The sequence below is a fragment of the Pseudomonas sp. ICMP 460 genome, assembly GCF_002723595.1.
GTDB classification, from domain to species: Bacteria; Pseudomonadota; Gammaproteobacteria; order Pseudomonadales; family Pseudomonadaceae; genus Aquipseudomonas; species Aquipseudomonas kitaguniensis.
The window spans coordinates 1-55,495 of the sequence record NZ_LKBR01000017.1 but is presented as its reverse complement, the minus strand read 5'-3'; the positions used below and the strand labels follow the sequence as shown (position 1 = coordinate 55,495).

At 59.6% G+C, this 55,495-nt stretch carries 58 protein-coding genes (1 of these 58 cut by a window edge); 39 read left to right on the top strand and 19 right to left on the bottom strand.

The genetic code is table 11. The features are described from left to right. Both AO240_RS14155 and zapE read left to right on the top strand, forming a co-directional pair. Window positions 1-117, top strand: partial view of a tryptophan--tRNA ligase gene (locus AO240_RS14155; RefSeq protein WP_099236999.1) — the final stretch only. 1,239 nt of this gene lie to the left of the window's left edge; the window shows 117 of its 1,356 coding nt (coding positions 1,240-1,356); its start codon lies beyond the left edge, outside the window; the stop codon is at window positions 115-117. A gap of 79 nt (window positions 118-196) precedes the next feature. Continuing rightward, the gene (zapE, locus tag AO240_RS14150) at window positions 197-1,291 is read left to right on the top strand and encodes a cell division protein ZapE (RefSeq protein WP_099236998.1); all 1,095 of its coding nucleotides are present in this window, start codon (window positions 197-199) and stop codon (window positions 1,289-1,291) included. A 50-nt stretch (window positions 1,292-1,341) separates the two neighbouring features. Here zapE and AO240_RS14145 read toward each other — a convergent pair whose 3' ends face one another. After that, window positions 1,342-2,262 carry a GlxA family transcriptional regulator gene (locus AO240_RS14145; protein WP_177445824.1) on the bottom strand — a complete coding sequence of 307 codons (921 nt, stop codon included), beginning with the start codon at window positions 2,260-2,262 and terminating at the stop codon, window positions 1,342-1,344. A gap of 224 nt (window positions 2,263-2,486) precedes the next feature. Beyond that, window positions 2,487-3,527, bottom strand: coding sequence for an NADP(H)-dependent aldo-keto reductase (locus AO240_RS14140; RefSeq protein ID WP_058414361.1), 1,041 nt, complete (start codon window positions 3,525-3,527; stop codon window positions 2,487-2,489). 248 nt (window positions 3,528-3,775) lie between these two features. Here AO240_RS14140 and rplM point away from each other — a divergent pair, with 248 nt between their 5' ends. The 13 genes from rplM to AO240_RS14075 all read left to right on the top strand — a co-directional run bounded on the left by rplM (window position 3,776) and on the right by AO240_RS14075 (window position 16,484). Continuing rightward, window positions 3,776-4,204 carry a 50S ribosomal protein L13 gene (rplM, locus tag AO240_RS14135; RefSeq protein ID WP_058414360.1) on the top strand — a complete coding sequence of 143 codons (429 nt, stop codon included), beginning with the start codon at window positions 3,776-3,778 and terminating at the stop codon, window positions 4,202-4,204. 14 nt (window positions 4,205-4,218) lie between these two features. After that, window positions 4,219-4,611 carry a 30S ribosomal protein S9 gene (gene rpsI / locus AO240_RS14130; protein WP_003216038.1) on the top strand — a complete coding sequence of 131 codons (393 nt, stop codon included), beginning with the start codon at window positions 4,219-4,221 and terminating at the stop codon, window positions 4,609-4,611. Window positions 4,612-4,876: 265 nt separating this feature from the next. Continuing rightward, window positions 4,877-5,473, top strand: a complete 597-nt coding sequence (gene petA, locus AO240_RS14125) for a ubiquinol-cytochrome c reductase iron-sulfur subunit (protein WP_058414359.1) — start codon at window positions 4,877-4,879, stop codon at window positions 5,471-5,473. Further along, window positions 5,473-6,684, top strand: a complete 1,212-nt coding sequence (locus AO240_RS14120) for a cytochrome bc complex cytochrome b subunit (RefSeq protein WP_058414358.1) — start codon at window positions 5,473-5,475, stop codon at window positions 6,682-6,684. Before petA ends, AO240_RS14120 begins: the two co-directional genes overlap by 1 nt. After that, the gene (locus AO240_RS14115; RefSeq protein ID WP_099236996.1) at window positions 6,684-7,463 is read left to right on the top strand and encodes a cytochrome c1; all 780 of its coding nucleotides are present in this window, start codon (window positions 6,684-6,686) and stop codon (window positions 7,461-7,463) included. Before AO240_RS14120 ends, AO240_RS14115 begins: the two co-directional genes overlap by 1 nt. A gap of 149 nt (window positions 7,464-7,612) precedes the next feature. Next, window positions 7,613-8,230: a glutathione S-transferase N-terminal domain-containing protein gene (locus tag AO240_RS14110; protein ID WP_058414356.1), complete on the top strand. Its 618-nt coding sequence runs from the start codon at window positions 7,613-7,615 to the stop codon at window positions 8,228-8,230. A gap of 17 nt (window positions 8,231-8,247) precedes the next feature. After that, entirely contained in the window at window positions 8,248-8,667 is a 420-nt protein-coding gene (locus tag AO240_RS14105; RefSeq protein ID WP_099236995.1) for a ClpXP protease specificity-enhancing factor, read from the top strand. 158 nt (window positions 8,668-8,825) lie between these two features. Further along, window positions 8,826-9,575 (top strand): FadR/GntR family transcriptional regulator, encoded by a 750-nt coding sequence (locus tag AO240_RS14100; protein ID WP_058414354.1) that lies wholly within the window; start codon window positions 8,826-8,828, stop codon window positions 9,573-9,575. Between the two features lie 313 nt (window positions 9,576-9,888). After that, window positions 9,889-10,800, top strand: a complete 912-nt coding sequence (gene kdgD / locus AO240_RS14095; protein WP_058414353.1) for a 5-dehydro-4-deoxyglucarate dehydratase — start codon at window positions 9,889-9,891, stop codon at window positions 10,798-10,800. Window positions 10,801-10,854: 54 nt separating this feature from the next. Further along, complete coding sequence (locus AO240_RS14090; protein ID WP_099236994.1) at window positions 10,855-12,300, top strand: aldehyde dehydrogenase family protein; 1,446 nt, start codon at window positions 10,855-10,857, stop codon at window positions 12,298-12,300. Between the two features lie 120 nt (window positions 12,301-12,420). Beyond that, window positions 12,421-13,788, top strand: coding sequence for an MFS transporter (locus AO240_RS14085; RefSeq protein WP_099236993.1), 1,368 nt, complete (start codon window positions 12,421-12,423; stop codon window positions 13,786-13,788). Between the two features lie 11 nt (window positions 13,789-13,799). Beyond that, on the top strand, window positions 13,800-15,353 hold the full coding sequence (gene garD / locus AO240_RS14080; protein WP_099236992.1) for a galactarate dehydratase: 1,554 nt from the start codon (window positions 13,800-13,802) through the stop codon (window positions 15,351-15,353). Window positions 15,354-15,542: 189 nt separating this feature from the next. Beyond that, entirely contained in the window at window positions 15,543-16,484 is a 942-nt protein-coding gene (locus AO240_RS14075; protein ID WP_058414349.1) for an AEC family transporter, read from the top strand. Between the two features lie 110 nt (window positions 16,485-16,594). On the opposite strand, the gene AO240_RS14070 is transcribed toward AO240_RS14075, so the two are convergent. The 6 genes from AO240_RS14070 to gatC form a co-directional block, all read right to left on the bottom strand. Beyond that, complete coding sequence (locus AO240_RS14070; protein ID WP_099236991.1) at window positions 16,595-16,978, bottom strand: carboxymuconolactone decarboxylase family protein; 384 nt, start codon at window positions 16,976-16,978, stop codon at window positions 16,595-16,597. Continuing rightward, window positions 16,975-18,021 carry a calcium/sodium antiporter gene (locus AO240_RS14065; RefSeq protein WP_099236990.1) on the bottom strand — a complete coding sequence of 349 codons (1,047 nt, stop codon included), beginning with the start codon at window positions 18,019-18,021 and terminating at the stop codon, window positions 16,975-16,977. The genes AO240_RS14070 and AO240_RS14065 overlap by 4 nt, the downstream gene beginning before the upstream one ends. A 58-nt stretch (window positions 18,022-18,079) precedes the next feature. Beyond that, window positions 18,080-18,451 (bottom strand): septal ring lytic transglycosylase RlpA family protein, encoded by a 372-nt coding sequence (locus tag AO240_RS14060; RefSeq protein WP_099236989.1) that lies wholly within the window; start codon window positions 18,449-18,451, stop codon window positions 18,080-18,082. A gap of 205 nt (window positions 18,452-18,656) precedes the next feature. Continuing rightward, window positions 18,657-20,102, bottom strand: coding sequence for an Asp-tRNA(Asn)/Glu-tRNA(Gln) amidotransferase subunit GatB (gene gatB, locus AO240_RS14055; RefSeq protein WP_099236988.1), 1,446 nt, complete (start codon window positions 20,100-20,102; stop codon window positions 18,657-18,659). A gap of 10 nt (window positions 20,103-20,112) precedes the next feature. Continuing rightward, entirely contained in the window at window positions 20,113-21,564 is a 1,452-nt protein-coding gene (gatA, locus tag AO240_RS14050; protein ID WP_099236987.1) for an Asp-tRNA(Asn)/Glu-tRNA(Gln) amidotransferase subunit GatA, read from the bottom strand. A gap of 16 nt (window positions 21,565-21,580) precedes the next feature. Continuing rightward, window positions 21,581-21,868, bottom strand: coding sequence for an Asp-tRNA(Asn)/Glu-tRNA(Gln) amidotransferase subunit GatC (gatC, locus tag AO240_RS14045; RefSeq protein ID WP_099236986.1), 288 nt, complete (start codon window positions 21,866-21,868; stop codon window positions 21,581-21,583). Between the two features lie 210 nt (window positions 21,869-22,078). On the opposite strand from gatC, the gene mreB reads away from it, so the two are divergent. From mreB to tldD, 8 genes are all read left to right on the top strand, one after another. Further along, complete coding sequence (mreB, locus tag AO240_RS14040) at window positions 22,079-23,116, top strand: rod shape-determining protein MreB (RefSeq protein ID WP_002555108.1); 1,038 nt, start codon at window positions 22,079-22,081, stop codon at window positions 23,114-23,116. A 139-nt stretch (window positions 23,117-23,255) separates the two neighbouring features. Continuing rightward, complete coding sequence (gene mreC / locus AO240_RS14035; RefSeq protein WP_099236985.1) at window positions 23,256-24,401, top strand: rod shape-determining protein MreC; 1,146 nt, start codon at window positions 23,256-23,258, stop codon at window positions 24,399-24,401. Then, on the top strand, window positions 24,401-24,889 hold the full coding sequence (mreD, locus tag AO240_RS14030; RefSeq protein ID WP_058414341.1) for a rod shape-determining protein MreD: 489 nt from the start codon (window positions 24,401-24,403) through the stop codon (window positions 24,887-24,889). The genes mreC and mreD overlap by 1 nt, the downstream gene beginning before the upstream one ends. Before the next feature lie 51 nt (window positions 24,890-24,940). Further along, window positions 24,941-25,537, top strand: a complete 597-nt coding sequence (locus tag AO240_RS14025) for a nucleoside triphosphate pyrophosphatase (protein WP_099236984.1) — start codon at window positions 24,941-24,943, stop codon at window positions 25,535-25,537. A gap of 70 nt (window positions 25,538-25,607) precedes the next feature. Then, window positions 25,608-27,065: a ribonuclease G gene (gene rng / locus AO240_RS14020; RefSeq protein ID WP_099236983.1), complete on the top strand. Its 1,458-nt coding sequence runs from the start codon at window positions 25,608-25,610 to the stop codon at window positions 27,063-27,065. Window positions 27,066-27,141: 76 nt separating this feature from the next. Beyond that, window positions 27,142-30,957 (top strand): YhdP family protein, encoded by a 3,816-nt coding sequence (locus AO240_RS14015; RefSeq protein WP_099236982.1) that lies wholly within the window; start codon window positions 27,142-27,144, stop codon window positions 30,955-30,957. A gap of 48 nt (window positions 30,958-31,005) precedes the next feature. Continuing rightward, on the top strand, window positions 31,006-31,854 hold the full coding sequence (locus AO240_RS14010; protein WP_099236981.1) for a carbon-nitrogen hydrolase family protein: 849 nt from the start codon (window positions 31,006-31,008) through the stop codon (window positions 31,852-31,854). Window positions 31,855-31,870: 16 nt separating this feature from the next. Next, window positions 31,871-33,313 (top strand): metalloprotease TldD, encoded by a 1,443-nt coding sequence (gene tldD / locus AO240_RS14005; RefSeq protein ID WP_099236980.1) that lies wholly within the window; start codon window positions 31,871-31,873, stop codon window positions 33,311-33,313. Between the two features lie 45 nt (window positions 33,314-33,358). Here the strand turns inward: tldD and yjgA are convergent, their stop codons facing one another. Next, the gene (yjgA, locus tag AO240_RS14000) at window positions 33,359-33,880 is read right to left on the bottom strand and encodes a ribosome biogenesis factor YjgA (RefSeq protein ID WP_058414335.1); all 522 of its coding nucleotides are present in this window, start codon (window positions 33,878-33,880) and stop codon (window positions 33,359-33,361) included. A 108-nt stretch (window positions 33,881-33,988) separates the two neighbouring features. Here yjgA and pmbA point away from each other — a divergent pair, with 108 nt between their 5' ends. The 6 genes from pmbA to AO240_RS13970 all read left to right on the top strand — a co-directional run bounded on the left by pmbA (window position 33,989) and on the right by AO240_RS13970 (window position 39,256). Next, a complete protein-coding gene (gene pmbA, locus AO240_RS13995; protein WP_099236979.1) occupies window positions 33,989-35,335 on the top strand; it encodes a metalloprotease PmbA in 1,347 nt (448 codons plus the stop codon). 147 nt (window positions 35,336-35,482) lie between these two features. Beyond that, window positions 35,483-35,878, top strand: coding sequence for a FagA protein (locus AO240_RS13990; RefSeq protein ID WP_099236978.1), 396 nt, complete (start codon window positions 35,483-35,485; stop codon window positions 35,876-35,878). Then, entirely contained in the window at window positions 35,871-37,247 is a 1,377-nt protein-coding gene (locus AO240_RS13985) for an aspartate ammonia-lyase (protein WP_099236977.1), read from the top strand. The genes AO240_RS13990 and AO240_RS13985 overlap by 8 nt, the downstream gene beginning before the upstream one ends. Before the next feature lie 27 nt (window positions 37,248-37,274). Further along, window positions 37,275-37,718, top strand: a complete 444-nt coding sequence (locus tag AO240_RS13980; RefSeq protein WP_099236976.1) for a hypothetical protein — start codon at window positions 37,275-37,277, stop codon at window positions 37,716-37,718. Window position 37,719: 1 nt separating this feature from the next. Beyond that, window positions 37,720-38,331: a superoxide dismutase gene (locus AO240_RS13975; protein WP_099236975.1), complete on the top strand. Its 612-nt coding sequence runs from the start codon at window positions 37,720-37,722 to the stop codon at window positions 38,329-38,331. 31 nt (window positions 38,332-38,362) lie between these two features. Further along, window positions 38,363-39,256 (top strand): ZIP family metal transporter, encoded by an 894-nt coding sequence (locus tag AO240_RS13970; RefSeq protein WP_099236974.1) that lies wholly within the window; start codon window positions 38,363-38,365, stop codon window positions 39,254-39,256. A 37-nt stretch (window positions 39,257-39,293) separates the two neighbouring features. On the opposite strand, the gene AO240_RS13965 is transcribed toward AO240_RS13970, so the two are convergent. The 10 genes from AO240_RS13965 to AO240_RS13920 form a co-directional block, all read right to left on the bottom strand. Next, window positions 39,294-39,566, bottom strand: a complete 273-nt coding sequence (locus AO240_RS13965) for an HPr family phosphocarrier protein (protein WP_058414328.1) — start codon at window positions 39,564-39,566, stop codon at window positions 39,294-39,296. 16 nt (window positions 39,567-39,582) lie between these two features. Next, a complete protein-coding gene (rapZ, locus tag AO240_RS13960) occupies window positions 39,583-40,440 on the bottom strand; it encodes an RNase adapter RapZ (protein ID WP_058414327.1) in 858 nt (285 codons plus the stop codon). A 2-nt stretch (window positions 40,441-40,442) separates the two neighbouring features. Further along, a complete protein-coding gene (gene ptsN / locus AO240_RS13955; RefSeq protein WP_058414326.1) occupies window positions 40,443-40,907 on the bottom strand; it encodes a PTS IIA-like nitrogen regulatory protein PtsN in 465 nt (154 codons plus the stop codon). 10 nt (window positions 40,908-40,917) lie between these two features. Further along, window positions 40,918-41,223 carry a ribosome hibernation-promoting factor, HPF/YfiA family gene (gene hpf, locus AO240_RS13950; protein WP_058414325.1) on the bottom strand — a complete coding sequence of 102 codons (306 nt, stop codon included), beginning with the start codon at window positions 41,221-41,223 and terminating at the stop codon, window positions 40,918-40,920. Window positions 41,224-41,298: 75 nt separating this feature from the next. Continuing rightward, a complete protein-coding gene (locus AO240_RS13945) occupies window positions 41,299-42,792 on the bottom strand; it encodes an RNA polymerase factor sigma-54 (RefSeq protein ID WP_099236973.1) in 1,494 nt (497 codons plus the stop codon). Between the two features lie 184 nt (window positions 42,793-42,976). Then, window positions 42,977-43,702: an LPS export ABC transporter ATP-binding protein gene (lptB, locus tag AO240_RS13940; protein WP_004372092.1), complete on the bottom strand. Its 726-nt coding sequence runs from the start codon at window positions 43,700-43,702 to the stop codon at window positions 42,977-42,979. After that, window positions 43,702-44,274 (bottom strand): lipopolysaccharide transport periplasmic protein LptA, encoded by a 573-nt coding sequence (gene lptA / locus AO240_RS13935; protein ID WP_058414323.1) that lies wholly within the window; start codon window positions 44,272-44,274, stop codon window positions 43,702-43,704. The genes lptB and lptA overlap by 1 nt, the downstream gene beginning before the upstream one ends. Further along, on the bottom strand, window positions 44,261-44,833 hold the full coding sequence (lptC, locus tag AO240_RS13930) for an LPS export ABC transporter periplasmic protein LptC (RefSeq protein WP_099236972.1): 573 nt from the start codon (window positions 44,831-44,833) through the stop codon (window positions 44,261-44,263). Before lptC ends, lptA begins: the two co-directional genes overlap by 14 nt. Window positions 44,834-44,841: 8 nt before the next feature. Further along, window positions 44,842-45,366 carry an HAD family hydrolase gene (locus tag AO240_RS13925; protein ID WP_058414321.1) on the bottom strand — a complete coding sequence of 175 codons (525 nt, stop codon included), beginning with the start codon at window positions 45,364-45,366 and terminating at the stop codon, window positions 44,842-44,844. Continuing rightward, a complete protein-coding gene (locus AO240_RS13920; RefSeq protein ID WP_099236971.1) occupies window positions 45,367-46,341 on the bottom strand; it encodes a KpsF/GutQ family sugar-phosphate isomerase in 975 nt (324 codons plus the stop codon). A gap of 296 nt (window positions 46,342-46,637) precedes the next feature. Between AO240_RS13920 and AO240_RS13915 the strand changes: the two genes are divergently transcribed. The 10 genes from AO240_RS13915 to hisC all read left to right on the top strand — a co-directional run bounded on the left by AO240_RS13915 (window position 46,638) and on the right by hisC (window position 54,566). Then, window positions 46,638-47,447 (top strand): ATP-binding cassette domain-containing protein, encoded by an 810-nt coding sequence (locus AO240_RS13915; protein ID WP_058414319.1) that lies wholly within the window; start codon window positions 46,638-46,640, stop codon window positions 47,445-47,447. Continuing rightward, a complete protein-coding gene (mlaE, locus tag AO240_RS13910; RefSeq protein WP_099236970.1) occupies window positions 47,447-48,244 on the top strand; it encodes a lipid asymmetry maintenance ABC transporter permease subunit MlaE in 798 nt (265 codons plus the stop codon). Before AO240_RS13915 ends, mlaE begins: the two co-directional genes overlap by 1 nt. Beyond that, window positions 48,244-48,711 (top strand): outer membrane lipid asymmetry maintenance protein MlaD, encoded by a 468-nt coding sequence (gene mlaD / locus AO240_RS13905; protein WP_058414317.1) that lies wholly within the window; start codon window positions 48,244-48,246, stop codon window positions 48,709-48,711. The genes mlaE and mlaD overlap by 1 nt, the downstream gene beginning before the upstream one ends. Before the next feature lie 11 nt (window positions 48,712-48,722). Then, window positions 48,723-49,373: a phospholipid-binding protein MlaC gene (locus AO240_RS13900; RefSeq protein ID WP_058414316.1), complete on the top strand. Its 651-nt coding sequence runs from the start codon at window positions 48,723-48,725 to the stop codon at window positions 49,371-49,373. Then, window positions 49,370-49,675: a lipid asymmetry maintenance protein MlaB gene (locus tag AO240_RS13895; RefSeq protein WP_099236969.1), complete on the top strand. Its 306-nt coding sequence runs from the start codon at window positions 49,370-49,372 to the stop codon at window positions 49,673-49,675. The genes AO240_RS13900 and AO240_RS13895 overlap by 4 nt, the downstream gene beginning before the upstream one ends. 114 nt (window positions 49,676-49,789) lie before the next feature. After that, the gene (locus AO240_RS13890; RefSeq protein ID WP_099236968.1) at window positions 49,790-50,044 is read left to right on the top strand and encodes a BolA family protein; all 255 of its coding nucleotides are present in this window, start codon (window positions 49,790-49,792) and stop codon (window positions 50,042-50,044) included. A 23-nt stretch (window positions 50,045-50,067) separates the two neighbouring features. Next, window positions 50,068-51,333 carry a UDP-N-acetylglucosamine 1-carboxyvinyltransferase gene (murA, locus tag AO240_RS13885; protein WP_058414313.1) on the top strand — a complete coding sequence of 422 codons (1,266 nt, stop codon included), beginning with the start codon at window positions 50,068-50,070 and terminating at the stop codon, window positions 51,331-51,333. Between the two features lie 91 nt (window positions 51,334-51,424). Next, complete coding sequence (gene hisG, locus AO240_RS13880) at window positions 51,425-52,060, top strand: ATP phosphoribosyltransferase (RefSeq protein ID WP_027604802.1); 636 nt, start codon at window positions 51,425-51,427, stop codon at window positions 52,058-52,060. A 129-nt stretch (window positions 52,061-52,189) separates the two neighbouring features. Beyond that, window positions 52,190-53,512: a histidinol dehydrogenase gene (gene hisD / locus AO240_RS13875; protein ID WP_058414312.1), complete on the top strand. Its 1,323-nt coding sequence runs from the start codon at window positions 52,190-52,192 to the stop codon at window positions 53,510-53,512. Window position 53,513: 1 nt separating this feature from the next. After that, entirely contained in the window at window positions 53,514-54,566 is a 1,053-nt protein-coding gene (hisC, locus tag AO240_RS13870) for a histidinol-phosphate transaminase (RefSeq protein WP_099236967.1), read from the top strand. The last annotated feature ends 929 nt before the right edge of the window (window positions 54,567-55,495 follow it).

Below are 55,495 nucleotides of genomic sequence, written 5' to 3'. Positions count from 1 at the left end.
TTCAGCGTATGGCTGGACGGCGCTGCGGTGGCCGACAGCGCCGCGTTTGCCGACGAAGCGTCGCGCGATACCGCCATTGCCGCGTTGCGCACTGCGTTGACCCCAACCGAGGATTAACCCGACCAAGGGTTGATTGCCATTATCCAGGGCCGTCGTTACAGTGACGGCCCGTTTTTGTTGCCTTGCTAACGAAATTATGACGCCCCTAGAACGATATCAAGCTGATCTGAAACGCCCTGAATTCTTCCATGACGCTGCCCAGGAAAACGCGGTGCGGCATCTGCAGCGCCTGTACGACGACCTGGTCGCGGCCTCGCAGAACAAGCCAGGGTTGTTCGGCAAGCTGTTTGGCAAAAAAGACCACACGCCGGTCAAGGGCCTGTACTTCTGGGGTGGCGTCGGCCGCGGGAAGACCTACCTGGTAGACACCTTCTTCGAAGCGCTGCCGTTCAAGGAAAAGGTGCGCACACACTTTCACCGCTTCATGAAGCGTGTGCACGAAGAGATGAAAACCCTGCCGGGCGAGAAAAACCCGCTGACCATCATCGCCAAGCGGTTCTCCGACGAAGCGCGGGTGATCTGCTTCGATGAGTTTTTCGTCTCCGACATCACTGACGCCATGATCCTCGGCACCCTGATGGAAGAGCTGTTCAAGAACGGCGTGACCCTGGTTGCCACGTCGAACATCGTGCCCGACGGCCTGTACAAGGACGGCCTGCAACGTGCGCGCTTCCTGCCGGCCATCGCGCTGATCAAGCAGAACACCGAGATCGTCAACGTCGACAGTGGCGTCGACTATCGCCTGCGCCACCTTGAGCAGGCCGAGCTGTTCCACTTCCCGCTGAACGAAGCAGCGCATGAAAGCTTGAAGAAAAGCTTCCGTGCGCTCACGCCGGAATGCACGCAGGCGGTGGAAAACGACAAGCTGATGATCGAGAACCGCGAAATCATCGCGCTGCGCACCTGCGATGACGTGGCCTGGTTCGAATTCCGTCAACTGTGCGACGGCCCGCGCAGCCAGAACGACTACATCGAGCTGGGCAAGATCTTCCACGCGGTGATCTTGAGCGGCGTGGAGCAGATGAGCGTCACCACTGACGACATCGCGCGCCGTTTTATCAACATGGTCGACGAGTTCTACGACCGTAACGTCAAGTTGATTATTTCGGCGGAAGTCGAGCTCAAAGACCTCTACACCGGCGGTCGCTTGAATTTCGAATTCCAGCGCACGTTGAGTCGCTTGCTGGAAATGCAGTCCCACGAGTTCCTGTCGCGCGGGCACAAGCCGTAAGCACGACACGGTAAAAATGGGGGAGGGAGCAATCCCCTCCCGCATTGGGTTCAGGCGGCTTGCTGGAACTGCTGGCGGTACTGGTTTGGCGACAGCTCGGTGTGTTGCCTGAACAGCCGCGCAAAAAAGCTCGCATCGTCATATCCCACCTCATAACTGATGGTCTTGATGCTTTTGCGGCTGCCCGAGAGCAGCCCTTTGGCCGTTTCGATACGCAGGCGTTGCAAATAGTGCAACGGCTTGTCACCGGTGGCGCTCTGGAAGCGGCGCATGAAGTTGCGAATGCTCATGCCGTGTTCGCGGGCGACGTCTTCGAAGCGAAACTTGTCGGCAAAATGCTCTTCGAGCCAGTGTTGAATCTGCAGGATGATCACGTCCTGGTGCAGCTTCTGCCCGCCAAAACCAATGCGCCCCGGCGCGTAGCTGCGCTGTACTTCGTAGAGAATGTCGCGGGCTACGGCCTGGGCGATAGTGGCGCCGCAGAAACGCTCGATCAGGTAGATGTAGAGGTCGCATGCCGAGGTGGTGCCGCCGGCGCAATACAGGTTGTCGGCGTCGGTCAGGTGTTTGTCCTGATTGAGCTGCACCTTGGGGAAGCGTTCGCTGAAGGCTTTGAAGAAGCGCCAGTAAGTGGTTGCCTCCTTGCCATCAAGCAGCCCGGCTTCGGCCAGCCAGAATACGCCAGTGGCTTCACCGCAGAGTACCGCGCCGCGGGCGTGTTGTTCACGCAGCCAGGGCAGCACTTGCGGGTAGCGCGCGCACACGGCGTCGAAGTCGTCCCAGAAGGCCGGTAGCACGATGATGTCGGCGTCTTCCAGGCCGCCGTCGACCGGCATGATCACGTCGCTGAAACTGCGCACCGATTGCCCGTCGGGGCTGACCAGGCGTGTTTCGAACGCGGGTGTAAGGCCCAGGCCTTGCTGTTTGCCGTAACGCAGGCTGGCGAGGTGGAAGAAATCCTTGGCTTGCATCAGGGTTGAAGCGAATACCCGATCAATGGCCAAAATGCTGACGCGCCGTAACGGCGTGGAGATTTGGTTGGACATAATTTCATTTATTCTTATAGGGGAAAGTGGTCACCAGACGGCTGGATCGTCTTATTTTTTACCCCGTGTGTCCAGTGCCCCGATGATGTCATCGGGGCATCGGCGCTGTTTGATGAGGGTTCCCCGGCCCGGGAACCCTCAGGTGGCGCTTAAGGCGCAGGGTTTGGATGATCCTTCTGAATCGCCTCAATCCCCTCCAGCACCTCTTTGGAGAGTGTCAGGTCGGCACTGGCGATGTTGCTGTCCAACTGCGCAAGGCTGGTTGCACCGATGATATTGCTGGTCACAAACGGCTGTTGCGTGACGAATGCCAGGGCCATTTGCGCCGGGTCCAGGCCGTGCTCGCGCGCCAGTGCCACGTAACGGCTGCACGCGGCTTCCGACTGCGGGTTGAAGTAGCGGCTGAAGCGGCTGTATTCCGTCAGGCGGGCTTTTGCCGGGCGAGCGCCGCCTTCGTACTTGCCGCTGAGCATGCCGAACGCCAGCGGCGAATACGCCAACAGGCCGCATTGTTCGCGAATGGCAACTTCCGCCAGGCCCACTTCAAAGCTGCGGTTGAGCAGGTTGTAGGGGTTCTGGATCGACACGGCGCGGCTCCAGCCACGGGCTTCGGCCAGGGCCAGGAACTTCATGGTGCCCCACGGGGTTTCGTTGGACAGGCCGATGTGGCGGATCTTGCCGGCCTTCACCTGTTCGTCCAGCGCTTCGAGGGTTTCTTCCAGCGGCGTGAGGTCGTCTTCGTCCTTGTGTGTGTAGCTCAGTTGGCCGAAAAAGTTGGTGCTGCGCTCTGGCCAGTGCAACTGGTAGAGGTCGATCCAGTCGGTTTGCAGGCGCTTGAGGCTGGCGTCGAGGGCTTCGACGATGTGTTTACGGTTGTGGCGCAGGTAGCCATCGCGAATGTAGTCGATGGTATTGCCGGGGCCTGCGATCTTGCTGGCGAGCACCCAGTCGGCACGGTCACCGCGGCTTTTGAAGTAGTTGCCGATGTAACGCTCGGTGGTCGCATAGGTGTCGGCCTTGGGCGGCACCGGGTACATTTCGGCCGTGTCGAGGAAGTTGATCCCTGCGGCTTTGGCCCGCTCGATCTGTGCGAAGGCCTCTGCCTCGCTGTTCTGCTCGCCCCACGTCATGGTGCCCAGGGCAATCGCGCTTACATTCAGATCGGTTCGGCCCAGCTGTCGATAATCCATCAGGTACTCCTTCGGGGAAAACAATCATAAAAGCAGGTTGAATTTTTTTTCGCAATCTGCATAATTGCCCACCTCTTTCTGCAGTGGAAGTGATGCGCCGCCTGCCGAAGAATCTTGCCGTTGAACGGACGCGCCGACCCGAGCCCCCGATAGCGTCTGTATCCGGCTGCCTTTGACTTGTCAAAGTACGCACTATTCAGTAAGATCCGCCGTCTAATTTACAGGGCGGCCCCTGAGGCTATTAAAGAATGACAACTTTTACTGCAAAACCGGACACCGTCCAGCGCGACTGGTTTATCGTCGACGCCGCTGGTCAGACTCTGGGTCGTCTGGCCACTGAAGTCGCCAGCCGTCTGCGTGGCAAGCACAAGCCTGAGTACACCCCTCACGTTGATACTGGTGACTACATTGTCATCATCAACGCCGAGCAGGTACGTGTTACCGGCAACAAAGCGCAAGACAAAATGTACTACCGTCACTCCGGTTTCCCAGGCGGCATCAAGTCTTCCAACTTCGAAGGCCTGATCTCCAAGAAGCCTGAGGCCCCGATTGAAATCGCGGTTAAAGGTATGCTGCCGAAGGGCCCACTGGGTCGCGATATGTTTCGCAAGCTGAAAGTCTATGCGGGCGCTGTACACCCTCATGCTGCTCAGCAGCCCCAAGAACTGAAGTTTTAACGGAATAGTTCATTATGTCGGCGACTCAAAATTACGGCACTGGCCGTCGCAAAACCGCTACCGCACGTGTTTTCCTGCGTCCGGGTACTGGTAACATCTCGATCAACAACCGCACTCTGGAAAATTTCTTCGGTCGCGAAACTGCCCGCATGGTAGTTCGTCAGCCGCTGGAACTGACCGAGACAGTTGAAAAGTTCGACATCTACGTCACCGTTATCGGTGGCGGTGTAAGTGGTCAAGCTGGCGCAATCCGCCACGGTATCACTCGCGCTCTGATGCAGTACGACGAAACCCTGCGTGGCGCTCTGCGCAAAGCTGGCTTCGTAACTCGCGATGCTCGTGAAGTTGAACGTAAGAAAGTCGGTCTGCGTAAAGCGCGTAAGCGTCCGCAGTACTCGAAGCGTTAATTCGCTTTACGTTCCACAAAACGCCCAGCCTCCTCACGGAGCTGGGCGTTTTTTATTGCCTGCGATTTGTGCACACATTTGGCCGTGACAACGTGCCACATCCGCAGACCCCCTATACTACAAGGCCTGGAGCGGCACCGCGGGCTAATTCCCTTGTAAGTGTGTGGGCTTTTCATTACCATCCTGCAAAATTTTTATAAGTTCAGATTTAATACTTAGTAGACGCCTGATTTAACAGGCCAAAAAGCTGATGGGAGAGGACTGAATGAGCAATGACGGCGTGAATGCAGGCCGGCGTCGCTTCTTGGTAGCCGCCACGTCCGTGGTGGGTGCTGCAGGAGCGGTGGGGGCTGCGGTCCCGTTCGTGGGGTCATGGTTTCCCAGTGCCAAGGCGAAAGCCGCAGGTGCACCGGTGAAGGTGAATGTCAGTAAGGTCGAGCCAGGTCAGCAAATGATTGCTGAGTGGCGCGGTCAGCCGGTTTTCATTGTTCGTCGTACTGAGGAAATCCTCGGGAACCTGAAAAAAATCGAAGGCCAGTTGTCTGACCCCGACTCAAAGAATTCCGACCAGCCCGCCTACGTTGATAAGGAAGTCCGTTCGATCAAACCAGAGATTCTGCTGCTGATCGGTATCTGCACCCACCTCGGCTGCTCGCCAACCTTCCGCCCTGAAGTGGCGCCTGCCGACCTCGGCAAAGACTGGGTCGGCGGTTACTTCTGCCCTTGCCACGGCTCCCACTACGACCTGGCCGGCCGCGTCTACAAGTCCCAACCCGCACCGTTGAACCTGCCGGTTCCGCCACATCATTACGAGACTGACAATGTCATTGTCATTGGCGTCGACGAGGGGGAGAAAGCCTGATGAGCAAGTTCATGGATTGGGTGGATGCACGCTTCCCCGCGACCAAAATGTGGGAAGACCACCTCAGCAAGTATTACGCGCCAAAAAACTTCAACTTCTTCTACTTTTTCGGCTCACTGGCGCTGCTGGTGCTGGTCAACCAGATCATCACCGGCGTGTGGTTGACGATGAGTTACACGCCCTCGGCAGAGGAGGCGTTCGCCTCTGTTGAGTACATCATGCGGGACGTCGAGTACGGCTCGATCCTGCGCTTGCTGCACTCTACCGGCGCTTCGGCGTTCTTTATCGTGGTTTACATGCACATGTTCCGTGGCCTGCTCTACGGTTCGTACCAGAAGCCGCGTGAGCTGGTGTGGGTGTTCGGCATGCTGATTTACCTGGCGCTGATGGCCGAAGCCTTCATGGGTTATCTGCTGCCGTGGGGCCAGATGTCGTACTGGGGCGCACAGGTGATCATCTCGCTGTTCGGTGCGATCCCGGTTATCGGCAACGACCTGACCCAGTGGATTCGGGGTGACTACCTGATCTCCGGCATCACCTTGAACCGCTTTTTTGCGCTGCACGTGGTGGCCTTGCCGATCGTGATTCTCGGCCTGGTGGTGCTGCACATCCTGGCGCTGCACGAGGTGGGCTCCAACAACCCGGACGGCGTCGACATCAAGAAGTACAAAGACGAAAACGGCATCCCGCTGGATGGCATTCCGTTCCACCCGTACTACACCGTGAAAGACATTGTGGGTGTGGTGGTGTTCTTGTTTGTGTTCTGCTCGATCGTGTTCTTTTTCCCGGAGATGGGCGGGTATTTCCTCGAGAAGCCCAACTTTGAGCAAGCCAACGCGTTCAAGACGCCTGAGCACATTGCCCCGGTTTGGTACTTCACGCCGTTCTACGCGATCTTGCGCGCGATTCCCGACAAGCTTATGGGCGTGATCGCCATGGGCGCCGCCATTGCGGTGCTGTTCGTGCTGCCGTGGCTCGACCGAAGCCCGGTCAAGTCGATGCGCTACAAGGGCTGGCTGAGCAAAATCTGGCTGTGGGTATTCTGCATTTCGTTCGTGATCCTGGGCGTGTTGGGCGTATTGGCACCCACCCCCGAGCGTACATTGCTGTCGCAGGTGTGCACCTTCCTGTACTTCGCCTACTTCATTCTGATGCCGTTCTACACCCGGCTCGAGAAGACCAAACCGGTTCCGGAAAGGGTGACTGGCTGATGAAAAAATTATTGGTTGCATTCGTGCTTGCGGCGCTGCCGCTACTGTCCTTCGCGGCCGAGCATGGCGCGGAACTCGAAAAAGTCGATATTGATGTGTCCGACAAGGCCGCCATGCAGGATGGTTTGCGTACCTTCACCAACTATTGCATGGGCTGCCACAGCGCCAAGTTCCAACGCTACGAGCGTGTTGCCGATGACTTGGGCATCCCGCATGACGTAATGCTCAGCCAGGCGGTGTTCACCGGCGCAAAAATCGGCGACCACATGAGCATCGGCATGCAACCGGCAGACGCCAAGGCCTGGTTCGGTGCGGCACCGCCAGACCTGACACTGGTGGCGCGTGTGCGCGGCACTGACTGGCTCTACGGTTACCTGAAATCCTTCTACGAAGACCCGGCGCGGCCGTATGGCGTGAACAACAAAGTCTTCCCGAATGTCGGTATGCCTAACGTTCTTGTCGGCCTGCAGGGTCGCCAAGTGGTAGGATGCAAGCAGGTTCAGGTCGTTGAAGACGGCAAGAAGCAATATGACCCGTTGACCGGCACGCCTCTGACACATGAAGCGTGCGATCAACTGACTATATTGCCCAAGACCGGTACGCTGAACGCAGAGCAGTTTGACGAGAAGGTCAAGAATCTGGTGACCTTCCTGGCTTACTCGGCCAACCCGGTCAAACTGCAACATCAGCGCATCGGTACGTATGTGTTGCTCTACCTGGCCTTCTTCTTCGTGTTCGCTTACCTGCTTAAACGCGAATACTGGAAGGATGTGCATTGATCCAACCGTAAGCAATTGCTGTTAATCTTGCGCGCCCAGCGGCATCTCTGAACACGTAGCGCTCTGGTTCAACCAGGCACTGCAGAGATGCTCTCTGGGCGCGCTCGTTTTTGAGCTTTCGATAATTTCAACAAGCGAGGAGGACCGCCATGGGCGTGACCAACCGGTTGGCCTGTTACTCCGACCCCGCCGACCACTATTCCCACCGAGTACGCATCGTGCTCGCAGAGAAGGGTGTCAGCGCCGAGATCATCAGTGTGGAGGTGGGTCGTCATCCGCCGAAGCTGATCGAAGTGAACCCTTACGGCAGCTTGCCCACCCTGGTCGATCGTGACCTGGCGTTGTGGGAGTCAACCGTGGTGATGGAATACCTGGATGAGCGTTACCCGCATCCGCCTTTGTTGCCGGTGTATCCGGTGGCGCGTGCCAACAGCCGCCTGCTGATCCATCGGATCCAGCGTGACTGGTGCGGGTTGGTGGATGTGATTCTGGATTCACGCAGTAAAGAAGCCGCCCGTGTCGTGGCGCGCAAGGAATTGCGCGAGAGCCTGACCGGTGTTTCGCCGCTGTTCGCCGACAAACCTTTTTTCCTCAGTGAGGAACAAAGCCTGGTGGACTGCTGCCTACTCCCCATACTCTGGCGCTTGCCGATTATGGGTATTGAACTGCCGCGGCCGGCCAAGCCGCTGCTTGATTACATGGAGCGCCAGTTTGCGCGTGAGGCTTTCCAGGCGAGTCTGTCTGGTGTCGAACGCGATATGCGCTAAGGCTTAAGGAGCCGCTGATGAACTCCAGTCGACCGTACCTGGTCCGCGCGCTCTATGAGTGGATTGTGGACAACGATTGCACCCCGCACATGCTGGTGAATTCCGAATTTCCTGCGGTTCAGGTGCCGCAGGGTTTTGCCAGTGATGGGCAGATTGTGCTGAACGTATCACCGAGTGCCGTGCGCCACCTGCACATGGACAACGAAGCGGTAAGCTTCGAAGGGCGTTTCGGCGGCGTGCCGCATACGCTGTTCGTGCCGATTGGCGCGATTCTCGGGATCTACGCCCGCGAGAATGGCCAAGGCATGGTGTTCGATCTGGAGTCGCCTTTCGAGGAAGACGAAGCGATCGAAGGCGAGGGCAGTGATGAGGCGCCACCACCGGATTCCGAGCCACCGCGCCCGACCGGTCGGCCGAGCCTCAAAGTGGTGAAGTAAACGGCTTTGCCTTCGGCCAAGTCTGAAAAATGCCTCGACGCGTGTCGGGGCATTTTTTTTGCGTAAAGGATATGGATGAAAGTCGTGACGCAACGGTGATCGTACAACAGCCATGGGCTATGATGCGTACTCAAGTTCGCCGAGAAAGATGATCTGCCATGGAAAACCCCAACACCGCCCCTCGTCTTCCCCGCAAGCGCCGCAGCCTTGCCCAGGAATTGGTCACGGTGTTGTCCGAGCAGATCCGCGACGGCCAACTCAAACGTGGCGATAAATTGCCCACCGAGTCGGCAATCATGGAAGTCCATGGGGTTAGCCGCACCGTGGTGCGCGAAGCCATCTCGCGGTTGCAGGCCGCCGGGCAGGTCGAAACCCGCCACGGCATCGGCACCTTTGTGTTGGACACGCCAAGCCCGAGCGGTTTTCGGATTGACCCGGCCACCGTGGTGACCTTGCGTGACGTGCTGGCAATTCTGGAACTGCGTATCAGCCTTGAAGTGGAGTCTGCCGGCTTGGCGGCGTTACGCCGTAGCGACGAGCAACTGGCCGCCATGCGCGCGGCGCTCGATGCGCTGAATGAAAGTGCGGCACACGCAGGTGACGCGGTCGCGTCAGACTTCGCGTTCCACCTGGAAATTGCGCTGTCTACCGGCAACCGCTATTTCACCGACATCATGACCCACTTGGGCACCAGCATCATTCCGCGTACCCGCCTGAATTCGGCGCGGCTGGCGCACGATGACCAGCAGCACTACATGAGCCGCCTGAGCCGTGAGCACGAAGAGATTTATGAGGCCATCGCGCGCCAGGATTCGGACGCCGCACGAGCGGCCATGCGCCTGCACTTGACCAACAGCCGCGAGCGGCTGCGCCATGCCCATGAAGAGGCAGAAGCGCAGCGCAATTGAAGGCGCAGCAGATCTAACGTAGGCGCTGGCTTGTGTGGGAGCCGGCTTGCCTGCGATGGCATCACTTTGGTATGCCTGAAACACCGCGGCGCCTGCATCGCAGGCAAGCCAGCTCCCACATTTGATCTCCAGTGTCAGAACACTATTGAGTAGACCCCATAGGCGAGTGATTCGGGGGGTAGCCGCGTACCTGAGATTCACCCCGATGAATTACAGTTGACGAATTATTTTATAGTTGTACGATGACGTACGACATCACCAAAAACCAACAATAACCTTTCGACAGAAAGTTTTCGCCCAGGGTGTTCGAATAATGAATCCACAAGAACTGAAGTCCATCCTCTCCCACGGTCTGCTGTCTTTCCCCGTGACCGATTTCAACGCGCAGGGTGACTTCCACCAGGCGGGCTATATCAAGCGCCTGGAATGGCTTGCTCCTTACGGCGCGACGGCCTTGTTCGCTGCCGGCGGCACCGGTGAGTTTTTCTCCCTGGCTGCCAGCGAATATTCCCAAGTGGTCAAGACCGCTGTTGATACCTGCGCCACCAGCGTGCCGATTCTCGCCGGTGTCGGCGGTTCGACCCGTCAAGCTATCGAGTACGCGCAGGAAGCTGAACGCCTGGGTGCCAAAGGCTTGCTGCTGCTGCCGCACTACCTGACCGAAGCCAGCCAGGACGGCGTTGCCGCCCACGTGGAAGCGGTGTGCAAGTCGGTCAAGATCGGCGTGGTTGTGTACAACCGCAACGTCTGCCGCCTGACTGCACCCCTGCTGGAACGCCTAGCTGAACGCTGCCCGAACCTGATCGGCTACAAGGATGGCCTGGGTGACATCGAGTTGATGGTGTCGATCCGCCGTCGTCTTGGCGACCGTTTCAGCTACCTCGGCGGCTTGCCGACTGCAGAGGTTTACGCCGCAGCCTACAAAGCTTTGGGCGTGCCGGTGTACTCCTCGGCGGTGTTCAACTTCATTCCGAAAACCGCGATGGACTTCTACCACGCGATCGCCAAAGACGATCACGTCACCGTGGCCAAGATCATCGACGACTTCTTCCTGCCTTACCTCGATATTCGCAACCGTAAATCCGGTTACGCCGTGAGCATCGTCAAAGCCGGTGCAAAAATCGCCGGCTATGACGCAGGCCCGGTCCGCACGCCGCTGACCGATCTGCTGCCGGAAGAATACGAAGCCCTGGCCGCGCTGATCGACAAGCAAGGTCCGCAGTAACTTATCTACAAGGCCGCTGAGTAATCAGCGGCCTTTTGCGTCAGGAGAAGATTTGTGTCCCAAGCCAAGCGTTTTGAAAACTACATCAACGGCGAGTGGGTGGCCGGTGCCGACTATTGCGTCAACCTCAACCCGTCGGAGTTGTCTGATGTCATTGGCGAATACGCCAAGGCTGACGTAGCCCAAGTCAACGCTGCCATCGACGCCGCTCGCGCCGCGTTCCCGGCCTGGTCGACGTCCGGGATCCAGGCGCGTCACGATGCGCTGGATAAAGTCGGCAGCGAAATCCTCGCGCGCCGCGAAGAGCTCGGTACCCTGCTGGCTCGGGAAGAGGGCAAGACCCTGCCCGAAGCCATCGGCGAAGTGACCCGCGCCGGTAACATCTTCAAATTCTTTGCCGGTGAATGCCTGCGCCTGTCGGGCGACTACCTGCCCTCGGTACGTCCGAGCGTCAACGTTGAAGTCACCCGCGAAGCCTTGGGTGTGGTCGGTTTGATCACCCCGTGGAACTTCCCGATTGCGATTCCCGCGTGGAAAATTGCCCCGGCCCTGGCCTACGGCAACTGTGTGGTGATCAAACCCGCCGAATTGGTGCCGGGTTGCGCCTGGGCCTTGGCCGAAATCATCTCGCGCGCAGGCTTCCCCGCCGGTGTATTCAACCTGGTGATGGGCAGCGGTCGTGTGGTCGGCGATGTGCTGGTCAACAGCCCGAAAGTTGACGGCATCAGCTTCACCGGTTCGGTGGGCGTGGGTCGTCAGATCGCTGTCAGCTGCGTGTCGCGTCAGGCCAAAGTGCAGTTGGAAATGGGCGGTAAAAACCCGCAGATCATCCTCGACGACGCCGACCTCAAGCAGGCCGTCGAGTTGTCGGTACAGAGCGCGTTCTACTCCACCGGCCAGCGTTGCACAGCGTCCAGCCGCTTTATCGTGACCGCCGGTATCCACGACCAATTTGTCGCGGCCATGGCTGAGCGCATGAAGTCGATCAAAGTCGGCCACGCCCTGAAAAGCGGCACCGACATTGGCCCGGTGGTTTCCCAGGCCCAGTTGGATCAGGACCTGAAATACATCGACATCGGCCAAACCGAAGGCGCGCGGCTGGTCAGCGGTGGCGGCCTGGTGACGTGCGATACCGAAGGCTACTACTTGGCGCCAACCCTGTTTGCCGACAGCGAAGCCGCCATGCGCATCAGCCGAGAAGAGATCTTCGGCCCGGTCGCCAACGTGGTGCGCGTTGCCGATTACGACGCGGCGCTGGCCATGGCCAACGACACCGAGTTCGGCTTGTCGGCCGGTATTGCCACCACGTCGCTGAAGTACGCCAACCACTTCAAGCGCCACTCGCAGGCCGGGATGGTGATGGTCAACCTGCCGACTGCCGGCGTTGACTATCACGTGCCATTCGGTGGCCGTAAGGGCTCCTCCTATGGTTCGCGCGAGCAGGGTCGCTATGCGCAAGAGTTCTACACCGTGGTGAAAACCAGCTACATCGGTTCGTAACACGCAACACCCGTGGTTCCTGCTGTGTGCGGGAGTCGGGCAAGCCCGGCTCCCGCACAACGCGCTGCACAACACAACTTGATTACCCGCAAAAAAAATAATTAGTGGGAGTACTTTTTCATGCAAGCGACCAAGCCGACCCATGTCCGCTATTTGATCCTGCTCATGCTGTTCCTGGTGACAACGATCAACTATGCCGACCGGGCCACCATCGCAATCGCGGGCTCCAGCCTGCAAAAAGACCTCGGCATCGACGCGGTCACCCTCGGTTACATCTTCTCTGCATTCGGTTGGGCCTACGTGGCGGGGCAAATCCCCGGCGGCTGGCTGCTCGATCGTTTCGGCTCGAAAAAAGTCTACGCCCTGAGCATCTTCACCTGGTCGCTGTTCACCGTGCTGCAAGGCTATGTCGGTGAATTCGGGATCTCCACCGCCGTCGTTGCGCTGTTTATGCTGCGCTTCATGGTGGGCCTGGCCGAAGCGCCGTCCTTTCCGGGTAACGCACGCATCGTGGCGGCCTGGTTCCCTACGGCTGAACGCGGTACCGCTTCGGCGATCTTCAACTCGGCGCAATACTTCGCCACGGTGCTGTTTGCACCGCTGATGGGTTGGATCGTTTACAGCTTCGGCTGGCAGCACGTGTTTATCGTGATGGGCGCAATCGGCATTGTCTTCTCGCTGGTCTGGCTGAAAGTTATCCACAGCCCGCGCCAGCACCCGATGATCAACGCCGCCGAGTTCGATTACATCGCCGCCAACGGTGCCATGGTCGATATGGACCAGGACAAAGGCAAGGGCAAGAAAACCGATGGCCCGAAGTGGGATTACATCCGTCAGTTGCTGACCAACCGCATGATGCTCGGCGTTTACCTCGGCCAGTATTGCATCAACGGCATCACGTACTTCTTCCTCACCTGGTTCCCGGTGTACCTGGTGCAGGACCGTGGCATGACCATCCTCAAAGCCGGTTTCGTGGCTTCGCTGCCGGCGATCTGCGGCTTTATCGGTGGCGTACTCGGCGGGGTTATTTCCGATTACCTGCTGCGCAAAGGCCATTCCCTGACCTTCGCCCGCAAGGCGCCGATCATTGGTGGCCTGCTGATTTCGAGCAGCATCGTGGCCTGCAACTACGTGGACATCGAGTGGATGGTGGTGGGCTTCATGGCCTTGGCCTTCTTCGGTAAAGGCGTTGGCGCACTTGGCTGGGCGGTGGTTTCCGACACCTCACCGAAACAAATCGCCGGCCTCAGTGGCGGCTTGTTCAACACCTTCGGTAACCTGGCATCGATCACCACGCCTATCGTTATTGGCTACATCATCGCCACCACCGGTTCGTTCAAGTGGGCCTTGGTGTTCGTCGGCGCCAACGCGCTGGTAGCGGTGTTCAGCTACCTGGTGATTGTCGGCCCGATCAAACGCGTGGTGCTCAAAGAGCCGCCAAGCAGCAAAGGGCCTGAGTTGACCAACCTTACCGAAGCGCATTCCTGAGGGGCGATGTAATGCAGTTGATTGAACATGCCGACTCGCCGCGCTCGATTCGTTTGCACGCGCGCGACAACGTGGTGATCGTGGTCAATGACCAGGGCGTACCGGCCGGGACCGAGTTCCCGGACGGCCTGGTGACCGTCGAATTTATCCCCCAGAGCCACAAAGTGACCCTGGAAGATATTCCCGAAGGCGGTCAGATTATTCGCTACGGCCAAACCATTGGTTACGCTTTGGCGCCGATTGCGCGCGGCAGTTGGGTGCAGGAAGATCAACTGCGCATGCCCACCGCGCCACCGCTGGACAGCTTGCCGCTGTCCACCGAGGTGCCGGAAACCCCGGCGCCGCTGGAAGGCTTTACCTTCGAGGGTTATCGCAACGCCGACGGCACCGTGGGCACGCGCAATATTCTCGGCATCACCACCACCGTGCAGTGCGTCACCGGTGTGCTGGACCACGCGGTCAAGCGCATCAAGGACGAGTTGCTGCCGCACTATCCGCACGTGGATGACGTGGTGGCGCTGACCCACAGCTACGGCTGCGGCGTGGCGATTACGGCGACCGATGCGTATATCCCGATCCGCACCGTGCGCAACCTGGCACGCAACCCGAACCTGGGTGGCGAAGCCTTGGTGATCAGCCTGGGGTGCGAGAAATTGCAGGCCGGGCAGGTGATGCACGACAACGACAGCTCGGTCGATTTAAGCGAGCCGTGGTTGTACCGGTTGCAGGATTCCAGCCACGGTTTTACCGAGATGATCGAGCAGATCATGGCGCTGGCTGAAGCGCGCTTGAAAAAACTCGACCAGCGCCGCCGGGAAACCGTGCCGGCCTCCGAGCTGATTTTGGGCATGCAGTGCGGCGGCAGTGATGCGTTTTCCGGCATCACCGCCAACCCGGCGCTGGGTTATGCCTCGGATTTGCTTTTGCGGGCCGGGGCGACGGTGATGTTTTCCGAAGTCACCGAAGTACGCGATGCGATTTACCTGCTGACGTCGCGCGCCGAGAGTAAAGAAGTGGCGCAGGAGCTGGTCAGGGAAATGGACTGGTACGACCGTTACCTGGCCAAGGGCGAGGCTGATCGCAGCGCCAACACCACGCCGGGCAACAAGAAGGGTGGGTTGTCGAACATCGTCGAGAAGTCCTTGGGCTCCATCGTCAAGTCCGGCAGCAGCGCGATCAATGGCGTGCTTGGCCCTGGCGAGCGTTTCAAGCGCAAAGGCCTTATTTTTTGCGCCACGCCGGCCAGTGACTTTGTCTGCGGCACCTTGCAACTGGCGGCCGGGATGAACTTGCATGTGTTCACCACCGGGCGCGGCACGCCTTACGGGCTGGCCATGGCGCCGGTGGTGAAAGTCTCGACGCGTACGGAGCTGGCGCAGCGTTGGCCGGACTTGATCGACATTGACGCCGGGCGCATTGCTACCGGGCGTGCGACGATCGAGGAGTTGGGTTGGGAGCTGTTTCACTTCTACCTGGACGTGGCCAGCGGCAAGAAGCAGACGTGGGCCGAGCAGCTCAAGCTGCATAACGACATCACGTTGTTTAACCCGGCGCCGATTACTTAGGCCCGAGTTGCCGCCATCGCGAGCAAGGCGAATCGTCGCACCGCCGCTCCCACACTTGACTGCATTCTCATGCTGGAACTCGGTCAAGTGTGGGAGCGGGCTTGCTCGCGATAGCGGCCTACCAGGCGCCACAGCGCTGTATGGCTTATCATTAGCCAACTAACGACGCTCACCAAGGTTCTCCCCGGCATGCTGGCTATCTTCCTCACCACCCTCACCATCACCGCGCCGGTGTTTGCCATGCTGTTTCTGGGTGTGCTGCTCAAGCGCATCAACTGGATCAACGACAACTTTATCCACACAGCTTCCTCCCTGGTGTTCAACGTCACCATGCCGGCGCTGCTGTTCCTTGGCATCCTGCATGCCGACCTGCACTCGGCGCTCAAGCCGGGTTTGCTGATTTACTTTGCCGTCGCCACGTTGCTGAGCTTTGCGCTGGCTTGGGGCTGGGCGATTTTTCGTTGCAAGCGTGAAGACCGCGGTATCTATACCCAAGGCGCGTTTCGCGGTAACAACGGCGTTATCGGCCTGGCGCTGGCGGCCAGCATGTACGGCGACTACGGCATTTCCCTCGGCGCGATTCTCGCGGCGCTGGTGATTCTGTTCTACAACACGCTGTCGACCATCGTGCTGGCGGTGTACAGCCCGGTGATCAAGTCCGACCCGTGGAGCATCTTCAAAAGTGTGGTGGCCAACCCGCTGATCATCAGCGTGGTGGTGGCCGCGCCGTTCGCCATTTTCAAGATCGGCTTGCCGGGGTGGCTGCAGTCGTCCGGCCAGTATTTGGCGGACATGACCTTGCCGCTGGCGCTGATCTGCATCGGCGGCACCTTGTCGTTGGCGGCGTTGCGCAAAAGCGGCAGCATGGCCCTGAGTGCCAGCCTGGTGAAGATGATCGGTTTGCCGCTGGTGGCCACGTTCGGGGCCTGGCTGTTGGGCTTTCGCGGGCCGGAACTGGGGATTTTGTTCTTGTACTTCGGCGCGCCGACCGCGGCGGCCAGCTTTGTGATGGCCAGGGCGGCGCAGGGGAATCATGAGCTGGCAGCGGCGATTATTGTGATCACCACGTTGATGGCGGCGGTGACCACCAATATCGGGATTTTTGTGTTGCAGGCGGGTGGATGGATCTGAGTTTTGGGGTGGGGTTGAGGGCCTCATCGCGAGCAAGCCCGCTCCCACACTTTGATCTGTTCACACATTAAAGTGTGGGAGCGGGCTTGCTCGCGATAGCTATCTAACAGTCACTGCCGCTCTGCCTGATAGCTATCAATCACTTCCTGCGCCGCCCGAAACGCATCAATCGCCGCCGGCACTCCGGCATACACCGCGCAATGCAGCAGCGCCTCGCGAATCTCTTCTACCGTGCACCCATTGTTCAGCGCGCCGCGCACGTGGCCCTTGAGTTCCTGCGGGCATTTGAGCGCCGTGAGGGCGGCGAGGGTGATCAGGCTGCGCGTCTTCAGCGGCAAACCCTCGCGGTTCCAGACGCTGCCCCACGCGTGTTCGTTGACGAAGTCCTGCAGCGGCTGGGTGAACTCGGTGGCATTGCCCAAGGCGCGGTCGACGAACACATCGCCCATCACTTGGCGACGCACTTCAACGCCGGGCTTTTTCTGATCGGTCATTGCGATTCCCTCGTGTGTTGGCGGCGCCAGGCGCGCAGCGTGTTGAACAACAAGAAAGCCACCAGCGCTGGCAAAACGTAATACAGCATCAGGTGTTCAAGCTTGCTCGCCAGCGGCATGCCGGTGGTGAACGCCATCACATGCAGGCCGTACGCCAGGTACAAACCCAGTAGCACCAAGCCTTCGGCGCGCGTCACGCGGTAACCGCTGTAGAACACCGGCAGGCACAGCACCACCGCGCCGAGCATCACCGGCAGGTCGAAGTCCAACGCGTTGGGCGATACCGACAGCGGCGAGGGCGCGAGCAGCGCAGTCAAACCCAGCACCCCGAGCAGGTTGAACACGTTGCTGCCGATCACGTTGCCCACGGCAATCTCCCGCTGGCCGCGCAGGGCGGCGATCAGCGAGGTGGCGAGGCATGGCAGCGAAGTGCCAACACCGATCAGCGTCAGGCCGATGATGCGTTCCGACAGGCCCAAGTCGCTCGCCACATCCACCGCCGCGCCCAGCAACAAATGCCCCGCCAGTGCCAGAATCAACAGCCCGCCGAGCATCAGCAATACGCTGCTCAGCCAGGGCGCTCTGGCCACTGTGTCGAGGGTGCGCGGGCGGGCGGAATGGCGGGTCTGGTAGTGCAACACACCGAGGTAGGCCATCAGCGCGACCAGCAACAGCACGCCGTCGATTGGCGTCAGGTCTTCATTGGAGGCCAGGGTAAACACCAGCAAACCGGCGAGGATCATCACCGGGATGTCCAGGCGTACCAGTTGGCGCGACACGCGTAACGGAATGATCAGTGCCGCGAGGCCCAGGGTCACGAGGATATTGAAGATGCTGCTGCCGATCACGCTGCCCACGGCAATATCGGTATTACCGGCCAGGGTGGCTTGCAGGCTGACGGTCATCTGCGGCGCGCTGCTGCCGAACGCAACGATGCTCAGGCCGATGATCAGCGGGCGCACCTTGAGGCTGGCCGCCAGGCGCACGGCGGCGCGCACCAGGATTTCGGCGCCGACAATCAGCAACAGCAAGCCGCTGACCAGTTCGATCAGGCTCCAGGGCGAGAGGGCGGTTAATCCGAAAATGGCCGGGCTCCTTTAGTTAATTGCTCATGGCCTGCACACGTACGCGTGCCGTGCCAGTGCCGAGCATACCGAGTTGTTCGGCGGCCCTGCGTGAAACGTCGATCAGGCGCCCGCGAGTATGCGGGCCGCGGTCATTAATGCGTACCACGACAGATCTGCCGTTGGCGAGATTGGTCACCTTGACCTGCGTGCCGAACGGCAGGCGCCGATGGGCGGCGGTCAGAGTGTTCTGGTTGAAGGCTTCACCGCTGGCAGTTTTGTTGCCATGGTGCTTGGCGCCGTAATACGAGGCGGTGCCGGTTTCGTCGTAGCCGTTGGGGTCGATGAGGCCGCTGGCGCAACCGGCCAGTAGAGAGAACAGGACCAGCAGGCCGAGTAGGCGCTTCATTTTCACGGTGCCCCGAAAGTCATGTAGTCACCGGCAGATGTGAGAGGGGGCTTGCTCCCGATGGCGGTAGAGCAATCAATATAAGTGCCAACTGACAGGTCCTCATCGGGAGCAAGCCCCCTCCCACAAAAGCCCCTTCCCACACAAACCTTTGCAACAATGGCCCGAGTGGGGCGCGAAACCCCGCCCGGGCCATTCACTGCGATCAGCCTTCGAGCTTGCTTTTCAGCAGTTCGTTTACCTGTTGCGGGTTGGCTTTGCCTTTGGAGGCTTTCATGGCCTGGCCGACAAAGAAACCGAACATCTTGCCGCGCTTGGCTTCGTCTGCCGCGCGGTATTGCTCGACTTGTTCGGCATTGGCCGCGAGCATTTCATCGAGTACGGCCGAAATTGCGCCGCTGTCGGTGACTTGCTTGAGGCCGCGCTTCTCGATGATTTCGTCGGCACTGCCTTCGCCGCTGGCCATCGCTTCAAACACGGTCTTGGCGATTTTGCCGGAGATGGTGTTGTCTTTGATGCGCAGCAGCATGCCGCCCAATTGCTCGGCGGTCACCGGCGCTTCGTCGATTTCCAGGCCTTGTTTGTTCAACAGGCTGCCCAGCTCAACCATCACCCAGTTGGCCGCCAGCTTGGCGTCGCCGGCAATGCTCACGACTTTTTCGAAGTAGTTGGCTTGTTCACGGCTGGAGGCCAAAACGCTGGCATCGTAAACCGACAAGCCGAACTGCGCCTGGAAGCGCTCGCGTTTTTGCTGCGGCAACTCCGGCAAAGTGGCACGCACGTCATTCAGGAACGAATCCTCGATGACCACCGGCAACAGGTCCGGGTCGGGGAAGTAACGGTAGTCGTTGGCTTCCTCTTTGCTGCGCATGGCGCGGGTTTCGTCTTTGTTCGGGTCGTACAGGCGCGTTTGCTGGATCACCTTGCCGCCGTCTTCGATCAGTTCGATCTGGCGGCGTACTTCGCTGTTGATCGCCTTCTCGATGAAGCGGAACGAGTTAACGTTCTTGATCTCGCAGCGGGTGCCGTATTCGGCCTGGCCTTTGGGGCGGATCGACACGTTGCAGTCGCAACGCAGCGAGCCTTCGGCCATGTTGCCGTCGCAGATGCCCAGGTAGCGCACCAGCGCGTGGATGGTCTTGACGTAGGCCACGGCTTCCTTGGCGTTACGCATGTCCGGCTCGGACACGATCTCCAGCAACGGCGTACCGGCGCGGTTCAGGTCGATACCGGTAGAACCGATGAACTCTTCGTGCAGGCTCTTGCCGGCGTCTTCTTCCAGGTGCGCGCGGGTCACGCCGACACGCTTGATGGTGCCGTCTTCCAGCGGGATGTCCAGGTAGCCCTTGCCGACAATCGGCAATTCCATCTGGCTGATCTGGTAGCCCTTGGGCAGGTCCGGGTAGAAGTAGTTTTTGCGCGCAAACACGTTGTGCTGGCCGATCTCGGCGTCAATCGCCAAGCCGAACATCACCGCCATGCGCACCGCTTCCTGGTTCAACACCGGCAGCACGCCGGGCATGCCCAGGTCTACCAGGCTCGCCTGAGTGTTCGGCTCGGAACCGAACGTGGTGGCGCTACCGGAGAAAATCTTCGATTGGGTGGCGAGCTGGGTATGAATCTCCAGCCCGATCACAACTTCCCATTGCATAGTGTTCTCCTCAGAAGCCGGTAGGGGTGCGGGTGTGCCAGTCGGTGTTCAACTGGTACTGGTGCGCCACATTGAGCAGGCGGCCTTCCTGGAAATACGGGGCGAGCAATTGCACGCCGACCGGCAGGCCATCGACGAAACCTGCGGGCATCGACAAGCCCGGCAAGCCCGCGAGGTTGGCGGTGATGGTGTACAGGTCTTCCAGGTACTCGGCGATCGGGTCGCCGGTCTTGGCGCCGATCTTCCAGGCCGGGTTCGGCGTGGTTGGGCCGAGGATCACGTCGACTTCTTCAAAGGCCGCCATGAAGTCGTTTTTGATCAGGCGACGGATTTTTTGCGCCTTGAGGTAGTACGCGTCGTAGTAGCCGGCCGACAGCGCGTAGGCACCGACCATGATCCGGCGTTGTACTTCCACGCCGAAACCTTCGCCACGCGAGCGCTTATAAAGGTCGGTGAGGTCTTTCGGGTTTTCGCAGCGATAGCCGAAACGCACGCCGTCGAACCGCGACAGGTTGGACGAGGCTTCTGCCGGCGCGATCACGTAGTACGCAGGAATCGCGTGCTGGTTGTTCGGCAGGCTGATTTCCTTGATCACCGCGCCGAGTTTTTCCAGCTCTTTGACGCTGTTGTGCACCAATTCAGCGATACGCGGGTCGAGGCCGGCGCTGAAATACTCTTTCGGCACGCCGATACGCAGGCCTTTGATCGACGTATTCAGGCTGGCGCTGTAGTCCGGTACTGGCTCGTCGATGCTGGTGGAGTCCTGTTTATCGAACCCGGCCATACCTTGTAACAAAATCGCGCAGTCTTCTGCGGTGCGCGCCAACGGGCCGCCCTGATCCAGGCTGGACGCGTAGGCGATCATGCCCCAACGGGAAACGCGACCGTAGGTCGGCTTCAAACCGGTGAGGTTAGTGAAGGCTGCAGGCTGGCGGATCGAACCGCCGGTGTCGGTGGCGGTGGCGGCCGGCAAGAAGCGCGCGGCAACGGCCGCAGCCGAACCGCCGGACGAGCCGCCCGGTACGTGCGCAAGGTTCCACGGGTTTTTCACCGCGCCGTAGTAGCTCGACTCGTTGGCCGAACCCATGGCGAATTCGTCCATGTTGGTCTTGCCCAGCGTCACGGCCCCGGCGGCGGCCAGCTTGGCGACCACGGTGGCGTCATACGGTGCTTTAAAGTTGTCGAGCATTTTGGAGCCGCAACTGGTGCGAATACCCTGAGTGCAGAACAAGTCTTTGTGGGCGATTGGAGCACCCAGCAGCGGGCCATTTTCACCGTTGGCGCGACGTGCGTCGGCAGCCTTGGCCTGGCTCAGGGCCAGATCTTCAGTGAGGCTGATGAAGCTGTTGACCGCAGGATCAAGCTCGGCGATACGCGCCAGCAGGGTCTTGGTCAGTTCTTCGCAAGAAAACTTTTTGTCGGCGAGACCGCGGGCGATCTCGGCCAGAGTCATGTGATGCATTGCAGGCTCTTTCCCTTTAGTCGATGACTTTCGGAACCAGGTACAGGCCGTTTTCGACCGCTGGCGCGATGGACTGGTAAGCCTCGCGGTTATTGCGCTCGGTCACGAGGTCTGCGCGCAGGCGCTGGCTGGCTTCCAGCGGGTGAGCCAGGGGCTCGATGCCGTCGGTATTCACGGCTTGCATGTGGTCGACCAGCCCGAGAATGCTGTTCAGGGCTGCGGTGGTCTGTGGAAGATCGGCTTCATTAAGGCCCAGGCAGGCCAAATGAGCGATTTTTTCCACGTCGGAGCGTTCAAGCGCCATGGGATTCTCCAGTGGAAAACAGAACGGAAGCTATCCGTGTGTTAGATTGTAGGAACACTACCGCATTTCTACGGTCATATGGCCGCGATTGTGGGGGTTGGTGCACAGAAAGTCGGCCAATTTAGCACATTGGCGCCTTGCCCAAAATCCCTGTCGTTGTTAGAGTTTGCCGCACTTTTTTACCCACGCGTTGCCTAGGGTCCTTTCCCCATGTTCAAGAAACTGCGTGGCATGTTTTCCAGCGATCTTTCCATTGACCTGGGCACTGCCAACACCCTTATTTACGTGCGCGAGCGCGGTATCGTCCTGAATGAGCCATCGGTTGTGGCCATTCGGACCCACGGTAATCAGAAAAGTGTCGTTGCCGTTGGCACCGAGGCCAAGCGCATGCTCGGCCGAACACCCGGCAATATCGCTGCCATTCGTCCGATGAAAGACGGCGTGATCGCCGACTTCAGTGTCTGCGAAAAGATGCTGCAGTACTTCATCAACAAGGTTCACGAAAACAGTTTTCTGCAGCCGAGCCCTCGTGTGCTGATTTGCGTTCCGTGCAAATCCACCCAGGTGGAGCGTCGCGCCATCCGTGAATCGGCACTCGGTGCCGGTGCCCGCGAAGTGTTCCTGATCGAAGAGCCAATGGCCGCTGCGATCGGTGCCGGCTTGCCGGTTGAAGAAGCGCGCGGTTCGATGGTGGTGGATATCGGTGGTGGTACCACTGAAATCGCCCTGATCTCGCTGAACGGTGTGGTGTATGCCGAATCCGTGCGTGTCGGCGGCGACCGCTTCGACGAAGCGATCATCACCTATGTGCGTCGTAACTACGGCAGCTTGATCGGCGAATCTACCGCCGAGCGTATCAAGCAGGAAATCGGCACCGCTTACCCGGGCGGCGAAGTTCGCGAAGTTGATGTTCGCGGTCGCAACCTGGCCGAAGGCGTCCCACGTGCTTTCACCCTGAACTCCAACGAAGTGCTGGAAGCTCTGCAAGAGTCTTTGGCAACGATCGTTCAGGCGGTGAAAAGCGCGCTGGAGCAATCGCCGCCGGAACTGGCTTCCGATATCGCCGAGCGTGGTCTGGTACTGACCGGTGGTGGCGCTTTGCTGCGCGACCTCGACAAGTTGCTGGCCCAGGAAACCGGCCTGCCGGTGATCGTCGCCGAAGACCCGCTGACCTGCGTTGCGCGTGGCGGTGGTCGTGCACTGGAAATGATGGATAAACACACCATGGACCTGCTCTCCAGCGAATAAGCTTGCCGGGACGGTTCATGCATCGCCCGCAGGCAGCACTTTGCAGTGCTGCCTGTTGGCGTTTATCTTCTTCAATCTGCATCCAGGCCGGTTTGATGCCGTATGAATAAAGACAACGTTTGCCTGGGAGGAGCGGCTTATTAAACCGCTTTTCGCCAAAGGCCCCTCATTGGGCGTGCGCTTATTGGTGCTGGTCGTGCTTTCGGTCGCGCTGATGGTGGTCGATGCCCGCTTTGCACTGCTCAAGCCGGTGCGTAGCCAGATGTCGCTGGTATTGATGCAGACTTACTGGATCACAGACCTGCCACAACGGCTCTATCAGGGCGTGGCCAGCCAGTTCGGCAGCCGCACGGAGCTTGTCGCCGAGAACGAAAAACTCAAGACTGAAAACCTGCTGTTGCAGGGGCGCATGCAGAAGCTCGCGGCCCTCACCGAGCAGAACGTTCGGCTGCGCGAGTTGCTCAATTCTTCCGCGTTGGTCAATGAAAAGGTCGAAGTGGCCGAGTTGATCGGCATGGACCCCAACCCCTTTACCCATCGCATCATCATCAACAAGGGTGAGCGCGACGGTGTGGTCCTCGGCCAGCCGGTGCTCGATGCCCGTGGCCTGATGGGGCAGGTGGTTGAGTTGATGCCCTACACCTCGCGGGTGTTGCTGCTGACGGACACGACCCACAGTATTCCGGTGCAGGTTAACCGTAACGGCTTGCGCGCAATTGCCAGCGGCACCGGTAACCCGGAACGCCTGGAGTTGCGGCATGTGGCCGACACTGCCGACATTAAAGAAGGCGACTTGCTGGTCAGCTCCGGCTTGGGCCAGCGGTTCCCGGCGGGTTACCCGGTGGCGACGGTCAAGGAAGTGATCCACGATTCCGGTCAGCCGTTTGCCATTGTTCGCGCCGTGCCAACCGCCGCCCTGAACCGCAGCCGCTACTTGCTGCTGGTGTTCAGCGACAACCGCACCCCGGAAGAACGCGCTAACGACGCCGCCCAGGCGCAGGAAGCGGAAGACAAGCAAAACGGCACTGTACAGACGATTCCTGCCACGGTGCCGAAACCAGCGTTCGTTGGGCCACCTGCACCTGCCCCGGCCACGGCGGCGCCAGTGGCGACGCCGGTAAAACCTGCGGCCCATAGCGCACGCCAAGCCAAGCCAGCCGCGAGCAAACCGACTGCGACGACGCCGGCGGCCACAACCCCTGCGGCCAAACCGCCTGCCGCCACCACGCCGGCCACTCGGCCGGCAGCCGCAGCGCCTGCAACCACGCGGCAGAGGGAGGAATAATGGCCGGTACTCATCCGCACAATGGCTGGATCGTCTGGCTGACCTTCGCCATTGGTTTGCTGCTCAGCGTTTCGCCGTTGCCGCAATTCATGGAAATCCTGCGTCCTTTATGGCTGGCATTGCTGCTGGCATTCTGGTCGCTGATGCTGCCGCACAAAGTCGGGATGGTCACGGCGATGTGTCTGGGCTTGGCGGAAGACGTGCTGTATGGCACCTTGCTGGGCCAGAACGCGTTGATCCTGACCTTGATCACCTTCCTGGTGCTGTCGTTGCAGCAGCGTCTGCGTATGTTTCCCATGTGGCAGCAATGCCTGGTGATCCTGGTTATTTTTGGCCTGGCGCAGTTGGTGCAACTGTGGCTCAGCGCCTTGACCGGGAACCGCCAGCCAACCCTGGCGTTGGTGTTGCCGGCCCTGGTCAGTGCGTTGTTATGGCCATGGGTCAGTTTCGGTCTGCGTGGGTTACGTCGTCGCTATAAAATCAATTGAATGGATTGCGAGGCTCTGCCTGGTTATCGAACCCCACAGGGAGAGTCTGCAATGAATTCGCTTTATCTGGCCTCAGGCTCCCCAAGACGGCGTGAACTGCTAACCCAGATCGGTGTGCCCTTCACCGTGGTCAGCGCCGCCATTGATGAAACTCCTTTTACACATGAACCGGCTGTTGCCTACGTCGAGCGCCTTGCGCGCGGCAAGGCAGCGGCAGGTTTTGCTGCGCTTGAAAAAACCTCGGGCGCCTGCGTGCTGGGTGCAGACACGGCGGTGATTGTTGACGGAAAGATCCTCGGCAAGCCGGTCGACCAAGCCGATGCCCTGGCGATGTTGATGGCGTTGGCGGGGCGCGAGCATGAAGTACTCACCGCCGTGGCCCTCACCGATGGCCTGCGCTGCGAAACGCGCTGTGTCAGCAGTCGCGTAAGGTTTCGCGATGTTTCTGTGGAGGAGGCTACAACCTACTGGCACAGCGGCGAACCCCAAGACAAGGCTGGCGGCTATGCTATTCAAGGGCTTGGGTCGGTATTTGTGGCCGGGCTCAATGGCAGCTATTCCGCCGTCGTCGGCCTGCCCGTGTGCGAAACCGCGCAACTGCTCGACCAATTCGACATACCCTGTTGGCAAAACCTTACCGCGCGCTGAACGCCGTATTCCAGCGCCAAGCCTTGAGCGATCGGTCACTATTGTGAAAACGCCTGAACGAGACCCAGCCATGAGTGAAGAGATTCTGATCAATATCACGCCGATGGAATCGCGCGTGGCGGTGGTAGAGAACGGTGTTCTGCAAGAAGTGCACGTTGAGCGCACCCAGAAGCGCGGGATTGTCGGCAATATCTATAAAGGCAAGGTCGTGCGCGTATTGCCGGGCATGCAGGCGGCATTCGTCGACATCGGCCTGGACCGCGCCGCGTTTATCCATGCTTCTGAAATTTCCCTGCGTGAAGGCGCAACGGTAGAAAGCATCAGCGCCCTGGTGCACGAAGGGCAGAGCCTGGTGGTGCAAGTCACCAAGGACCCGATTGGTTCCAAAGGTGCGCGGCTGACCACGCAGCTGTCGATTCCTTCGCGTTACCTGGTGTACATGCCGCGCACCGCGCATGTCGGCATCTCCTTGAAAATTGAAGACGAAGCCGAGCGTGAGCGCCTGAAAAAAGTGGTCAGCGACTGCGTGGCCGCTGAGGGCATCAAGGAAGCGGGCGGCTTTATCCTGCGCACCGCCGCAGAAGGCGCCGGCGCTGATGAAATTCTCATGGACATCCGTTACCTGCGGCGCCTGTGGGACCAGATCGGCGCACAGATCAAAACCATCGGCGCGCCCAGCGTCATCTACGAAGACCTGGGCCTGGCCCTGCGCACCTTGCGTGACCTGGTCAGCCCGAAGATAGAGAAAATTCGCATCGACTCGCGGGAAACCTTCCAGCGCACCACGCAATTTGTCGCCGAGTTGATGCCGGAAATTGCCGACCGACTGGAACATTACCCTGGCGAGCGTCCGATCTTCGATCTGTACGGCGTCGAGGACGAGATCCAGAAGGCCCTGGAGCGCAAAGTGCCGCTCAAGTCCGGCGGCTACCTGGTGGTGGACCCGGCGGAGGCGATGACCACTATCGACGTCAACACGGGCGCATTTGTCGGCCACCGCAACCTCGAAGAGACCATCTTCAAGACCAACCTCGAAGCTGCCACGGCGATTGCCCGCCAACTGCGCCTGCGTAATCTGGGCGGCATAATCATCATCGATTTCATCGACATGGAAGACCAGGATCATCAGCGCCAGGTGCTGCGCACCCTTGAAAAACAGCTGGAGCGTGACCACGCCAAGACCAACATCATCGGCATCACCGAGCTTGGCCTGGTGCAGATGACCCGCAAGCGTACCCGCGAAAGCCTCGAGCAAGTGCTGTGCGAGCCGTGCAGCAGTTGCCAGGGGCGCGGTAAATTGAAAACCCCGGAAACGGTTTGCTACGAGATTTTTCGCGAAATCCTGCGCGAAGCGCGTGCCTACCAGGCCGAAGGTTATAGAGTGCTCGCCAACCAGAAAGTGGTTGATCGTTTGCTGGACGAGGAGTCCGGTAACGTCGCTGAGCTGGAGCTGTTTATCGGGCGCACGATTCGCTTCCAGGTCGAAACCATGTATTCCCAGGAACAATACGACGTGGTGCTGCTCTGATCCCCAATCGCCTTATTTTCATGAGAATGGCAGACCTTGATCTGCCCTCCGCTAACTGCCTTGAGGGTCGTCTGACATGGAGCGTCTGATACGCTTTTTTGCCGCTTTGACCCGTTGGGGCCTGGGCTCGTGCGCCTTGCTGCTGGTGTTGGCGGCGGTGTATGTGAGCCTGGGTCGTGAATTGACCCCGCTGGTGGCGGAATACCGCGCCGAAATCGAAGCCAAAGTTCAGGCGGCAGTGAATACGCCCTTGCGAATCGGCAGCCTCGAAGGGCGCTGGAGCGGCTTTGCGCCGGTGGTGCTGGCGCACGACGTGATGGTCGGCGAGGGCAGCAGTGCCTTGCGCCTGGACGAGGTCGAAGTGGTGCCGGACCTGTGGGCCAGCCTGATGGCGCGCGAAGTGCGCATCGCCCACCTGCAAGTCAGCGGCCTGCAAGTGAGCGTCAAAGAAGACAAGGACGGCCACTGGGCGCTGCAAGGTTTGCCGTTACAAGACGACCAGCCGCTGGACCCTGCGCAAGCGCTGCAGCGTTTGCAGCGGGTGCAGCGTATTTCGGTGTTGGACAGCCAGGTTACCTTGCAACCGTTCGATCAGGCGCCCATGACCCTGACGTACGTAGGCTTGAGCCTGCACACCGGCGGCGCCCGCCAGCGCCTCGACGCGCGCCTGACGTTGCCGGACGGCCAGCCGCTGGCGTTGAGCTTGCGCACGCGTATCAACGCCAGCCAGTGGCAAGACGGCGAAGTTCAGGCCTATCTGAGCCTGCCCCAGAGTGACTGGGCCAAATGGATCCCGGCCAAGCTGACCCAACAATGGAAGCTTGCGCAGTTCAAGGCGGGCGGCGAGTTCTGGCTGACCTGGGCCAAAGGCACGGTGCAGAACGCGGTCGTACGCCTTAATTCACCCGAAATGAAAGGCAGCTACGCCGAACGCAAGCCGGTGCACATCGAAAACCTTGCGCTCACGGCCTACCTGCAACGCAGTGATAGCGGTCTCAACGTGCTGTTTGATTCGCTGGCGATGAGCATCGGCGAGACGCGCTGGGAGTCGCGCCTGCAATTGCAGCAGCAACTGGCCACCGACAACGATCTGGAAGTCTGGAAGTTGCAGGCGGATCGGCTTGACCTGACGCCCATTACGCCGCTGTTGAATGCGCTGGCGCCGTTGCCCGAAGGCGTTGCCAAAGCCGTCGCTCACCTCAAAGCCACGGGTTTGTTACGCAACGTAATAGCGGATTTCCGGCCTGCGGACAGCAGCGACCAGAAAGTCAGTTTTGCCGCCAACCTGGAGCGCGTCGGCTTTGATGCGTATTTCGGTGCGCCGGCCGCGCGTAACGTGTCCGGCAGCATCAGCGGCGACCTGGGCCACGGCGAGTTGCGCATGGACAGCAAAGACTTTTCGCTGCACCTGTCGCCTATTTTCGCCAAGCCCTGGCAGTACATTCAAGCCAATGCGCGCTTGACCTGGACGCTCGATAAACAAGGCTTCACCCTGATTGCGCCGTATATCAAGGTGCTGGGTGAGGAGGGCAAGGTCGCTGCAGACTTCCTGATTCGCCTGCATTTTGATCACAGCCAGGAAGACTACATGGACCTGCGCGTCGGCATGGTCGATGGCGATGGGCGCTTCACCGCCAAATATTTGCCGGCGGTGTTGAGCCCATCGTTGGATGAGTGGCTGCGTACGGCGATTCTCAAAGGCGCGGTTGACCAAGGTTTCTTCCAGTACCAGGGCTCGCTGAACCACGATGCGCTGCCGGCTTCGCGCAATATCAGCCTGTTCTTCAAGGTGCACGATGCTGAACTGGCCTTTCAGCCGGGCTGGCCGCATGTGAACAAGGTCAATGGCGAAGTGTTTGTTGAGGAAAGTGGCGTGCGCATCCTGGCGAGCAAAGGCCAATTGCTCGACACCAAGGTCAAAGACGTTTACGTGAATATTCCTCACGCGCCTGCCGGCAAGGACAGCCATCTGCTGATTACCGGCGGCTTTGCGGGTGGCTTGGGCGATGGCTTGAAGATCCTTCAGGAAGCGCCGATCGGCACCGGCTCGACGTTTGCCGGTTGGAAAGGCGAGGGCAGCCTGCAGGGTAAACTGGACCTCGATATTCCACTCGCCAAGGGTGTTGAGCCGGCGATCGTGGTGGACTTCCAGACCGATAAAGCCCGCCTGCAATTGGCCGACCCGACCCTGGACCTGACTCAGCTCAAAGGCAATTTCCGCTTCGACAGCGCCAAGGGGCTGAGTGGCCAGAATATTTCGGCTCAGGCGTTCGACCGACCGATTACCGCGCAAATCTTTGCCGATGGCACGCCGGGCAACATCAGTACTAGGGTTATGGCCAAGGGCCAAGTCACGGTCAAGCGGCTTTCGGACTGGTTGAAGGTCAGCCAGCCGTTGCCTGTGTCCGGCGACATTCCCTACCAATTGCAGCTGACCCTGAACGGCGCTGATAGCCAACTGATGGTCAGCTCAAACATGAAGGGCGTCGCGGTCGATCTGCCGGCACCTTTCGGCATGCCCGCCAGCCAGGGCCGTGACAGCGTGTTCCGCATGACCTTGCAAGGCCCCGAACGGCGCTACTGGTTTGGTTACGGCGAACTGGCGAGTTTCACCTTTGCGTCGCCGCCCGACCAATTTAACGACGGCCGCGGCGAGTTGTTCCTCGGCAATGGCAATGCGGTGCTGCCGGCTGCCAAAGGCTTGCGCATTCGCGGTGTGCTGTCCGAGCTGGACATCGACCCGTGGAAAAAACTCGCAGGCCGTTACGCCGGCAATGATCCAGGTGGCAGCGCCAAGCAACTGCTCAGCGGCGCCGATTTCAAGGTGGGCAAGCTGACCGGCTTTGGTACCGAGTTTGATCAGGTCAATTTGCAGCTTGATCGCAAGTCGACTGGCTGGGGCTTGCAGTTCGACAGCCAACAGGCCAAGGGCAGCGTAAACCTGCCGGACGCGAAGGGCGCGCCCATTGCGATCAACCTGCAATACGTGAAACTGCCGGCGGTGGACCCGACGGTTCAGTCGGACGAAAATGCGCCGGACCCGTTGGCTGATATCGACCCCAAGGATATTCCGGCACTCGACATTGCCATCAATCAGCTGTTTCAGGGACCCGACTTGGTGGGTGCGTGGTCGCTGAAGCTGCGCCCAACCGCCAAAGGCTTGGCCTTCAACAACCTCGACCTCGGCCTCAAGGGCATGCAGCTGGTGGGGGCCGGTGGCTGGGAAGGTGCGCCGGGGGCCAGTAGCAGTTGGTACAAGGGCCGCCTGGATGGCAAGAATATCGCCGACGTGCTCAAAGGCTGGGGTTTTGCACCGACGGTCACCAGCGAGGATTTCCACCTGGACGTCGATGGCCGTTGGCCGGGTTCGCCGGCCTGGGTCGGGCCCAAGCGTTTTTCCGGTAGCCTGGATGCGGCGTTCCGCAAAGGTCAGTTGGTTGAAGTGGAAGGCGGCGCCCAGGCGCTGCGAGTGTTTGGGTTGCTCAACTTCAACTCCATCGGCCGGCGTTTACGCCTGGACTTCTCGGACCTGCTCGGCAGAGGCTTGAGCTATGACCGAATCAAGGGTTTGCTCGCGGCCAGTGACGGCGTGTTCGTGACCCGTGACCCCATCACCATGACCGGGCCGTCCACCAATCTCGAACTCAACGGCACCCTGGACTTGGTAGCCGACCGCGTGGATGCCAAGCTGCTGGTCACGTTGCCGGTGACCAACAACCTGCCGATTGCCGCGCTGATTGTGGGCGCGCCGGCCATTGGTGGGGCATTATTTTTGATCGACAAGTTGATCGGCGACCGTGTTTCGCGCTTCGCCAGCGTGCAATACAACGTGCAAGGCCCCTGGAAAGATCCGAAAATCACCTTCGACAAGCCATTTGAAAAACCAAACTGAGTGCCTGTGGAGTAGCATCGCCACAGGCCCATTACGGAGTGCCGGCCCATGTCCTTTGCGGTAATTCAAATGGTCAGCCAGAGTGATGTGCTGGCTAACCTGGCCCAGGCGCGGCGCTTGCTGGAGCAAGCGGCGGCGGGCGGTGCGAGGCTCGCGGTGCTGCCGGAAAACTTCGCTGCCATGGGCGGTCGCGACGTGGCTGATATTGGTCGCGCCGAAGCATCGGGTGAAGGCCCGATACTGCCATGGTTGAAACAGGCCGCCCGCGACCTCACCTTATGGATAGTGGCTGGTACTTTACCGTTACCGCCCCAAGACCAACCTCACGCCAAGTCCAACGCTTGCTCGCTGCTGATCGATGATCGGGGTGAAATCGTCGCCCGCTACGACAAGCTGCACCTGTTCGATGTCGACGTCGCGGATGTTCGCGGTCGTTATCGTGAATCTGACGACTATGCTTTTGGCAGCAACGTAGTGGTGGCGGACACGCCGGTAGGGCGATTGGGCCTGACGGTGTGTTACGACTTGCGCTTCCCGGAGCTGTACAGCGAATTGCGCGCGGCGGGGGCTGAATTGATTACCGCGCCCTCGGCGTTTACGGCGGTTACCGGCGCCGCGCATTGGGATGTGCTGATTCGCGCGCGGGCCATCGAAACCCAGTGCTACCTGCTGGCGGCGGCGCAAGGTGGCGTGCACCCAGGGCCACGCGAGACGCATGGCCACGCGGCGATTGTCGACCCTTGGGGCCGTGTGCTGGCGCAACAGGATCAAGGCGAAGCGGTGTTGTTGGCCGCACGCGATAGCAGCGAACAGGCGTCGATACGGGCGCGCATGCCGGTGGTCAACCATCGGCGCTTTTTCTCGCAGGGCGCGCAGCGGCCTGCTTCGGAACGATGAATTTAAGGCCAAACCTATGAGCGAGTTGTTGTCCTCAGTCAGTGAACACCTCCTGGCACCCGGTGGCGTGACCATCGAAAGCTTGCAAACCGTGCTCGGCGATCTGGCCGGGCCAGGCATCGACGCAGCCGACCTGTATTTTCAGGGGCAGATTTCCGAGTCCTGGGCGCTCGAAGACGGCATCGTCAAGGAAGGCAGCTTCAACCTTGACCAAGGTGTAGGCGTGCGTGCGCAGTCCGGTGAAAAAACCGGTTTTGCCTACAGCAACGCAATCACGCTGGAGGCCTTGGGGCTGGCCGCGCGTGCCGCGCGCTCGATTTCCCGTGCGGGTCAACATGGCACGGTGCAGGCGTTCAGTACCCAGGACGTGACTCAGTTGTACGCACCGGATAACCCGCTGGAAGTGATCAGCCGTGCGGAAAAAGTCGATTTGCTCAAACGAATCGATGCGGCCACCCGCGCCCTCGACCCGCGTATCCAGCAAGTGACCGTGAGCATGGCCGGTGTGTGGGAGCGCATTCTGGTGGCCTCCACCGACGGCGGGCTGGCGGCGGATGTACGGCCGCTGGTGCGCTTTAATGTCAGTGTGATCGTCGAGCAGAACGGTCGCCGCGAGCGCGGCGGCCACGGCGGTGGCGGGCGTACCGACTACCGTTATTTCCTCGCCGAAGACCGTGCCATGGGTTATGCCCGTGAAGCACTGCGTCAGGCGCTGGTCAACCTGGAAGCGATTCCGGCACCGGCGGGCACATTGCCGGTGGTGCTGGGTTCGGGTTGGTCCGGCGTGTTACTCCACGAAGCGGTGGGCCATGGCCTCGAAGGCGATTTCAACCGCAAGGGCAGTTCGGCCTACAGCGGGCGCATGGGCGAAATGGTCGCGTCCAAGCTGTGCACGATTGTCGATGACGGCACCTTGGCCGGTCGCCGTGGCTCGCTGAGCGTCGACGACGAAGGCACGCCGACCGAGTGCACCACCCTGATCGAAAACGGCGTGCTCAAAGGCTATATGCAAGACAAGCTCAACGCGCGCCTGATGGGCGTTGCGCGCACCGGTAACGGCCGGCGCGAGTCCTACGCGCACTTGCCGATGCCGCGCATGACCAACACTTACATGCTCGGTGGCGAAAGCGACCCGGCAGAAATCATCGCTTCGGTAAAACGCGGCATTTATTGCGCGAACCTTGGCGGCGGCCAAGTGGACATCACCAGCGGCAAATTCGTGTTCTCCACCAGCGAGGCGTACCTGATCGAAGACGGCAAGATTACCGCGCCGGTCAAAGGGGCGACGTTGATTGGTAACGGGCCGGAAGCCATGAGCAAGGTGTCGATGGTCGGTAACGACCTGTCGCTGGACAGCGGCGTGGGCACCTGCGGGAAAGACGGGCAGTCGTTGCCGGTGGGTGTCGGCCAGCCAACTTTGAAAATTGATGCGATCACCGTGGGTGGCACGGGCTCGTAAGACGTGGAGCTTCGGGTGGCGAAGACCGCCACCCGCGGAAGAGGATCAGCGCAGGCCGCGTTGAGTCTCGTCCAGCTCACGGATGTATTTGAAAATTTTACGGCTGGTGGCCGGTGCCTTGTTTTGCGCCAGTTCGTGCTGGGCCTGACGGATCAGGGAGCGCAATTGCTGGCGGTCCGCGTCCGGATATTCCAGGACGAACTTCTCCAGCACCGCGTCATCGCCCGAGATCAGGCGGTCACGCCAACGTTCCAGGTTATGGAAACGTTCGTTGTACTGGCGAGTGGAGGCATCCAGTTGATCAAGCAATGTGAGGATCGCGTCAGTGTCCTGGTCGCGCATCAATTTGCCGATAAACATGATGTGCCGTTTACGCGCGATATTCGCGGTGTGCTTGGGCGCATCCGCCAGCGCCCGACGCATTTCGTCGGTCAACGGCAGTTTTGCAACCAAATCCGGCTTGAGCGTTGTAAGGCGCTCGCCAAGGTCAACCAGAGCATGCAGCTCGCGTTTGACTTGGGTTTTGCTTTTCTCCCCATCGAGGGAGTCGTCGTAAGAATCAACCATGGTGGCAGTCCGCAAAGAAACGCCGCCATGATAACCAGTCGGGGGCCGCTTGTCCGGCCCGGTCGCTCGATGGCCTTAACCGAAAGCAGAATTTGAGTGGAGAAAACCATGAGTGCAGCCCAAAGCGTCGGTCCGCAAGCGTTACCGGCACTGCAGGAACAAGTCGAGCAGATCCTCGCCGAGGCCAAGCGCCAGGGCGCCAGTGCCTGTGAAGTGGCGGTGTCGCTGGAGCAGGGGCTGTCGACGTCGGTGCGCCAGCGGGAAGTGGAAACCGTCGAGTTCAACCGTGACCAGGGTTTTGGTATCACCTTGTACGTCGGCCAGCGCAAAGGCTCGGCCAGCACCTCGGCAAGCGGCCCGGAAGCGATTCGCGAGACCGTTGCCGCGGCGTTGGCGATTGCCAAGCACACCTCGGAAGATGAAAGCTCGGGGCTGGCCGACAAGGCGCTGATGGCCAAGGACTTGAAAGATTTTGATCTGTTTCACGCCTGGGACATCACGCCCGAGCAAGCCATTGAGCAGGCGCTGACCTGTGAAGCGGCGGCGTTCGACGCGGATGCGCGCATCAAGAATGCCGATGGCACCACCTTGAGTACCCATCAGGGCTGCCGCGTGTACGGCAACAGCCACGGTTTTATCGGCGGTTACGCCTCCACTCGCCATAGCTTGAGCTGCGTGATGATCGCCGAAGCCGACGGTCAGATGCAGCGTGACTACTGGTATGACGTCAACCGCAAGGGTGAATTGCTGGCAGACCCGGCCAGCATTGGCCAGCGTGCCGCGCAACGTGCAGCGAGCCGCTTGGGCGCGCGCCCGGTGCCGACCTGTGAAGTGCCGGTGCTGTTTTCGGCCGAGCTGGCGGGCGGATTGTTCGGCAGTTTCCTCAGCGCGATTTCCGGTGGCAACCTGTACCGCAAATCGTCGTTCCTTGAAGGCGCACTCGGCCAGAAGCTGTTTCCCGAATGGCTGACCATTGATGAGCGTCCGCACCTGATGCGCGCCATGGGCAGTTCGTCGTTCGACGGTGATGGCCTGGCGACTTATGCCAAGCCGTTCGTCGAGAAGGGCGAGTTGGTGTCCTACATCCTGGGCACTTATTCCGGTCGTAAACTCGGCCTGCCAAGCACCGCCAACTCAGGTGGCGTGCATAACCTGTTTGTAACGCATGGCGACGAAGACCAGGCGGCGCTGTTGCGGCGTATGGGCCGTGGCCTGCTGGTGACCGAGCTGATGGGCCATGGCCTGAATATGGTGACCGGTGATTACTCACGCGGCGCCGCAGGTTTTTGGGTAGAAAACGGCGAGATTCAATTCGCTGTCCAGGAAGTGACCATCGCCGGCAACATGCGCGACATGTTCAAGCAGATCGTGGCTGTGGGTAACGACCTGGAGCTGCGCAGTAATATTCGCACGGGCTCTGTGCTGATCGAGCGAATGACCGTCGCCGGCAGCTAACCCTCCGACGCCTCACCAAAAAGGCGCGCCATCTAACCGAGGGCGCGCCTTTTTCATGCCTGTGTCACAGGTGGATTAACATGCCACTCTTGTTTTGATTCTCAATATCATTTAATAATAAATATCATTACCGAATGAGTGTGGATCATGAGTTCTGTCCTGCATGAGGATCCGTACCAGGAAAGCTGGCGCTGGATGAGTCGTCAGATTCGCTGCGGCCTTGCCCCGGATGAGCCGCGCCTGATCGAACATTACCTCAATGAGGGGCGATACCTGGCGTGTTGCAGCGCGACCCATCCGTGGACGATCGCCGAGACTTCATTCCGGCTGCTGCTCGACACCGCCAGCGATATCGCCTTGCCCTGGCATTGGCGATCCCTGTGCATGGACCAGGCGTGGCGCCCATTGCGCGACCTCGAAAAACTCTCCCGTTGTGCCTGCCGTCTCAAGCGCTGGCAGGCCTTTGCCTGGCAATTGGCGACCTGCGAATTGCTGCCTTCCCTTTCCGTTTCTGACCTGGTGCAAGGATCTAACGATGAGTAACACCCGTATCGAACGCGACAGCATGGGCGAACTGCAAGTGCCTGACGAGGCCTTGTATGGTGCCCAGACCCAGCGCGCGGTGAACAACTTCCCGATCAGCCACCAGCGTATGCCGGCGCAATTCATCCGTGCCCTGATCCTGGCCAAGGTGGCAGCCGCCAAGGTCAACGTCGACCTGCAACAGATCAGCGCGGCGCAGGGCAAAGCCATTGTCGATGCTGCCCAAGGCTTGTTGGAAGGCGATTACATGCCGCATTTCCCGGTGGACATCTTCCAGACCGGCTCCGGCACCAGTTCCAACATGAACGCCAACGAAGTGATTGCGACCCTGGCCAGCCGTTTGCTGGGCGAGGCGGTCAACCCCAATGACCACGTAAACTGCGGCCAGAGCAGCAACGACATTATCCCCACCACCATTCACGTCAGCGCAGCGTTGGTTTTGCATGAACAAACGTTGCCGGCTCTGCTGCACCTGGTGCAAGTGATCGAGCGTAAGGCCGAAGAAGTTCACCCGTTTATCAAGACTGGCCGCACCCACCTGATGGATGCCATGCCGGTGCGCATGAGCCAGGTGCTGAATGGCTGGGCGCAACAGCTCAAGGCCAACATCGGCCATTTGCAGGACTTGCTGCCGAGCTTGCAGGCCCTGGCTCAGGGCGGCACCGCCGTGGGGACCGGGATCAACGCGCACGCGGAGTTTGCCGCGCGCTTCAGTCAGCAATTGAGCAGCCTGACCGGCGTTAACTTCACGCCAGGCAAAAATCTGTTCGCGTTGATCGGCTCCCAAGACACCGCCGTGGCGGTTTCCGGCCAATTGAAGGCCACCGCCGTCTCGCTGATGAAAATCGCCAACGATTTGCGCTGGATGAATTCCGGCCCGCTCGCAGGCCTCGGTGAAATCGAGTTGGAAGCTCTGCAACCGGGTTCGTCGATCATGCCCGGCAAGGTCAACCCGGTGATACCGGAAGCGACCGCGATGGTCGCTGCGCAAGTTATCGGCAATGACACGGTGATTACCGTGGCGGGTCAGTCCGGCAATTTCGAATTGAACGTGATGTTGCCGATCATCGCGCAGAACCTGCTCAGCAGTCTCGAACTGCTGGCCAACGCCAGCCGTTTGCTGGCCGACAAAGCCATCGCGAGTTTCAAGGTCAATGAGGCCAAGCTCAAGGAAGCGCTGTCACGCAACCCGATTCTGGTCACTGCACTCAACCCGATCATTGGTTACCAAAAAGCCGCTGAAATCGCCAAGAAGGCCTATCAGCAAGGTCGACCGGTGATTGATGTCGCCCTCGAACACACCGACTTGCCCCGTAGCCAACTGGAAATCCTGCTGGACCCGGAAAAGCTCACGGCCGGCGGCGTGTAATCACCGACTCTGCTTTGGAGGCTCACCATGGAGCACTGGAAACGCACGATCGAACGCGCCAATCGCTGCTTTATGCAGGGCGAGTTGGTCGACGCTCGCGAGGCCTATTTGCAAGCCCTGGCCCTGGCTCAAGTGTTATTCGAGCGCTGGGCGGATGCTGACGAAGCAGTGGCGGCTTGCGTCATTTCCCATCACAACCTGGCGGACTTGCACCTGCGCCTTAACCAGCCCGAGGAAAGCGCCGAATACCTTTGCGCTATCCACCAGCGCCTGTTGCAAACGCTGCAGGACACACGCCTCAGCCCGCAATTGCGCGAGGCGGCGCTGCGCCAGAGCAGCAAGACTTACGTCGAACTGTTGAATTTCATCAGCGATCACGGTGAGTACCCGCGTACGCACCGCCTGCTGGGCGGCGCCGCTGCGCACACGGGCGCGGCGACTCGCAACAGTCCTTATTACGGAGCACATTGATATGTCCTACACCTTGCCTGCCTTGCCTTACGCCTACGACGCCCTGGAACCGCATATCGATGCGCAGACCATGGAAATTCACTACACCAAGCACCACCAGACCTACATCAATAACCTCAATGCGGCGGTCGAGGGCACCGAATTTGCCGGCTGGCCGGTTGAGAAGCTGGTGTCGAGCGTTCAGCAATTGCCGGAAAAGCTGCGCGCCGCAGTCATCAACCAGGGCGGCGGCCACGCTAACCATTCGCTGTTCTGGGCGGTGATGTCACCCACCGGCGGCGGCAAACCCGAGGGCGAATTGGGCCAGGCGATAGAGGCGCAGTTGGGCGGTTTCGAGCGGTTCAAAGAGGCCTTCACCAAGGCGGCGTTAACCCGTTTCGGCAGCGGCTGGGCTTGGCTCAGCGTCACCCCACAAAAGACCCTGGTAGTGGAAAGCAGTGGTAACCAGGACAGCCCACTGATGAACGGCAACACGCCTATTCTCGGTCTCGACGTGTGGGAGCATGCCTATTACTTGCTGTACCAGAACCGTCGCCCGGAATACATTAACGCGTTCTACAGTGTTATTAATTGGCCGGAAGTCGCCGCCCGCTATGAAGCCGCCTTGGCCTGACTTTCCCCTACAACACGACCTAAGGCCGACTATGGGCACTGAAACACTGGCGATCAGCAGCGTGCGAATGTTTCGTTATGCGTTTGGCTCGCTGCTGCTATTGGCAGGTACTGCATTGCTGGTGGCCAACGGGATCGCCTGGCTCGGCTTGGAGCCACGCATATTGCGTGCCTTGCAGGGCGGGTCGATCTGCGCGCTTGGCACGGCGCTCGGCGCGCTGCCGGTATTGGTTATTCGTCGTATGCCGGTGGCACTGAGCGATACCCTGTTGGGCTTTGGTGCCGGAGTGATGTTGGCGGCGACGGCCTTTTCGCTGATCGTGCCGGGCATTGCCGCCGCTGAAAGCCTCGGCCTGTCGCCTTGGGGCGCGAGTGGTTTGATCAGCCTTGGCATCATGCTTGGGGCATTCGGGCTTTATTTGGTCGACCGCAAAGTGTCCGGCGCCAGCCCGGAGATGTTGGTGGGCACGCCGGGTAAACCGGTGATTCCTCCGCGCATCTGGCTGTTCGTGTTTGCGATCATTGCCCATAACATCCCGGAAGGCATGGCAGTGGGCGTCTCCGCAGGCGGGGGCATGCCGGACGCCGACAGCTTGGCCATGGGCATAGCCCTGCAGGATGTGCCGGAGGGTTTGGTGATTGCGCTGGTATTGGCGGGGGCAGGCATGTCGCGCGCCAAGGCATTTTTGATCGGTGCCGCGTCAGGCCTGGTCGAGCCGGTGTTTGCCGTGCTGTGCGCCTGGCTGGTGAGCTTGGCCGAAGTATTGCTGCCCTTGGGGCTGGCATTGGCCGCGGGCGCGATGCTGTTGGTGGTCACCCATGAAGTGATCCCCGAATCGCGGCGCAATGGCCACGAAAAGCTTGCCAGCCTTGGCTTGTGCATCGGGTTTTGCTTGATGATGGTGATGGATACCGCATTGGGCTGAGGCCATTGCGGCCTCGTGCCTGCCTCGGTGGATGAATTTACTCACCCTCATCAAAGAAGTTATTGATCAGCGCCACCAGTGCGTCCATGGCTTCCTGTTCTTGCTCGCCTTCGGTCTTCAGGTGGATCCTGGTGCCCTTGCCGGCGGCCAACATCATCATGGCCATGATGCTTTTGCCGTCGACCATGGTTTCCGGCGTGCGCCCCGCGCGGATCTGGCAGGGGAATTGCCCGGCAACACCGACGAATTTTGCCGAAGCGCGGGCATGCAGGCCCAGTTTGTTGATGATTTCAATTTCCAGAGCGGGCATCGCGCAGGTGTTCCTTTCAGCTAAGGTCGCGGTGGCGAACCTGGACGTTCTTGAGGGTTTGTTGCAGCACCTGGCCCAAACGTTCGGTCAGGTAGACGGAACGATGGTGGCCGCCGGTGCAGCCGATGGCAATGGTCACGTAGGCGCGATTACTCGCGGCAAAGCGCGGCAGCCATTTGAGCAGGTAACTGGAGATGTCCTGATACATCTCTTCGACATCCGGTTGCGCGGCCAGGTAATCGGCCACGGGCTTGTCCAGCCCGGACTGTTCACGCAGCTCGGGCTTCCAGTAAGGATTCGGCAGGCAGCGCACATCAAACACCAGGTCGGCATCCACCGGCATGCCGCGCTTGAACCCAAACGACTCAACCAGAAATGCCGTACCAGGCTCCGGCTGATTCAACAGCCGCAGCTTGATCGCATCACGCAACTGATAGAGGTTCAGGCCGGTGGTGTTGATCTTGAGGTCGGCGAGGTCAATGATCGGCCCGAGCAGGTTGGTCTCGTCCTCAATGGCTTCGGCCAACGAGCGATTGGCGCTGCTGAGGGGGTGCCGCCTGCGAGTCTCGGAGAAGCGCTTGAGCAGCGTTTCTTCATCGGCATCCAGGTACAGCACGTCGCAGTGAATATGCTTGGCGCGCACTTCCTCAAGCAGTTGCGGGAAGCGCACCAAGTGGCTGGGCAGGTTACGCGCGTCGATCGACACGGCAACCAACGGTTGCGCCAGTTCGGTGTGAATCAGCGCGCGCTCCGCCAGTTCCGGCAGCAGACCGGCCGGCAAGTTGTCGATGCAATAGAAGCCGCTGTCCTCAAGAACGTTGAGGGCGGTACTTTTACCCGAGCCGGAACGGCCACTGACGATGATCAAACGCATGATTACTGCCCGTTTTGTTCGTCCAGGACAACCTGATAGAGCGCCTCGTTGCTACTGGCACTGCGCAGTTTGTCGCGGACTTCCTTGCGGTCCAGCATGCTGGCGATCTGCCGGAGCAGTTCCAGGTGTGCATCGGTGGCGGCTTGCGGGACCAGCAGAACGAACAGCAGGTCGACCGGGGCACCGTCGATGGCGTCGAAATCGATGGGTTTTTCCATGTGCAGCAGGGCGCTGACAGGCGATTCACAGCCTGGCAGGCGGCAGTGCGGGATGGCGATGCCGTTACCAAAACCCGTCGATCCGAGTTTTTCACGGGCAATCAGCGACTCGTAAACAACTTGCTCATCCAGATCAGGCACTTCGCGGCTGATCAGTTTGGCAATTTCTTCGAGGGCTTTCTTTTTACTGCCGCCCGGCACGTTCACGAGGGAACGGCCGGGGGTCAGGATGGTTTCAAGTCGGATCATGGGGGGAGAGTTAACGACCTGTACCTTGCATCAGGTGCAGATTCTTTTCCTTATGCTTTATGAGTTGGCGGTCCAGCTTGTCGTAGAGCGAGTCAATCGCCGCGTACATGTCGTCATGTTCCGCATTGGCGACGACCTTGGCATTCGGTATGTGCAGGGTGGCCTCGATTTTCTGCTTGAGCTTGTCGACCTCCATGATGACCTGCACGTTGGTGATCTTGTCATAATGCCCCGCAAGCTTGTTCAGCTTGCTCTCGGTGTACTCACGCAGGGGCTTGGTGACTTCCAGCTGGTGTCCACTGATGTTGACTTGCATACAGCTTCTCCTTCGTTGCCAGTGCATAAAGCGACAGGCAGAAATGCCTGCCACTGGAACGCTATGGCCCGCCCGTCACATCAAACGTTTACGCTCGCTGGAAGGCGCGATCCCAAGGGACTCGCGGTATTTGGCGACGGTTCGACGGGCGACCTGAATGCCTTGTGCCTCCAGTAAACCAGCGATCTTACTGTCACTCAATGGCTTTTTCTGATTTTCCGCGGCAACTAGTTTTTTGATGATCGCGCGGATCGCCGTGGACGAGCATTCACCGCCTTCGGAGGTGCTGACGTGGCTTGAGAAAAAGTATTTCAACTCATAAATACCGCGAGGGGTATGCATGAATTTTTGCGTGGTTACCCGCGAAATCGTTGATTCGTGCATGCCCACCGCTTCGGCGATATCGTGCAGCACCAAGGGTTTCATCGCCTCGTCGCCATATTCCAGGAAGCCGCGCTGGTGCTCGACGATCTGGGTAGCCACTTTCATCAGGGTTTCGTTGCGGCTTTGCAGGCTCTTGATGAACCAGCGCGCTTCCTGCAACTGGTTACGCATGAAAGTGTTGTCGGCGCTGGTGTCGGCGCGGCGCACAAAACCTGCGTATTGCGGGTTTACCCGCAGGCGTGGCACCGATTCCTGGTTCAGCTCCACCAGCCAGCGCTCGTTGTCTTTGCGCACGATCACATCGGGAACCACATATTCAGCTTCGCTGGACTCGATCTGTGAGCCCGGGCGAGGGTTGAGGCTCTGTACCAACTCGATGACCTGGCGCAGGTCATCTTCCTTGAGCTTCATGCGGCGCATCAGTTGGCTGTAATCGCGGCTGCCCAGCAGGTCGATGTAGTCGGTCACCAGGCGCTGGGCTTCAGTCAGCCAAGCGGTTTTGGCGGGCAGTTGGCGCAGTTGCAGCAACAAGCACTCGCTGAGCGTGCGCGCGCCGATACCGGCAGGCTCGAACTGTTGGATGCGGTGCAGGACGGCTTCGATTTCGTCCAGCTCAATGTCCAGTTCCGGGTCGAAGGCCTCAAGAATCTCCTCAAGGCTTTCGTCCAGGTAGCCCTGATTGTTGATGCAGTCGATCAGCGTCACCGCGATCAGGCGATCGGTATCCGACATCGGTGCCAGGTTCAGTTGCCAGAGCAAATGGCTCTGCAAGCTCTCGCCGACAGACGTACGGGTGGTGAAGTCCCACTCGTCATCATCGTTGCTCGGCAGGCTGCTGGCGCTGGTCTGGTAAACGTCTTCCCACGCGGTGTCCACCGGGAGTTCGTTGGGAATACGTTCATTCCATTCGCCGTCCTCAAGGTTATCCACCGTAGGGGCGGTTTCCTGGTAGGAGGGTTCCTGCACATCAGCGTTGGGTTTTTGCTCGATGTTATCGGCCAGCGGGTCTGCATTATCGAAGTCGTCGCCTTCTTCCTGGCGTTCGAGCATCGGATTGGACTCCAGGGCCTCCTGGATTTCCTGTTGCAGGTCCAGGGTCGACAATTGGAGAAGGCGGATGGCCTGTTGCAGCTGCGGTGTCATCGTCAGCTGCTGGCCCATTCTCAGGACTAGCGATGGTTTCATGGCAGGGGCTTAACACCTTATTCGCCGGCGCAATGCGCCATCCACGACAGGGCGCGTGAGCGCCAAACATAAGCAAATTATATGCCTGATATCCAGTGCTTTGCCTAGAGCGCGGTAACAATAAAAAAATCGAGCTTTTTATTGACTCCCGCGCACCCAGGCGCAAGGCCGGACACCACCGTACTTACAGGCGGAACTCGTGGCCCAGGTAAACTTCCTTGACCAGTTCGTTGGCCAGGATGGTGGCTGAGTCGCCTTCGGCAATCAGCTGGCCATCGTTGACGATATAAGCTGTTTCACAAATATCCAGGGTCTCACGCACGTTGTGGTCGGTGATTAGTACACCGATGCCCTTGGCCTTGAGGTGATGGATGATCTGCTTGATGTCGCCGACCGAGATAGGGTCGACGCCGGCAAACGGTTCGTCCAGCAGGATAAATTTCGGCGCAGTGGCCAATGCACGGGCGATTTCTACACGGCGACGCTCACCACCCGACAAGCTCATGCCGAGGTTGTCGCGAATATGGTTGATGTGGAACTCCTGCAGCAGGCTTTCCAGTTCCTGGCGGCGGCCGTCACGGTCGAGTTCCTTGCGGGTCTCAAGGATCGCCATGATGTTATCGGCGACCGAGAGTTTGCGGAAGATCGACGCTTCCTGGGGCAGATAGCCAATACCTGCGCGCGCACGACCGTGCATCGGCTGGTGGCTTACGTCCAGGTCGTCGATCAATACGCGGCCTTGATCCGCCTGGACCAGCCCCACAATCATGTAGAAGCAAGTAGTCTTGCCGGCACCGTTGGGGCCGAGCAGGCCGACGATCTGGCCGCTGTCGATCGACAGGCTGACATCGCGCACGACCTGGCGGCTTTTATAGGCCTTGGCCAAATGCTGGGCTTTCAGGGTTGCCATTAATTGGCCTTCTTCGCAGCGGGTTTGGGCGCAGGGGCGGCGGCGTCTTTCTGCTTCGGCTGGATAACCATGTCGATGCGCGGTTTCGGCGTACCGATTTTCGCGCCGGTCGCACGACCCGCCTGGGCGATCTGCTTCACCGTGTCGTAGGTGATTTTTTCACCGTCGGTGGTGTTGCCATCGCTGCTCACGACACGCGCTTGATCGATCAGAATGATGCGATTTTGCTGGGCGTGATACTGGATGGTCCTGCCGTAGCCCTTCATCGGGGCAGGGTCTGCAGCGGCCTGCTTCTGTTCGAAGTAGGCCAGGTTGCCCACCGACGTTACCACGTCGATCTCGCCTGCCGGGGTACGCGTGAGCGTCACTGTGTTGCCAGTGATTTTCATCGAGCCTTGGGTGATGATCACGCCGCCGGTGTAGGTGGCCACGCCTTGTTTGTCATCCAGCTGAGCATCGTCAGCCTGAATGTGGATCGGTTGCTCGCTATCGTTCGGCAGAGCCCAGGCGCTCACGCTTCCCAGTGCTGCGCCCAGACTGAGCAAAATAGGGAGAGTTTTAACGAGCCTCATACTGTCCTCTTACGTTCGATAGCAGGTGTATCCTGCTTTCTTTCAAATACGCTTTCATTCCCTTGCCAGTCGATACACCGCCAGCGCCGTCGATTCTAACGTCTTGCTCGGTCTGCGCATATTGCTGTTGTGGGAAAACGGTCATGCGACTGCTGGTAATGATGGTGTCGCGGTTCTGGTCGTCAGTGCGCGCAACGCGTACCGAGTCGATCAGCTCCACCTGCGTGCCATCCGAATTGACCTCACCGCGCAGGCTGGTGACGTGCCATGGAAATTCGGTGCCACGGTAAAGGTTCAGGTCCGGGTTGGTCAGCAAGGTGACGTCGGAGGCCTTCAAATGTTCGACTTTGTCCGAGGTCATTTCGTACTGCACCTTGCCGTCAGGCAGGAACTGCACGCTGTAGGCGTTGGTCGCGTAATTGTCGATAGCGCCTTCATCCACCTGTGCAACAGGCTTGTCGAGGAAGCGCTCCGGGCTGATATTCCAGTAGCCCACCGCCAGGAACAGCGCGGCGATGACTCCGAATAGCAGGAAGTTGCGAATCTTTTTGCTCAGCATAAAACGCTCTATAGGTAGGCGGCGTGGGCCGCTTCAAGACTGCCTTGGGCGCGCAGGATCAACTCGCAGAACTCGCGGGCTGCACCTTCACCGCCTCGTGCGCTGGTAATGCCATGCGCGTGTTCACGAACAAACGCCGCAGCATTCGCGACGGCCATGCCCAGACCCACCCGGCGAATCACCGGCAGGTCGGGCAGGTCGTCACCCAGGTAGGCGACCTGCTCATAGCTTAGGTTGAGTTGGCCAAGAAGCTCGTCCAGAACCACCAGTTTATCCTCGCGGCCCTGATACAGGTGAGGAATCCCCAGGTTTTGTGCGCGGCGTTCCACAACCGGTGTTTTTCGACCACTGATAATCGCTGTTTGCACGCCGGCCGCCATCAACATTTTGATGCCTTGGCCGTCGAGGGTATTAAACGTCTTGAATTCGCTGCCGTCTTCGAGAAAGTACAGGCGGCCATCGGTCAGCACGCCGTCGACGTCGAAAATCGCCAGTTTGATGTTTTTACCGCGTTGCAGCAGGTCGCTGGTCATTTACATCACTCCCGCACGCAGCAAGTCGTGCGTGTTCAGGGCGCCGATCGGGCGGTCGTCGCTATTGACCACCACCAGTGCGCCAATCTTGTGGTCTTCCATGATCTTCAGCGCTTCGGCTGCAAGCATCTCGGGGCGGGCGGTCTTGCCGTGTGGCGTCATCACCGCATCAATGGTTGCCGTGTGAATATCAATAGTGCGGTCCAGCGTGCGGCGAAGGTCACCGTCGGTGAACACCCCGGCCAGGCGCCCGTCGGCTTCCAGGATCACGGTCATGCCGAGGCCCTTGCGGGTCATTTCCATCAGCGCGTCCTTGAGCAAGGTGCCACGCTGCACGTGGGGCAATTCGTCACCCGAATGCATGACGTTTTCAACTTTTAGCAGCAGGCGACGGCCCAGGGCGCCGCCAGGGTGCGAAAACGCAAAGTCTTCAGCGGTAAAGCCGCGAGCTTCCAGCAGTGCCACGGCCAAGGCATCGCCCATGACCAGCGCAGCCGTGGTCGAGGAGGTTGGCGCCAGGTTCAGCGGGCAGGCTTCATGCGCTACATGCACGTTCAGGTTCACTTCGGCGGCCTTGGCCAGCGTGGACTCCGGGTTGCCGGTGACGCTGATCATTTTGATGCCCAGGCGTTTGATCAGCGGCAGCAGGGTCACGATTTCGTTGGTGGTGCCGGAGTTCGACAGCGCCAGGATGATGTCATCCTTGGTGATCATGCCCATGTCGCCGTGGCTGGCTTCGGCCGGGTGCACAAAAAAAGCCGTGGTGCCGGTGCTTGCCAGTGTGGCGGCGATCTTGTTGCCGACGTGGCCGGATTTACCCATGCCGAGCACGACGACACGGCCTTTGCTGGCCAGAATCATCTCGCACGCGCTTACGAAATCCGCGTCGATATGGGCCAGTAAACCCTCTACGGCTTCAAGCTCGAGGCGGATAGTGCGTTGGGCGGATTGAACAAGCTCGCTGGATTGGCTCATGTCTGAAATCGTATAGCCTGACGAAAAGGCGGCGATTATAGCGGTAATGATCAATTCCCTCACGCAAGTTCGTCAGGCTTTATTCTGCAGGTGCCTAGATTCGTACTCGGCAGCGTTTTTTGCCTGTCCTTAATCTGAACGAGCGCTGTTCCGGCCTTGGGCGCTTCCTGTCAGCGGTGATATAGTTCGCCGCCAGTTCGGTCCGCCAACACCATGTAGCTAAATATTACGCGTTCGTGCAAACGAAAGTCGCAACCGTGGTGTCTGAGTGAAAGGCTGCATCCCAAGGAGATTAGATGAGTGCCGATAACGCCTACGCGGTCGAGCTGAAGGGCCTTACCTTCAAGCGCGGGACGCGCAGCATCTTCAATAACGTCGATATTCGCATTCCCCGCGGCAAGGTCACGGGCATAATGGGGCCTTCCGGTTGCGGTAAGACCACCCTGTTGCGCCTGATGGGCATGCAACTGCGGCCCAGCGCCGGCGAAGTGTGGGTCAACGGCCAGAACCTGCCGAAGCTTTCGCGCAGCGATCTGTTCGATGCGCGCAAGCATATGGGCGTGCTGTTCCAGAGTGGCGCGTTGTTCACCGACCTTGATGTGTTCGAAAACGTAGCGTTCCCACTGCGGGTGCACACCCAGCTGTCGGACGAAATGATTCGTGACATTGTGTTGCTGAAACTGCAGGCCGTGGGGCTTCGCGGTGCCGTCGACTTGATGCCCGACGAACTGTCCGGTGGCATGAAGCGCCGTGTTGCGCTGGCGCGAGCCATTGCCCTCGATCCGCAGATCCTCATGTACGACGAGCCGTTTGTAGGTCAGGACCCCATCGCCATGGGCGTTTTGGTGCGCCTGATCCGTCTGCTCAACGATGCGCTGGGAATCACCAGTATCGTGGTTTCTCACGATTTGGCCGAAACCGCGAGCATCGCTGACTACCTTTATGTAGTCGGCGACGGCCAAGTGCTGGGGCAGGGCACGCCTGAAGAGCTGATGAACGCCGACAACCCGCGTATTCGCCAATTCATGACCGGCGATCCCGACGGCCCGGTGCCTTTTCATTTTCCGGCAGCGGACTACCGCTCAGATCTTCTGGGGAAGCGCTGATGCGCAAAACATCTTTACTCGAAAAGGTTCGCCTTTTCGGTCGCTCCGGTATCGACATTGTCGAAGTGCTGGGGCGTTCGACGATTTTCCTGTTTCACGCATTGCTCGGCCGTGGCGGCATTGGCGGCGGTTTCGGCCTGTTGCTCAAGCAACTGCACTCGGTGGGCGTGATGTCGCTGGTGATCATCGTGGTCTCCGGGATTTTCATCGGCATGGTGCTGGCGTTGCAGGGCTTCAATATCCTTGCAAGCTACGGTTCGGAGCAGGCGGTGGGGCAGATGGTTGCGCTGACGCTGTTGCGCGAACTCGGCCCGGTGGTGACCGCGCTGCTGTTTGCCGGGCGCGCAGGTTCTGCACTGACCGCCGAAATCGGCAACATGAAGTCCACCGAGCAGTTGTCCAGCCTTGAGATGATCGGCGTGGACCCGCTCAAGTACATCGTTGCCCCGCGCCTGTGGGCCGGCTTCATTTCCCTGCCGCTGCTGGCGATGATTTTCAGCGTGGTCGGTATTTGGGGCGGTTCCTGGGTCGCGGTTGACTGGTTGGGCGTCTATGACGGCTCTTACTGGGGCAACATGCAAAACAGTGTGACCTTCAGCGGCGACGTGCTCAACGGCATCATAAAAAGCATCGTTTTCGCTTTTGTCGTCACCTGGATCGCCGTATTTCAAGGCTATGACTGTGAGCCCACTTCCGAAGGGATCAGTCGCGCCACCACCAAGACCGTTGTATACGCCTCGCTGGCGGTACTGGGCCTTGACTTCATTTTGACTGCCTTGATGTTTGGAGATTTCTGATGCAAAACCGCACTGTTGAAATCGGTGTCGGCCTTTTCTTGCTGGCTGGCATCCTGGCTTTACTGTTGCTGGCCCTGCGGGTCAGCGGCCTTTCGGCCAGCCCTACGGCCGACACTTATAAACTTTACGCGTACTTCGACAATATCGCCGGTTTGACTGTCAGAGCTAAAGTGACCATGGCCGGTGTAACCATCGGCAAGGTCACGGCAATCGATCTGGATCGCGACAGCTTCACCGGCCGAGTCACCATGCAATTGGACAAGAAGGTAGATAACCTGCCGACCGACTCCACTGCATCTATTCTCACCGCGGGTTTGCTGGGCGAAAAGTACATCGGCATCAGCGTGGGTGGGGAAACAGACCTGCTCAAGGATGGTTCGACCATCCACGACACACAGTCGTCGTTGGTGCTTGAAGACTTGATTGGTAAATTCCTGCTCAATACGGTCAATAAAGACGCCAAATGAGGAATCTGTTCATGATCTCTACCTTGCGACGTGGCCTGCTGGTGCTGCTGGCAGCACTGCCGATGATGGCCAACGCGGCGGGTTCTGCGCACGATCTGGTGCAGGACACGACCAACAGGATGTTGGCTGACTTGACGGCCAACAAAGAGCAGTACAAGCAAGACCCTACCAAGTTCTACGAAGCGTTGAATACGATCGTGGGTCCGGTGGTCGATGCCGAAGGCATTTCCCGCAGCATCATGACGGTCAAGTATTCGCGCAAGGCTACGCCTGCGCAGATGCAGACCTTCCAGGAAAACTTCAAAAAGGGCCTGTTCCAGTTCTACGGCAACGCTTTGCTTGAGTACAACAACCAGGGTATTACCGTCGCTCCAGCCGGTGATGAGTCGGGTGATCGCACCAGCGTCAACATGACCGTCAAAGGCACCAACGGCGCTGTTTACCCGGTGCAATACACGCTCGAGAAGGTCAAGGGCGAGTGGAAGCTGCGTAACGTGATCATCAATGGCATCAACATCGGCAAGCTGTTCCGTGATCAGTTCGCTGACGCCATGCAGCGCAATGGCAACGACCTGGACAAGACCATCAATGGTTGGGCCGGTGAAGTCGCCAAAGCCAAAGAAGAAACCGACAAACAAGCTGCCGGGAAGCCTGCGCAATGACCGAGTCGGCTGTTCGTCTTGGCGAGGCCGGCGAGTTGTTCCTCAGTGGCGTGCTGGATTACCGCACCGGGCCTGACCTGCGCAAGCAGGTCCAGGCGCTGATCGATAGCAGCACCGCGCCTGCGCTGGTGGTAGATTGCTCGGCGGTCACCAAATCCAGCAGCGTTGGTTTGTCGTTGTTGCTGTGCTTCATGCGTGATGCGCAAGCGGCCAATAAACCGCTGAGCATCCGCGCGATGCCCGAAGACATGCGTGAAATAGCCAAGGTTTCGGGTCTGACCGAGCTGTTGGCACACCCTTAATAGCCATTATCAAGAAAGCCCCCCGTCAGAGTCCTGCTATGCGGGGTTCGCAGGCGCGGGGCTTTTTTGTATGATGTGCGACCCGCGCGCACTGGGCGCCGATAGAGGTTGAGCATGCAGGCCTACGAAGTTAAGAGTTTCCTTGAAGAAAAGCTGCCGGAAAACCTTTCTTCACAAGTGCAGGTCGAGGTTGAAGGCGAAGGCTGCAACTTCCAGCTGAACGTGATTAGCGATGAACTGGCGGCACTGAGCCCGGTCAAGCGTCAACAGCAGATCTATGCCCATTTGAACCAGTGGATCACCGATGGCAGCATCCACGCGGTCACTATGAAATTTTTCAGCCGCGCGGCCTGGGCCGAGCGCACCTGAGCCCCCAAGGCGTCGAGATTCTTATGGATAAATTAATTATTACCGGCGGTGCCCGCCTAGATGGCGAGATTCGCATTTCCGGCGCGAAAAACTCTGCCCTGCCGATTCTGGCGGCGACCCTGCTGTGCGATGGCCCGGTCACCGTGGCCAACCTGCCGCACCTGCACGACATCACCACCATGATCGAGCTGTTCGGTCGCATGGGCATTGAGCCGGTGATCGACGAGAAGCTGTCCGTCGAAATCGACCCGCGCACGATTAAAACCCTGATCGCCCCGTACGAGTTGGTTAAAACCATGCGTGCGTCGATCCTGGTACTAGGCCCAATGGTTGCCCGTTTCGGTGAAGCCGAAGTCGCTCTGCCTGGCGGTTGCGCCATCGGTTCGCGTCCGGTCGACCTGCACATCCGTGGCCTTGAAGCCATGGGCGCGACCATCGACGTCGAAGGCGGCTACATCAAGGCCAAGGCACCGGAAGGCGGCCTGCGTGGTGCAAACTTCTTCTTTGATACCGTCAGCGTCACCGGTACCGAGAACATCATGATGGCCGCTGCCCTGGCCAACGGCCGCAGCGTATTGCAAAACGCCGCGCGCGAGCCGGAAGTGGTCGACCTGGCTAACTTCCTGATCGCCATGGGTGCCAACATCACTGGCGCCGGCACCGACACCATCACCATTGAAGGTGTCAAACGCCTGCACTCGGCCACCTACAAAGTGATGCCGGACCGTATCGAGACCGGCACCTACCTGGTGGCTGCTGCCGTTACCGGTGGCCGCGTCAAGGTCAAGGACACTGATCCGACCATCCTTGAAGCGGTGTTGGAAAAGCTCAAGGAAGCCGGTGCTGAAATCACCACCGGGGATGATTGGATCGAGCTGAACATGCACGGCAAGCGGCCAAAAGCCGTTAATGTGCGTACCGCTCCGTACCCGGCGTTCCCGACCGACATGCAGGCGCAGTTCATTTCCTTGAACGCCATTGCTGAAGGCACCGGTGCCGTGATCGAGACCATCTTCGAAAACCGCTTCATGCACGTGTACGAACTGCACCGCATGGGCGCCAAGATCCAGGTCGAAGGCAACACCGCCATCGTCACCGGTATCGACAAGCTCAAGGGCGCGCCAGTCATGGCTACCGACCTGCGTGCCTCGGCCAGCCTGGTCATTTCGGCGCTGTGCGCTGACGGTGACACGCTGATCGACCGCATTTACCACATCGACCGTGGTTACGAATGCATCGAAGAAAAACTGCAGATGCTCGGCGCCAAAATCCGTCGCGTACCGGGCTAGTCCCAGGCGCTGCGAACACCACTACCGTGGCGAGCGGGCAAACCCGCTCGCCACAGGACAGTAATAGCCTGTTGAAGGACTGACGTTTTCCATGTTGACCATCGCACTGTCCAAGGGCCGCATCCTTGACGACACTTTGCCGCTTCTGGCTGAAGCGGGCATCGTGCCGACCGAGAATCCGGACAAAAGCCGCAAGCTGATCATCCCCACGACCCAGGACGACGTTCGCCTGCTGATCGTACGGGCTACCGACGTGCCGACTTACGTTGAACATGGCGCGGCCGACCTCGGCGTCGCCGGCAAAGACGTGCTGATGGAATACGGTGGCCAGGGTCTGTATGAGCCCCTCGACCTGCGTATCGCCCTGTGCAAGCTGATGACCGCCGGCCGTGTCGGTGACGTCGAGCCCAAAGGCCGTCTGCGCGTGGCAACCAAGTTCGTCAACGTCGCCAAGCGCTACTACGCCGAACAAGGCCGTCAGGTAGACATCATCAAGCTCTACGGCTCGATGGAGCTGGCGCCACTGATTGGCTTGGCGGACAAGATCATCGACGTGGTCGACACCGGTAACACGCTGCGTGCCAACGGTCTCGAACCTCAAGATTTTATTGCTGACATCAGCTCCCGCCTGATCGTCAACAAAGCTTCAATGAAGATGCAACACGCGCGTATCCAGGCATTGATCGACACCCTGCGCCAGGCAGTGGAGTCTCGACACCGCGGCTGACTCACCCGCGTAGCTGAAAGGCTGCGCCCGTCTATCCGCCTCATAGCCAGAATTCTCAGGTGCCCAAGCGGATCGGCTGCTAACGTTCGGCGCCTGAGCATTTTTTGCCAATCCTATGAGGCCCTCGCTATGACCACGTCCACTGCAATTGCCCGACTCAACGCTGCCGACCCGGATTTCGCCAAGCATCTGGATCATCTGCTGAGCTGGGAAAGCGTGTCCGACGACTCGGTCAACCAGCGAGTACTCGACATCATCAAGGCCGTGCGCGAGCGCGGTGACGCGGCGCTGGTGGACTTCACCCGCCAGTTCGATGGCCTCGACGTGGCGTCGATGTCGGACCTGATCCTGCCGCGCGAGCGCCTGGAGCTTGCCCTGACGCGCATCACCGCGCCGCAGCGCGAAGCCTTGGAAGTCGCGGCAACACGCGTGCGCAGCTACCACGAAAAGCAAAAGCAGGACTCGTGGAGCTACACCGAGGCCGACGGCACTGTGCTCGGCCAAAAGGTCACGCCGCTGGACCGCGCCGGCCTTTACGTGCCGGGTGGCAAAGCGTCTTACCCGTCGTCGGTGCTGATGAACGCGATACCGGCCAAAGTCGCGGGCGTGACCGAAGTGGTCATGGTGGTGCCGACCCCGCGCGGTGAAATCAACGAACTGGTGCTGGCGGCGGCGTGCATCGCAGGTGTTGACCGCGTGTTCACCATCGGCGGCGCCCAAGCGGTTGCGGCCCTGGCCTACGGCACCGAAAGCGTGCCGAAGGTCGACAAAGTGGTCGGCCCCGGCAACATCTACGTCGCCACCGCCAAGCGCCATGTGTTTGGCCAGGTCGGTATCGACATGATCGCCGGGCCTTCGGAAATCCTCGTGGTGTGTGACGGCCAGACCGACCCGGACTGGATCGCCATGGACCTGTTCTCCCAGGCCGAGCACGACGAAGACGCGCAGGCGATTCTGGTCAGCCCGGATGCCGAGTTCCTCGACAAGGTCGCCGCCAGCATCGATAAGCTGCTGCCAACCATGGAGCGTGCCGAGATCATCGAAAAGTCGATCAATGGCCGTGGCGCGCTGATTCTGGTGCGCGATATGCACCAGGCCATCGAAGTGGCCAACCGTATTGCCCCGGAACACCTGGAATTGTCGGTCGCGGACCCGCAAACCTGGCTGCCGTCGATTCGTCACGCAGGCGCGATCTTCATGGGCCGCCACACCAGCGAAGCGCTGGGCGATTACTGCGCCGGGCCGAACCACGTGCTGCCGACCTCCGGCACCGCGCGCTTCTCGTCGCCGCTTGGGGTGTATGACTTCCAGAAGCGTTCTTCGATCATCTTTTGCTCGCCACAGGGTGCTTCCGAGCTGGGCAAGACCGCCTCGGTGCTGGCCCGTGGTGAATCCTTGAGCGCCCACGCACGTAGCGCTGAGTACCGCATCCTCGACGAAAAAGGTAATTGAAATGAGCAAATTCTGGAGCCCCTTCGTCAAGGACCTCGTGCCTTACGTGCCCGGCGAGCAACCCAAGCTGGCCAAGCTGGTCAAGCTCAACACCAACGAAAACCCGTACGGCCCATCGCTCAAGGCGTTGGCCGCGATGCAGGCCGAGTTGAATGACAACTTGCGCCTGTACCCGGACCCCAACAGCGACCTGCTCAAGCAGGCGGTGGCCAAGTATTACGCGATCGACGCGGGCAAGGTGTTCCTCGGCAACGGTTCCGATGAAGTCTTGGCGCACATCTTCCACGGCCTGTTCCAACACGACTTGCCGCTGCTGTTCCCGGACATCAGCTACAGTTTCTATCCGGTTTACTGCGGCCTCTACGGCATCACGTCTGACCCTGTGCCGCTGGATGAGCAGTTCCAGATTCGTGCGGCGGACTACGCCAGGCCCAACGGCGGGATCATCTTCCCCAACCCTAACGCGCCGACCGGCTGCGTGCTGGCATTGGACGCAGTGGAGCAGATCCTCAAGGCCAGCCCGGATTCGGTGGTGGTGGTCGATGAAGCCTACATAGACTTCGGCGGCGAAACCGCCATTAGCCTGGTGGACCGCTACCCGAACCTGCTGGTGACTCAAACCCTGTCCAAATCGCGCTCCCTGGCCGGTTTGCGCGTGGGCCTGGCCGTGGGCCACCCGGACCTGATCGAAGCGCTGGAGCGGGTCAAGAACAGCTTCAACTCCTACCCGCTGGATCGCCTGGCGATTGTTGGCGCGGCGGCGGCGTTTGAGGACCGTGAGTACTTCGAGAAAACCTGCCAGCAGGTGATTGATAGCCGTAACCAGGTGGTTGCCCAACTTGAAGCCAAAGGTTTTGAGGTGTTGCCGTCAGCGGCCAACTTCATCTTCGCGCGCCACCCGCAACACGACGCGGCCGGCCTTGCGGCAAAGCTGCGCGAGCAAGGTGTGATCGTGCGGCACTTCAAGCAGGCGCGGATTGCGCAGTTCCTGCGCATCAGCATCGGCACGCCGGAGCAGAACCAAGCGCTGATTGATGGCTTGGGCGAGCTCTAAGCCACACTGAAGCTGCATGTTTGATGTAGCGCTTTCGCGCAGCAAGCGGGTTCGATGTGTTCTTTGGGTTTTCGTGCATATCCGGTATTTGGGTGATGGCTTGTATGGGTTTCGCTCTTACAGCGAGTCACTTTTGATAGAGCGCAAAAGTAACCAAAACGCTCTCGCCCCACCACTCGGTGCCTCGCTTAGGCTCGGCATGCCCGCACACAGGCTTGAATCCGTGAGCCGCCGCGATGGGCCATCCTTGGCCCAGCGCGGCTAACCCGGCGTCCTGCCGGGTTACCCACGGATTCAAGCCTGCGGGCGGCCATCGTGGTTTAACGGGGCGCTTCTCAGATCAAGATCAAGATCAAAAGCAAGAGCACGGCGGCCTGAAAGCCGACCTGAGTGGTTGAAGCAGATCAGAAGCAGGTCAAAGGCGGATTTTGCATACACAGTAGATCTGCTTTTNCAAGATCAAGATCAAAAGCAAGAGCACGGCGGCCTGAAAGCCGACCTGAGTGGTTGAAGCAGATCAGAAGCAGGTCAAAGGCGGATTTTGCATACACAGTAGATCTGCTTTTTTTTGCTTTTTGTGGGAGGGGGCTTGCTCCCGATTGCAGTGTGTCAGTTGAAAAATATTTATCTGACACACCGCCATCGGGAGCTTTCAAAAGTGACGGTCCATATCTGGGGTCGGCTTTCGGGCCGCCTGCTTAGATGATCGTTCCCACGCTCTGCGTGGTAATGCCGCTGCGGACGCTCTGCGTCCCGCTTTTTCAGCCATGGAATCTCCAACATTTGACCGCATTCTGCGTGGGAGACTGGGTCGGCTTTCAGGCCGCCTGCTTTTGATTGTGATCTTGATCTGAGAAGCGCCCCGTTAAACCACGATGGCCGAACGCAGATATTACGGAGCGGGCCGCCGCGACGGGGCAGGGACGCCC

Excerpts from the sequence above, each read along its gene's own strand:
- zapE (WP_099236998.1), top strand. The coding sequence starts at position 197 with ATGACGCCCCTAGAACGATATCAAGCTGATCTGAAACGCCCTGAATTC.
- AO240_RS14145 (WP_177445824.1), bottom strand. The coding sequence starts at position 2,262 with ATGCAAGCCAAGGATTTCTTCCACCTCGCCAGCCTGCGTTACGGCAAA.
- AO240_RS14140 (WP_058414361.1), bottom strand. The coding sequence starts at position 3,527 with ATGGATTATCGACAGCTGGGCCGAACCGATCTGAATGTAAGCGCGATT.
- rplM (WP_058414360.1), top strand. The coding sequence starts at position 3,776 with ATGACAACTTTTACTGCAAAACCGGACACCGTCCAGCGCGACTGGTTT.
- rpsI (WP_003216038.1), top strand. The coding sequence starts at position 4,219 with ATGTCGGCGACTCAAAATTACGGCACTGGCCGTCGCAAAACCGCTACC.
- petA (WP_058414359.1), top strand. The coding sequence starts at position 4,877 with ATGAGCAATGACGGCGTGAATGCAGGCCGGCGTCGCTTCTTGGTAGCC.
- AO240_RS14120 (WP_058414358.1), top strand. The coding sequence starts at position 5,473 with ATGAGCAAGTTCATGGATTGGGTGGATGCACGCTTCCCCGCGACCAAA.
- AO240_RS14115 (WP_099236996.1), top strand. The coding sequence starts at position 6,684 with ATGAAAAAATTATTGGTTGCATTCGTGCTTGCGGCGCTGCCGCTACTG.
- AO240_RS14110 (WP_058414356.1), top strand. The coding sequence starts at position 7,613 with ATGGGCGTGACCAACCGGTTGGCCTGTTACTCCGACCCCGCCGACCAC.
- AO240_RS14105 (WP_099236995.1), top strand. The coding sequence starts at position 8,248 with ATGAACTCCAGTCGACCGTACCTGGTCCGCGCGCTCTATGAGTGGATT.
- AO240_RS14100 (WP_058414354.1), top strand. The coding sequence starts at position 8,826 with ATGGAAAACCCCAACACCGCCCCTCGTCTTCCCCGCAAGCGCCGCAGC.
- kdgD (WP_058414353.1), top strand. The coding sequence starts at position 9,889 with ATGAATCCACAAGAACTGAAGTCCATCCTCTCCCACGGTCTGCTGTCT.
- AO240_RS14085 (WP_099236993.1), top strand. The coding sequence starts at position 12,421 with ATGCAAGCGACCAAGCCGACCCATGTCCGCTATTTGATCCTGCTCATG.
- garD (WP_099236992.1), top strand. The coding sequence starts at position 13,800 with ATGCAGTTGATTGAACATGCCGACTCGCCGCGCTCGATTCGTTTGCAC.
- AO240_RS14075 (WP_058414349.1), top strand. The coding sequence starts at position 15,543 with ATGCTGGCTATCTTCCTCACCACCCTCACCATCACCGCGCCGGTGTTT.
- AO240_RS14070 (WP_099236991.1), bottom strand. The coding sequence starts at position 16,978 with ATGACCGATCAGAAAAAGCCCGGCGTTGAAGTGCGTCGCCAAGTGATG.
- AO240_RS14060 (WP_099236989.1), bottom strand. The coding sequence starts at position 18,451 with ATGAAGCGCCTACTCGGCCTGCTGGTCCTGTTCTCTCTACTGGCCGGT.
- gatB (WP_099236988.1), bottom strand. The coding sequence starts at position 20,102 with ATGCAATGGGAAGTTGTGATCGGGCTGGAGATTCATACCCAGCTCGCC.
- gatA (WP_099236987.1), bottom strand. The coding sequence starts at position 21,564 with ATGCATCACATGACTCTGGCCGAGATCGCCCGCGGTCTCGCCGACAAA.
- gatC (WP_099236986.1), bottom strand. The coding sequence starts at position 21,868 with ATGGCGCTTGAACGCTCCGACGTGGAAAAAATCGCTCATTTGGCCTGC.
- mreB (WP_002555108.1), top strand. The coding sequence starts at position 22,079 with ATGTTCAAGAAACTGCGTGGCATGTTTTCCAGCGATCTTTCCATTGAC.
- mreD (WP_058414341.1), top strand. The coding sequence starts at position 24,401 with ATGGCCGGTACTCATCCGCACAATGGCTGGATCGTCTGGCTGACCTTC.
- AO240_RS14025 (WP_099236984.1), top strand. The coding sequence starts at position 24,941 with ATGAATTCGCTTTATCTGGCCTCAGGCTCCCCAAGACGGCGTGAACTG.
- rng (WP_099236983.1), top strand. The coding sequence starts at position 25,608 with ATGAGTGAAGAGATTCTGATCAATATCACGCCGATGGAATCGCGCGTG.
- AO240_RS14015 (WP_099236982.1), top strand. The coding sequence starts at position 27,142 with ATGGAGCGTCTGATACGCTTTTTTGCCGCTTTGACCCGTTGGGGCCTG.
- AO240_RS14010 (WP_099236981.1), top strand. The coding sequence starts at position 31,006 with ATGTCCTTTGCGGTAATTCAAATGGTCAGCCAGAGTGATGTGCTGGCT.
- tldD (WP_099236980.1), top strand. The coding sequence starts at position 31,871 with ATGAGCGAGTTGTTGTCCTCAGTCAGTGAACACCTCCTGGCACCCGGT.
- yjgA (WP_058414335.1), bottom strand. The coding sequence starts at position 33,880 with ATGGTTGATTCTTACGACGACTCCCTCGATGGGGAGAAAAGCAAAACC.
- pmbA (WP_099236979.1), top strand. The coding sequence starts at position 33,989 with ATGAGTGCAGCCCAAAGCGTCGGTCCGCAAGCGTTACCGGCACTGCAG.
- AO240_RS13990 (WP_099236978.1), top strand. The coding sequence starts at position 35,483 with ATGAGTTCTGTCCTGCATGAGGATCCGTACCAGGAAAGCTGGCGCTGG.
- AO240_RS13985 (WP_099236977.1), top strand. The coding sequence starts at position 35,871 with ATGAGTAACACCCGTATCGAACGCGACAGCATGGGCGAACTGCAAGTG.
- AO240_RS13980 (WP_099236976.1), top strand. The coding sequence starts at position 37,275 with ATGGAGCACTGGAAACGCACGATCGAACGCGCCAATCGCTGCTTTATG.
- AO240_RS13975 (WP_099236975.1), top strand. The coding sequence starts at position 37,720 with ATGTCCTACACCTTGCCTGCCTTGCCTTACGCCTACGACGCCCTGGAA.
- AO240_RS13970 (WP_099236974.1), top strand. The coding sequence starts at position 38,363 with ATGGGCACTGAAACACTGGCGATCAGCAGCGTGCGAATGTTTCGTTAT.
- AO240_RS13965 (WP_058414328.1), bottom strand. The coding sequence starts at position 39,566 with ATGCCCGCTCTGGAAATTGAAATCATCAACAAACTGGGCCTGCATGCC.
- rapZ (WP_058414327.1), bottom strand. The coding sequence starts at position 40,440 with ATGCGTTTGATCATCGTCAGTGGCCGTTCCGGCTCGGGTAAAAGTACC.
- ptsN (WP_058414326.1), bottom strand. The coding sequence starts at position 40,907 with ATGATCCGACTTGAAACCATCCTGACCCCCGGCCGTTCCCTCGTGAAC.
- hpf (WP_058414325.1), bottom strand. The coding sequence starts at position 41,223 with ATGCAAGTCAACATCAGTGGACACCAGCTGGAAGTCACCAAGCCCCTG.
- AO240_RS13945 (WP_099236973.1), bottom strand. The coding sequence starts at position 42,792 with ATGAAACCATCGCTAGTCCTGAGAATGGGCCAGCAGCTGACGATGACA.
- lptB (WP_004372092.1), bottom strand. The coding sequence starts at position 43,702 with ATGGCAACCCTGAAAGCCCAGCATTTGGCCAAGGCCTATAAAAGCCGC.
- lptA (WP_058414323.1), bottom strand. The coding sequence starts at position 44,274 with ATGAGGCTCGTTAAAACTCTCCCTATTTTGCTCAGTCTGGGCGCAGCA.
- lptC (WP_099236972.1), bottom strand. The coding sequence starts at position 44,833 with ATGCTGAGCAAAAAGATTCGCAACTTCCTGCTATTCGGAGTCATCGCC.
- AO240_RS13925 (WP_058414321.1), bottom strand. The coding sequence starts at position 45,366 with ATGACCAGCGACCTGCTGCAACGCGGTAAAAACATCAAACTGGCGATT.
- AO240_RS13920 (WP_099236971.1), bottom strand. The coding sequence starts at position 46,341 with ATGAGCCAATCCAGCGAGCTTGTTCAATCCGCCCAACGCACTATCCGC.
- AO240_RS13915 (WP_058414319.1), top strand. The coding sequence starts at position 46,638 with ATGAGTGCCGATAACGCCTACGCGGTCGAGCTGAAGGGCCTTACCTTC.
- mlaE (WP_099236970.1), top strand. The coding sequence starts at position 47,447 with ATGCGCAAAACATCTTTACTCGAAAAGGTTCGCCTTTTCGGTCGCTCC.
- mlaD (WP_058414317.1), top strand. The coding sequence starts at position 48,244 with ATGCAAAACCGCACTGTTGAAATCGGTGTCGGCCTTTTCTTGCTGGCT.
- AO240_RS13900 (WP_058414316.1), top strand. The coding sequence starts at position 48,723 with ATGATCTCTACCTTGCGACGTGGCCTGCTGGTGCTGCTGGCAGCACTG.
- AO240_RS13895 (WP_099236969.1), top strand. The coding sequence starts at position 49,370 with ATGACCGAGTCGGCTGTTCGTCTTGGCGAGGCCGGCGAGTTGTTCCTC.
- AO240_RS13890 (WP_099236968.1), top strand. The coding sequence starts at position 49,790 with ATGCAGGCCTACGAAGTTAAGAGTTTCCTTGAAGAAAAGCTGCCGGAA.
- murA (WP_058414313.1), top strand. The coding sequence starts at position 50,068 with ATGGATAAATTAATTATTACCGGCGGTGCCCGCCTAGATGGCGAGATT.
- hisG (WP_027604802.1), top strand. The coding sequence starts at position 51,425 with ATGTTGACCATCGCACTGTCCAAGGGCCGCATCCTTGACGACACTTTG.
- hisD (WP_058414312.1), top strand. The coding sequence starts at position 52,190 with ATGACCACGTCCACTGCAATTGCCCGACTCAACGCTGCCGACCCGGAT.
- hisC (WP_099236967.1), top strand. The coding sequence starts at position 53,514 with ATGAGCAAATTCTGGAGCCCCTTCGTCAAGGACCTCGTGCCTTACGTG.